Below are 57671 nucleotides of genomic sequence, written 5' to 3'. Positions count from 1 at the left end.
AGGTAAACTATATGGCGTCGATGCTGATATTTTTGCATTTGAAACAATAAATTATTTTGTTAGAGATACTGGCCGGACAACCCCTGGGGGAAAACCAATAAATGCGCTATATGTTCAGCAGACAATCGCAGGCTCAGGCGGGGTGATGAGTGCCGCAACTGAGTTGGTTGAAGGCGTTGAAGATATGCAATTTATTTATGGTGTTGACACAGACGCTTCAGCAGTGGAGCGAGATGTAGATGAATATCGCGATGGTGCAGCAGTAAGCGATTGGTCTGATGTCCTTAGTGTGAAGATTGTTTTGCAAATGGTTGGCTCTGAAGACAATGTTGTTGGTACTACCGGCAGTACTAATGCGCAAAGTGTCGTAGATGTCAGTGGTGATGTGATTGCCAATGATGATGGCCGTCTGCGGCAAATCTTTACCAATGTATTTGTAATCAGGAATAAAGTGCCATGAGGAAAGTGTTTAAATCATCTAGCATTATGGTTGGCCAGCGTGGCGCTGCCTTGATTGTTAGCTTGGTGTTCATGCTTATCTTAACCATTATTGGCGCCGCATCTATGCAATCCGCTACCATGCAGGAGCGTATGGCCGGTAATGCGAGAAACGTAGAGCAAGCATTCCAAGCTGCGGAAGCTGCTTTGCGGCAGGCCGAAGATGAATTGAGTCAAACGTCGGTCGGCCCTTTTAATGGTAGTGGTGGATTGTATTTGTGGTGTGCCGATCCGACGGATAGCCGTGTCGCTTGTAAAGCACCGGATTGGAAAGATCGCGATTTAAAAGGTTGGAAAGCAGTAGCAGCAGACACGGTTGTAGGAGTCAGCCAACAACCTGATTATATTATCGAAGAGTTAAATACTTTTGCTGATTCTAGTGCTGCTTTGGACTCAGATAAAATGAGCACCATGGCTTTCTATCGGGTGACAGCCCGAGGTTATGGTTCTAGTGATCGAAGTATGGTTGTGCTCAGTATTATGTACAAACGTGGCGGAAATTAGGCGCCGGAGAAATGTATGAATAAAATTCAGATTGGTACTGCTCGCGCGTATCTGGCTCCTATGATGATAGCAATGATTTTTATGCTGAGTAGTGGGTATTCCTCGTTTCTGGAGGCGGCAGAAAGCTGTATTGTCGAGCGGAGTATGAATAAATCAATTGGTAAAAATAATAGAAATGAAACGTATACATTTCAAGATTTAGCTAAAATTACCGGTATAGTGGAAGTCGATGTAAATAAGAATAAATCGTGTTCAAGCCGGAAGTACGGATATTATGATAATAAACTTACTGTTTATAATAGTCTTCTTGATTTTGAGAAGTGCAAAGCTAAATTCACCGTTAATGGTGAGTTAAAAGATTGTGAATCAGAAGAGCCTGTAAATGATGATATCGCGCAAAAGCCATTGTTTCTCACGCAGGCTGCTGAACCCAATGTTATGTATATTCTCGATGACTCCGGTTCTATGCAATTTGAGTTGATGCCTGACAGTATTATATATAACAGTGCTCGGTATATATTTCCGCGAGCTGATGGAGTTTATAAGGGCGATGATTATTCTAACTATGTTCCCACTGTGGATAATAACTCTGGTTTTAATGCCCGTTCCCGATCACCGCAAATAAATTCTGTTTATTATAATCCTGGTACTACTTATTACCCTTGGATCAAGGCTGATGGAAGCTTATATCCTAATTCCGATCCTACCTGTGCATTGCACAACCCAGATAGAACGACAAATAGTTATGACGCTAAATACTGTCGCAATCTTAAAGTAAATAATGAAAATTATAATAGTGTTCGGTGGTATAGCTGTACTAGTGATGGAAGTTGTAGCTCGACAACAGGAAATAAAACTTTTTGGCCTGCTAAGTATTTTTGGTATAAAGGAACAGGGAGTGACTGGAGTTGGAATAATTTTAAAGAGGTCGAGATTCGTTCAGGTAAGGCGTACACAGGCGATGGCCGTGAAAATCGTGATGATTGTAATGAATCCGATGATGGCAGTGTTTCATGTACATACGATCAAGAAATACAAAACTTCGCGAATTGGTATACCTATTATCGGTCTCGTATTTTAACAGCCCGCGGTGGTAGCGGTTACGCATTTGCCGAGCAGGGGGCGGGAATACGAGTTGGTTTCGGCAGTATTAACCAAGGCGAAACGACAATTGATGGAGAAAAAACTGAGGTCATCGTGAGTGGTGTGCGCGCATTTGATGGCGCGGCAAGAACAGAATTTTACAAGTCTTTATATGAGCGTGAAATTCCCCAAGCGGGCACGCCCTTGCGTTTGGCAATTGATTACGCGGGTAAATACTTTTCACGTAAGGATAATAAGGGGCCTTGGGGGGCTGCTCCCGGAACGGATGATAATTCAGATCATTTACAATGTAGAAGAAACTATACTGTTTTGATGACCGATGGATACTGGTCTGGTGGCGCTACTAGTGGCGCTACGAATAATAACAATGATGGTACTGATGGACCCTCACATACAGGCCCTACAGGGGCAAGTTATACCTATAAAAAGGTCTCTCCTTTTACTGATGGTGAATCTGGTACATTGGCTGATGTTGCTATGTATTATTGGAAAAATGATCTTCGTACAGATTTGGCAAACGTCGTTGCGATCTCTAAAAAATCACCTGCATTTTGGCAGCATATGACGACATTCGGCGTTGGGTTGGGTGTATTTGGTGCCGTCGACCCGGATGCGGCCTTTAACGCTATTTCCTCAGGTGATGCTATTTCGTGGCCCAAACCAACTTCCAGTGAAGTGCATAAAATCGATGATTTATTGCATGCAGCAGTAAACTCAAGAGGTGGTTTCTTTAGTGCTTCTGAGCCGGACGTGTTTGCTAATAAATTAGGAGATATTCTCCAAACCATCGCGAATGAAAGTAAATCATCTGCGTCATCTGTTGCTGCAAACTCTACGCGCTTAGATTCTGGAACATTAATTTATCAGGCGAGTTTTAATAGTTTGGAGTGGTCTGGTCGAATTGTCGCTTATTCATTAAATGGTGATGGCAGCCTCAATGATGCGGTTTGGGATACAAACAAAGGTGGGATTCCCGCTGCTGATTCACGAAATATTATTACCGGTGTTGGGGATCAACAAACACTCGTGAATACAGCGGTTGATTTTACACTGGCTAAGTGGGGTGACTTGTCGGCTAGTCAGCAGAGTGATCTTCGCGCCGGGGAAGCAGTTAGTGAAGGAAAGGCTCGTTTGTCATGGATGCGGGGTGATAACACATATGAAGGAAGTAAATTTCGCGAAAGAACCACTATTTTAGGCGATATTATCAATTCGGATCCTTTTTTTGTTGGTTCGAATGAAAATTATGGTTATAGCAAGCTACCGGGGCTAGAGGGCTCGAGCTACGTTAGTTTTTTGACCGCTAAGGCATCGCGAATGCCGATGATTTACGTTGGTGCGAATGATGGTATGCTCCATGGATTTAGTGCGGAAACGGGCGTTGAAAAATTCGCATATATTCCAGTGGCGGCTTATCCCAAGATTGCAGATTTAACCGAAATTGAATATGAGCACTCGTATGTGGTTGATGGTTCACCGCGGGTGCTTGACGCATATTTGAATAATAGTTGGAAGTCGGTGTTGGTTAGTTCAACCGCTGCTGGTGGTAGATCAGTTTTTGCGATTGATGTTACTGATCCTTCAACGTTAGGCGCGTCAAGCTTTATGTGGGAGTTTTCAACGGCTAACGGAGCAGCAGATAAGTTGGGTGTGGCTATGAGCCAGCCGTCAATCGCTCGTGTTGCTGCTGGCAGTAAGTGGGTGACTATATTTGGTAATGGCTATAACTCTGGAGACACCGTTAAACTTTTTGTGGTTGATCTTGAAACCGGTGCCTTAATAAAAGCTATTAATACGGGGGTGAGTGGTACTGATAATGGCTTGGCGACTGCTGTTCCCGTCGATGTAGATAACGATCGTATTACTGATTTTGTATATGCGGGAGATTTAAAAGGCAATTTATGGAAGTTCGATTTGCGTGGTGAAAGTAAAGATGCGTGGAAAGTCGCTTATGAAACCGCGGGTGTGCCGACACCACTTTATACGGTTTTGGATCCCGATGGTGTTCCTCAGCCGATAACTTCACGCCCAACTGTGGGAACTCATCCAAAGGGTGGGTATATGGTGTACTTCGGCACGGGAAAATATTTTGAGAATAGTGATGCGGTACTGCCGGTTACTCCTCAAATACAAGATTTTTACGGTATTCGAGACAATGGCGCTAGCTTTAGCGGTCGGGACAAATTGCTTTCGCAAAGTATAGATTTTGAAGGTGAAATTACCACGAAAAATGGTTCGGCATCCACGAACCAGATTCGTATTGTTAGCAATAATAGCGCGGGAACACCGCCTACCTATGGTTGGCATCTGCCACTTTATCCGCCATCAAAAATTGCTGGAGGTGAGCGTGTAGTGTCGCAACCGATTTTGCGTAATGGCAGGATTATTTTTGCGACCATCATTCCTTCGGAAAGTGTGTGTGGTTTTGGGGGGAACAGTTGGTTGATGGAGCTAGATTCTGTTACTGGGGGGCGCATTGGTGCCCCCGTATTAGATATAAATGGGGACGGTAAAATTAATGAATTGGACGAGGGGGTGCTTGGTGAGGATTATTTTCCTGCAAGTGGAATCGGTAGTCCCGAGATGATTAAGACGCCTGGTATCGTTGGTGCGGGTAAGGTGGAATATAAGTACACGTCGGGAACCAGTGGTACTATTGGCATTGTCACGGAAAGTGCCGGTGGTGGATTTGGCCGTCAATCATGGAGACAGTTGCAGTGAGTTATTCTAAAAATGTACGCGGTTTTAGTTTAATGGAGTTGATGATTACTGTCGCGATAGTCGGTATTTTGGCCTCTATCGCTTACCCCTCTTATCAGGAGTCGGTGGCGAAGTCGCGACGGAACGAGGCGAGTAATGCACTGTTTACGGCTGCACAGGCTTTGGAGCGTTACTATTCAGCTAATGGACGTTATACCACTACTGCGGGTGGTTCTACCTTGCCGGCGGTGTTTCCAACTAAGGTGCCTGAAAACGGCACTGCCTATTATACGATTGCGTCTACCGCCGCATCGGCAAATGCTTTTACCCTACAGGCTACTCGAGCGGGAGTGATGGCAGGTGACGCCTGTGGTAATTTTACCTATGACGAAACGGGTAATTTGGCGATAACCTCATTGCCTGATGGCTCCTCAAAAACCTTGGCAGACTGCTGGCGTCGTTAATTATATTGATCAATAAATCGGCGGCTATATGCCGCCGTTTTTAATTGTCTAGTTCGTATTTTTTTAATTTATATCGGAACTGCCTAAATGTAACGCCTAACATTTTTGCTGATTCCGTTTTATTCCAGCGATTTGCTTCTAATGCATCTTTAATGATTTGTATTTCAATGCTTGCAAGATAGGTTTCCATATCTCCGATAGCGGCTTCGATATGTGAGATTTCTGAGGTTTCGTTTTTACCTGTATGAGTATTGTCTTTTGCGGAAGGCAGTGATAAATCCTGCGGTGTAATAATGTTTTTTTCGCATAGAGTTGCTGCGCGTTCAATGATGTTTTCTAGCTCGCGCACATTGCCAGGGAAGTAATAGCCGCAGAGTGACTCTAGTGCTTTGTCGCTTAATGCAGGCGGCGTCATATCCCATTCGCGGCCAATTTTGTCGAGCATGAATTTGGCGAGCAGGGGTATGTCTGATGCGCGGTCACGAAGACTTGGCACTTGTACTTCTATTACATTTATTCGATAAAACAGGTCGCTGCGGAAGTGTTCTGCGGCAACGGCTTTGGCTAAATCGCGGTGGGTGGCGCTAAGTATGCGAACGTCTACGGGAATTTCTTGATTAGAACCAATTCTGCGAACGGCCTTTTCTTGGATGGCGCGCAATAGTTTTACCTGCATATTTAATGGCAGATCGGCGACTTCATCCAAAAATAAGGTGCCGCCATTTGCGGCTTCAAATAAACCTTCCTTGTGATCGTAGGCGCCAGTGAAGCTGCCTTTGGCGTGGCCGAAAAATTCGCTTTCTACCAACTCGCTGGGAATGGCGCCGCAGTTAACGGGTACAAAGGGAGCGTCGCTGCGAGGGCCGTTGGCGTGTATTAATCTTGCTACCACTTCTTTGCCGCTGCCTGATTCGCCACTTATATAAACGGGGGCTTGGCTGCGGGACAGTTTGATGATTTGTTCGCGCAGGGTAACGATACTGGCGGTTTCGCCAAGCAGGCGCGTGTGGCTGCTGCCGTCAAACTGCGTATCGCGGCGGCCCAGTTTTAAGGCACTTTTTACAAGGTTGCGAAGCTGCTCGACGGAAACTGGTTTGTTGATAAAGTCGAAGGCGCCGGCTTTAAGGGCTTCTACGGCAATCTCAGTACTGCCATAAGCGGTTAATACCGCTACAGCGGTGCAGTGGGATGAGCTTTGGATATGACGAACAATTTCCAAACCGGAGCCATCGGGTAGCTTTATATCGGTTAAACACAGATTGATAGCCGGATTGGATTGCAGTGCTTGCAAGGCGTCCCGCACATTGCCGACGGCGATGGTGTTTAAACCCATGCGGCTAATGGTAATGTCTAGGAGTTCGCGAATATCAGGTTCGTCATCAATAATTAGAACGGTCTGTTGCATTTGTTTTGGCTCTTTAAGCATGGGCTCTTATTCTGCTAAGGTGCCGCGGTCTGGGTGTGAGAACTGCAAACGGAAGCAGCTTTCGCCGCGTTCAGTGCGACGGTAGTAAATATGTATTTGATTGGCTAGGCAAAGTTCTCTGCATAAATATAGGCCGAGACCATTTCCCTGTTCTTGGGTAGTAAAGAAAGGCTCAAATATTTTATCTTCATCCTCCTCCTTTATGCCCTCACCGTTATCAATAATGTCGAGGCTCACTGCAGCTGAACTTGGATTTTTACGGCAGCGAAAAGTCAGTGTCGCCCTACTGTGTTTTTCCGCGCCGTGGCGCGCGCCGTTGTCTGCAATATTAGAAATAATTTGCGTTAGCTGGCTGCGGTCGACATTGATGAAATCGTCTTGTAGCTCACCGTCTATGTTGATGTCCAAAGGGGTGTGGCCAGTCGGCTGCCAGTCGTCTAAAAATTGCCTTAGCCATGCGCTCAAACTAAAGCGGGCGGGCTCGGCGCTTCGGCCACGAGACAATTCCAGTATGTTTTTTATTATGTCGTTCATACGCAGCGCGTGATTTTGAATGATAGTAGTAAAGCGTTTGTCTACATCATTTAAATCGGGGCTTTCTGCGAGTAACTGTGCGGCGTGGCTAATCGCGCTAAGAGGGTTGCGAATTTCATGGGCGATACTGGCGGTAAAACGACCTAGTGATGCTAGCTTGAGGTTTTGAGCACGCTGATTAATTTTGCTGATGTTTTCTATATAAAGTAATCGATCGCTATCGTCGTTTTGCTCGAGAATACTCATATTGACGTGAACGTCGAGATGTCGAGGCCCAATTTTAATTACCTTGGCGCTATTCTCGGTTGTGCGGGCCATATCGATTAAGACCGGCGGCGCGTATTGCTGAGTATTGGGCGCGGGGGTGGGGATATCGAGTAACTCCGTGGCGGCGGCATTGATAAGTTTTATCTGTCCAGTCTGGCTCATGACCACAATGCCGGTTTGCATACGCTGGACAATACGCTGATTGATGCGGGATAACTGTTCTATATCGGTGCGACGGCGCTCTGCCAATTGCTGAGCTTTTACAATACGGCCACTTAAGTAGCGGATGGCAATGGCGGCGGAGAAATACGCGGTGCCGGTCATGCCGGCAACAATAAACCGTTGGGCCGATACCCGTTCAGTTAGGGTATGGGCGGCGACTTCGCTAATGGCAGATATCGTCGCCAGTGCCGCAATAGCCATGCTGAGCTGGCCGGGCATGGTTATGCTGGCAGCGCTGATGGTGACAATGAGTAACAGCGGCAGGCCGGAGTCGGCGCTGCCGGAGCAATAGCTCATCAGCATAATGACGCCGATGTCGATAAAAAACTCAAAGAACAACTGCGTTTGTGTGTAGCGGCTGCTAAGTAGGGTGTGAACAATCAGACTTAGTAGTGCAAAGCACACATAACCGAGCACGGCGATGGCAAACCATTTTGGTGCGGTAATGCCTAAGGTTGAATTAGCCGGCCCAAAAATCAGGGCGATAAGTATTACTCCCGCTAATGCAAAGCGATACGCACTGTAAACGCGCATGATGGCGCGTTGTTGGGGAAAATCCTGCGCAAACGACATAATGAGCCCTGAACTTGGTTAAAGCGTAGTTTATACGTCCATAGTGGGGGATGCACTCCCGCTTATTTGCTAGAATAATGCGCTGTATTCATGTGCTGGGCTCGGGACGACCGAGTGTGGCCTCGTTTTATATTGATGGAATTGCATTAATGACTTCCCTGCGTATCGTTATGGCTCAGATAAATCCCGTCGTCGGAGATATCGAGGGCAATACCAATAAGATCGTCGCCGCTATTGAAACAGCTGTGTCGCGTCATGACCCCCAGCTGATTTTGTTTCCCGAGTTGGTGGTGACTGGTTATCCACCAGAAGACTTATTATTGCGCGCGAGTCTTGCCCATCGGGTTGAGCGCGCTCTGCAGCGCATTGCCACCCATGCGCCTAAATGCTATGTGATTGTTGGTTATCCACGGGCGATTGATGGGGATTTATTTAACGCTGCTGGGGTGTTTTTTGGCGGCAAATTGGTGAACGAATATCACAAGCAGTGCTTGCCGAATTACCGCGTTTTTGATGAAAAGCGTTATTTCAAAGAAGGCCGAGATACCTTGGTGATGGATATCTTCGGCGTGCCGACGGCAATCAGCATTTGTGAGGACGTGTGGGAAGATGCCCCCACGGCCGGTGCCAAAGCCGAAGGCGCACAGCTAATGCTGAATCTTAGTGCCTCGCCATTTCATGCCGGTAAGCAAATAGAACGCGAAGCGTTATTGGCGCAGCGCGCATGGCAGGGCGGTATGCCAGTGGTGTATTGCAACTTAGTTGGTGGACAGGACGAGTTAGTATTTGATGGCGCGTCTATGGTGGTATCTGCTGAGGGTGAGTTAATTGCGCGCAGCCCCGCCTATGTTGAATATATAAATTGCGTCACGGCTCGCTGGGATGGTCGCCGCCTGCGGTTTGACGATGGTGAGGTCACTGATCTGCGTCCCGTGCTAGAAGATATTTATGAAACGCTGGTGCTCGGCGTGCGGGACTACGTAAATAAAAATGGCTTTAACGGTGTGGTTTTGGGTTTGTCTGGCGGTATTGATTCTGCTTTGACCTTGGCTATTGCCGTTGACGCTTTAGGCGCAGATCGCGTTGAAGCGGTAATGATGCCCTTCCGCTATACCGCGTCTATGAGCATGGAAGATGCCCAAGCTCAGGCCAAGGTGCAGGGCGTGAGTTACAAAGTTATGTCGATTGAAGCGATGTACGACAGTTTTATGGCGGCGCTTAGCGACGAATTCGCGGGTATGTCTGTGGACAAAACCGAAGAGAATTTGCAGGCTCGCTGCCGTGGCGTGCTATTGATGGCCATCTCAAACAAGAAAGGCTATTTGGTGCTGACTACCGGTAATAAAAGTGAAGTTGCCGTCGGTTACTCTACTTTATATGGTGATATGGCCGGTGGTTTCGACGTACTAAAAGACGTGTCTAAAATGCGGGTGTTTGAGCTAGCTAGATATCGCAATACAGTAACGCCGGTCATACCGCAGCGGGTCATTGATCGGCCGCCGTCGGCAGAGTTGGCGCCGGATCAAAAAGATCAAGACAGCTTGCCGCCCTACGATATTTTGGATCAGGTGTTGGAAAGGTATATTGAAGGCGACGAGAGCGCAGAGACTATTATTGCAGCCGGATTTGACCGCGACATGGTTTATCGAATTTTGCGTTTGGTAGATCTCAATGAATACAAGCGTCGCCAAGCGCCTATAGGAACGCGTATTACCGAGCGTGGTTTTGGGCGAGATCGCCGCTATCCGATTACGCAAAAGTGGGTAATCGGCGACTAGGTTAGCTTCTTGTCGCGCAGAACTGCGGCGACTTCATACAATTCTTTTGAATAAGCCCGCTCGGCGGGCTTTTTGCTTAATTTCCGATAAGCTGTGCAGCCGCGCTTTCTGGTTTGCATATCTCACTTTTTATTACTGACGTCCACAAACACTCGGGGCCACAATGGAATTACGGGCAAGCAATGTAAGTAAACTGCGTGATGGCTACTTTGACGTGCTTATTCTTGGTGGCGGTATAAACGGCGCGGTATCTGCTGCCTCCTTGGCGGCCAAAGGGGTGAAGGTTGCCCTGGTAGACAAGGGCGACTTCGCCGGCCTTACCAGCTCAAATTCCTCTAATTTAGCGTGGGGCGGCATCAAGTATTTAGAAAATCACGAATATTTACTGGTTGATAAACTGTGCCGTAGTCGCAATCACTTAATGCGCAGCTATCCGTCCACTGTGAAGGAAATTCGGTTTTTAACCACCATCCAAAAGGGCTTTCGACTTCCTGCATTCGTGGTGTATCTCGGCACTATCCTGTATTGGATTATCGGTCGCTTTGTTACCCGCGCGCCAAAGTACTTGAGTCCAGCGGGACTCAGTAAACGCGAAGAGGTGATCAACACTTCGCGAGCGGCGGGCGGCTTTGAATATTCTGACTGCTATTTGTATGACAATGATGCACGTTTTGTTTTTAACTTTATCCGCACCAGCTTGAACTACGGCTGTATTGCCGCGAATTATGTTGAATCCCTTGGTGCTCAGCGTAAAGGTGGACTTTGGCATTCCACTTTAAAAGATACGATTAGTGGCGACACGTTTACGGTGCGCAGCCGTGTCTTAATCAATGCCTGTGGCCCCTATGTTGATCAGCATAATAAGTTGACAGGCCAGCAGACCGAACATCGGCATTTGTTCTCAAAGGGGGTGCATTTAATCGTTGATCGTATCTGTGATACTCAGAGAATATTGACCTTCTTTGCCAGCGATGGGCGTTTGTTTTTTGTTATTCCTATGGGGCCAAAAACCTGTATTGGCACCACCGATACGCAGGAGTCCAGTCCAGAGGTTGAGCTCACCGCCGCGGACCGGCAGTTTGTATTAGATAACGTCAATGCCTTGCTAAAGTTGGAGCGACCATTGACGGCGGCGGATGTGATTGCGGAGCGCTGCGGGGTGAGACCATTGGCATTAAAAGGGCGCGATGGCGTTGCGGATTGGGTGAAACTGTCACGCAAGCACGCGATAGATATCAATAACAAAGACCAGCACCTGAGTATTTTTGGTGGCAAGCTTACCGATTGTTTAAATGTAGGCGACGAGGTCTCTGAGATAATCGCTAAACTTGGCATTGCCGTGCCATTTCCTGACAAGCGCTGGTATGGCGAGCCGGGTAATAGCGTTAAGGAAGAGTTTATGCACCAGGCTAAGTTGATGGGGCTGGATGACATGACCGACGCGTCTTCATCAGAACCGCTGACCCAACGCCTGTGGCGGCGCTATGGCCGCAGCGCCATAGAAATGCTGGAAATGATAAGAGAAGACCCCTCTTGCGCTGAATTGCTAATAGAAAACGCGGAGTACCTGCGCTGCGAAATAGAACACGCCGCACGCCGAGAAATGATTACCAAGCTAGAGGATTTTCTGCGCCGTCGATCGAAGATCTCGCTTGTTGTACGCCGCGACGAAATTATCAACGCACCGGGTTTGAAAGAAGCCTGTGAGATTTTATTTGGCGATGAAGCTGAGGCGAAGTTGCAGGAGTATGTTGAGGCGACGGCTGAGCGTCGGGCGTCGGATGTCTGACGGCATGGCAAAGTGGTGGCCGGACAAGCTGCTGTTCTAGTTTGGGTGTTGAGGGTTTCTTAGCTCACAAAAAAGCCCGAAACGATGATTGTACGTTTCGGGCTTCGTGTTTGCTCGCATCAGACGCCAGTCGCCCGACGTCTAGCTAGCCCCTAATCATCTTCCCGATTATCAAACTTCGGCGGTTCGTAGCGATCAAACAAACCCAAGGTCGCCTTGTTCACAAAGGAGCCTTCTTGCTCAATCCCAACCTGGCTAACAAAGTTGCCGTTTTTATCCAGCGATGGATGGTCGGGGTAGTTTTTGCGCAGTACGCTCAAAGATTGTTCTGCTAGGTCGTTCATGCCTAACAGCAGGTAGGCTTGCACCATGACCGCAAGGGCGTCTGGCGTGGCAGGGGTTTGCGGCAGGTTTTCGATAACGTAGCGACCACGGTTAGCGGCGGCCAAATAGGCTTTGCGCTTAAAGTAGTAGTTGGCCACATTGATTTCGTAGCGAGCTAGGCGGTTGCGCAATTGAATCATTCGCGCTTTGGCGTCGGGTGCGTATTCGCTGTTTGGAAAGCGCTGCAGCAGCTGCCTAAAATCGTCAAATGATTGAATGGTTGAGCCAGGGTCGCGCTGGGTCATATCCGTGGGAACGAAGCGCTCTAAGAAGCCTTCACCATCGGTATAGTTTGCCAAGCCACGCATATAATAGGCGTAATCAACTTTTTGGTGCTGGGGATGCAGACGAATAAAGCGATCCGCAGCCGCAACAGCAGCCTCATTGTCGCCACGACGGTAGTGGGCGTATATGATTTCTAGCTGGGCTTGTTCAGCGTAAGGCCCAAAGGGGTAGCGGCTTTCCAGTAGCTGTAAATTATCCACAGCCAATGCAAAGTTCTTGCTTTTCAGGTAGCCTTGCGCCGTTTCGTAGATTTCCCGTTCGGAGAGTTCCGAGCGCTCTGGTTTGCTGGCACAGCCAACGACCAGAACGGTAATAAACAGTAGTACAAAGACTTTAACGACAGCTTTCATGTAATTTTTCCAAATGGCGGAATATCCCCGACGACACCTTGCCATGGCGAGGGTCTGCTATTTAAACACAGCGCGAAGATGGTATAAAGAATCACATTATGACCGAAATTATAGAACGACAGGAAATTGTCCCAGACGCCCACAATGGCGAGCGTTTCGACCAAGTAGCGGCGCAGTTGTTCCCCGAATATTCCCGCTCTCGGCTGCAAACCTGGATCAAAAGTGGCGAGTTGACCGTTGACGGTAAGGTGAGGCGCACACGGGACAAGGTTTTAGATGGCGAAACCCTGTTGTTAAAGGCCGAGTTACAGGTTGAAGTTCGCTCGGTGGCGGAGCCCATCGATTTGGACATCGTGTATGAAGACGATGATGTCATCGTCATTAATAAGCCGGCGGGCCTTGTTGTGCACCCAGGCGCGGGTAATCCCGACGGCACATTGCTGAACGCCTTGTTAAACCATTTTCCAGAAATCGATAAAGTCCCCCGTGCAGGTATTGTTCACCGCCTTGATCGGGACACAACGGGCTTAATGATTGCCGCAAAAACCATAGAAGCGCATACCAGTCTAGTTGCCCAGCTGCAGGCGCGGGAAGTACACCGCGAGTATGATGCCGTTGTGTTTGGCACCATGACCGGCGGTGGCACCGTTGATGAGCCAATGGGGCGTCACCCGCGTCAGCGCACTAAGATGGCGGTGTCGCAGGTCGGTGGTAAAGAGGCGGTTACCCACTATCGGGTGACGCGCCGCTTCCTTAATCACACCCATATCCGCTGTTTCTTAGAGACCGGCCGAACCCACCAAATTCGGGTGCACATGGCCCATATAAAGTATCCCTTACTGGGCGATCCGCTTTACGCTGGGCGTCCGAGGCTGCCAAAAGGGGCAACGGATCTGCTAATTACCACTCTGCGGGGCTTTGGCCGCCAAGCCTTGCATGCCCGCAAATTGGAGCTGGAACACCCAATTTCTGGCGATACCATGTCTTGGGAAGTACCGCTGCCGGATGATATGAAAGCCCTACTGGCGGTGCTAGCAACGGAAGACGTGCGCTAAATGAGCTGTCAGCGTGCTAAGCCAAAACTCTTCTGCAAGGAAGGTGAGTAATGGCCGCTGATAAGATCATTTTTCCAGATTGGCCAGCACCTGCGAACGTCGTGGCTCTAGCGACGACACGAAATGGTCTAGCGGGCTTTGCCGGCGCAAGTGTCGAGCCGTATTCTCACTTTAACCTCGGTGATCATGTTGACGACCTCCCTGCTAGCGTTAGTAAGAATCGCGACGCGCTGCTATCTGCATGTGATGGCTTAAACGCTATAGCGTGGCTGCAGCAGGTTCACGGAACAGAGGTTCATCTTGTGTCTGCTGAGCGGGGCGAAGTCGCCGTCGCTGATGCCAGTATCAGCCATATACAAGGTCTCGCCAGCGTGGTGTTAACCGCCGATTGCCTGCCCGTATTGTTTTGCAAAATAGATGGCAGTGCTGTTGCCGCCGCTCATGCCGGCTGGCGCGGCTTGCTTGCCGGTGTGTTGGCTAACACGGTTAAGGCGTTTAATTGCCCGCCCCAAGAGTTGATGGCATGGTGTGGGCCAGCAATATCGCAGGCTCATTTTGAGGTTGGGCCAGAGGTGTATCGGGCATTTGTTGATGGTTTTGCAGGAGTGCCCAAGGAGCAAATTGACGCTGCATTTAGTCCATCTATTAATAAACAGGGGCATTTTTATGCGGATCTAAATGCCTTGGCGAAAGCTCAGCTTCATAACTTGGGGGTGGCTTGGATTGGTGGCGGTGACTTATGTACCTATGCTGATGCCGAGCGATTTTATTCCTTCCGTCGCGACGGTCAGACGGGGCGGCAAGTTAGCCTTATTTATCGCCGTTAAAAATTAGCCTTAAAGCTCGCATTTAATACAATAAAACTCCCTCTCGTCACGACTTTAGCCGTCGTGCAGCTGCCGGCGATTATGTACACATTTTTTAATAAGTATATTTCTCTAAATTTTCCCGCTTGAAATTGTCTTGCCTGTCCCCCATTTATAGGTCATGGAAGACGGAGTCTTACTTCGTCGATTTATGGTTTTGTTGGGGAGCCCGATATGCGTGCTGATCGTTTTACGAATTCATTGCAAACTGCACTTGCCGATGCGCAGTCGCTCGCGCTTGGTAAGGATCATCAATATATTGAAGCGGTACATTTATTGTCGGCACTGCTAAAGCAGCAGGGCGGCAGCACTCGGCCACTATTGGCTCAGTCAGGTGCGAATGTGCCAGCATTAGAGCAAAAAATTGCCGCTGAGTTAGATCGTTTGCCAACCGTGCAGGGAGCAAATGGTGAAGTTCATGTATCTCAAACCTTGGCTAGAGTGTTCAATGTTTGCGACAAGCTTTCGCAGCAGCGTCAAGACAGTTATATATCTAGCGAATTGATTTTATTGGCGATGTTGGAGGTCGGCGGTGAGACCGCGAATCTACTAACAGCGAGTGGCGTTGCGAAACCGGCATTAATTGCTGCGATTGATAAAATTCGCGGTGGTCAGTCGGTCAATGATGCCTCCGCAGAGGAGTCTCGGCAGGCGTTAGATAAATACACGATAGACCTTACTGAGCGCGCCGCGTCGGGCAAACTCGATCCGGTAATTGGTCGCGATGACGAAATCCGTCGAACTATTCAAGTATTGCAGCGCAGAACGAAAAATAATCCGGTTTTAATCGGTGAGCCTGGGGTAGGTAAAACAGCGATTGTTGAAGGTTTGGCGCAACGAATCGTTAACGGTGAAGTGCCTGAAGGCCTAAAGGGTAAACGAGTGCTTTCTTTAGACTTAGCCGCGCTATTGGCGGGGGCTAAGTTTCGCGGTGACTTCGAAGAGCGTTTAAAAGCAGTCCTCAATGAACTCGGCAAAGAAGAGGGCCGGGTAATATTATTTATCGACGAACTGCATACGATGGTAGGCGCAGGTAAGGCTGACGGCGCTATGGATGCGGGCAATATGCTAAAGCCGGCCTTGGCGCGTGGCGAACTGCATTGCGTAGGTGCAACCACTTTAAATGAATATCGTCAGTCTATTGAAAAAGACGCGGCACTTGAGCGGCGTTTCCAAAAAGTGTTGGTAGAAGAGCCTACTGAAGAAGATACTATTGCGATTCTACGCGGTTTAAAAGAGCGCTATGAGGTGCATCACAGCGTTGATATCACAGACTCGGCAATCATTGCCGCGACTAAGTTGTCGCAGCGCTATATTACCGATAGGCAGTTACCGGATAAGGCGATTGACTTAATCGACGAAGCGGCGAGCCGTATTCGTATGGAAATTGATTCAAAACCCGAGGTAATGGATAGGCTAGAGCGGCGTTTGATTCAATTAAAAATTCAGCGCGAAGCGGTAAAAAAAGAAGACGATGATGCCGCCCGCAAGCAATTAGAAAAATTAAATTTAGATATTGAAAAAGTTGGTAAAGAGTTTGCCGACTTAGATGAAATTTGGAAGGGTGAAAAAGCGGCCTTGCAGGGTTCTGCTCAAATTAAGATAGATCTTGAGAAGGCCAAGCTGGATATGGACGGTGCTCGTCGCGCGGGTGATCTGACGCGCATGTCAGAATTGCAGTACGGCATTATTCCGAATCTTGAGAAAAAACTTGCCGATGCCGACTCTGTCGATCATGGCGAAATGCAGTTATTGCGCAATAAAGTTACCGAAGAAGAAGTTGCCGAGGTAGTTTCGCGTTGGACCGGTATTCCCATTAGCAAAATGCTTGAGGGCGAACGAGATAAATTATTGCGTATGGAAGATGAGCTGCACCGTCGCGTAATTGGTCAAGTGGAAGCGGTCGATGCGGTTTCAAATGCGGTTCGGCGCTCTCGTGCCGGTTTGAGCGATCCTAACCGTCCCAATGGATCATTTTTGTTCTTGGGGCCAACCGGTGTTGGGAAAACTGAGTTGTGTAAGGCGTTGTCGATGTTTCTTTACGATAGTGAAGACGCGATGGTGCGCATTGATATGTCGGAGTTCATGGAGAAACATTCTGTTGCTCGCCTGATTGGTGCGCCTCCCGGCTATGTCGGTTACGAAGAGGGCGGCTACTTAACAGAAGCGGTGCGCAGACGCCCATACTCCTTGCTGCTCTTGGATGAAGTAGAAAAAGCACATCCCGATGTGTTTAATATTTTATTGCAGGTTTTAGACGATGGCCGTTTAACGGATGGCCAGGGTCGTACCGTTGATTTTAGAAATACGGTTATTGTGATGACCTCGAATCTAGGTTCCGATGTGATTCAGGAGATGACCTTGGCGAGCAGTGGCTACGACAAAATCAGAGAGGCGGTTTTGAATGTGGTTTCTGGACATTTCCGCCCGGAATTTATTAACCGCGTTGATGAGTTGGTGGTGTTTGAGCCTTTAGACCGTCATCAGGTGCAGGCTATTGCCGGTATTCAGTTGGGTATACTCAATCAGCGTTTAGCGGAGCGAGAGTTGCGCTTAGAGGTAAGTGATGAGGCACTAGATCGGCTGGCGGATGTTGGTTTTGATCCGGTATACGGTGCAAGGCCGCTAAAGCGGGCCATCCAGCAGCGCTTTGAAAACCCACTAGCGCAGCGCTTGCTCAAGGGGGAGTTTAGTCCTGGGCAAGTGATTGCTGCGACGGTCGACGGTGATGATATTGTGTTTAGTACGGCGCGCTTACAATAGCGTCATATAAGTTATCGGCAATGGCTTTTGTGTAGATAGTTTTATTTTAGTGATCTGAGTTGAGTGGGGCCGCGTACAAACTGCGGACAATCCATAATAACCGAGGTGCTATGATGAAATTATCTACACGGGGGCAGATCTTCGCGCTGTCATTACTCAGCGCTAGCGTCATCAGCCAGTTTGCAGTTGCATCTAGTCACCGGGAGGCACCGTTTATAGCCGGTTCGCCCAAGGTGGATGGCACAGATTTTTACATGTTCCGCAGCTATGAAGCAGGTCGAGGTGATTTTGTTACCTTGATTGCAAATTACCAGCCCTTGCAAGACGCCTACGGCGGGCCAAATTACTTTACCTTAGATCCCACCGCGCTTTACGAAATTCATGTCGACAATAATGGCGATGCAGTAGAAGACATCACCTTTCAGTTTCAATTTAACAATGCCTATGGCCAAGCCAATGCGTCCGGCTTAATCCGCGACGGCGGTATTGATACCGGTGCCGGCAGCGATGTTCAGGTGCCTTTGGCAGCGGTTGCGCCAGCCAGTGTTGTTGGTGGTCAAACCGGTTTGCTAAACGTAGTTGAAACCTACTCTGTGAATGTTGTGCGCGGCGACCGTCGCACCGGAACGCGTAGCGCGCTGAGTCAGGCTGGGGGCAGCAATACGACCTTCACCAAACCCGTTGATAATATTGGCGCGCTAACGATTCCCGATTATGAGTCTTACGCGAATCAGTATATCTATGAGGTTGCTGTTCCGGGTTGCGCTACACCGGGTCGCTTATTTGTGGGCCAGCGCCGCGAAGGCTTTGTGGTGAATTTGGGTGAAATATTCGACCAAGTAAACCTTAATCCCTTGGGCGCCCGTGATTCTCGCAGCAATACCATTGACGATAAAAACGTAACTTCGATGGCCTTGGAAATACCTTCAAGTTGCTTAACAAGCGGCGACGATACCGTAATTGGTGCATGGACGACGGCGAGTAAGCGTCAGGGTCGTGTGTTAAATCCCTCGCCCACTGGCCCTACCGATACCGCATCTGGCAAAGGTCCCTCGGTTGAGCTCGGCGCGTGGACACAGGTTTCCCGCTTGGGCAGCCCGCTGGTGAATGAGGTGGTTATTGGTATTACCGACAAAGACAAATTTAATGCCAGTGAGCCTAAAGATGATGTGGCAAATTTCGGTAGCTATGTGTTGTACCCGACTCTGCCAACATTGATTGAAGTCCTGTTTAATGTTCCTGCACCCAAGCCGGAGGGTGGCCGCGCGGATTTATTGGCAGCGTTTGTAACCGGTGTAACAACTGGGCCGAATGACACACCGGCAAACTTCAAGTTTACCGCTCCGGCAAACCTGACTACGCCGGGTGAAATGCTGCGCATGAATGTGGCCATTGCGCCGGTTGTGCCTGGTGCTGCTGGTTACAGTGACCTTGGCTTTTTAGGCTGTGACTTGGCGGGTTTCCCAAATGGACGTCGCGTGACGGACGATGTGGTTGATATCGCCCTAACCGTCGCGGAAGGTGCGCTATTGGGTGCCAATGGGTTACAAACCTGCGATCTAAGTGGTGCTTCACCTGCAGTTGCCAATGCTGGCGCAGTGGTGAATGACGGCGCTTTACCGTCAACGGCAGATTACTTAACGGTGTTTCCATACCTGAACACCCCAATCCCTGGCGTAGCAACCGCGAATAGATAAGGAGGCGTTTATGAACACCATCATTAAATGCAGCCTGTTTATTGGCTTGGGTCTTGGTTTAGCGGCGTGTAATGACGACGATAAGTACGACGGGAAAGCGGCAGGTGGCGGTGATATGGCAATTAGTGCTAATCAGCTACTTACTTCGGTATTTATGCAAGATGCAAATGCCGAACCGATATCGGTGAATGACAAAACGATTACCGACAGCTCTGATCCGATTGATGTCGACAGTCTGTAACTTGAGTAGTCCGAAACGAGAAGTAGCGCGGCGGTGCGTTTATCGCCGCGCTATTTTTTTTGCGATTATGATTTATATCGCCTTGGCAGGGCGCTTGTGGGCGGACGCTGGCAACGTAGATGGGCCAAGCATTTATCAACCAAGCACAAACGATGAGATCATTTTTCGTATCAGTTCATCAGCAATTGTTTCTTCCGGCGCAACCGTAATAACGCCAGAACAACACCTTAAAGCCGCAAAGCAGGCTTTAGTTTTATTCAGAGAAACCGCCAATCCCCGCTTTTTAGGTGACGCCGAGCGTGAGCTTGCTGCAATCCCCAATCACAAGCAGAGTGCGCCATTTTATTTTTATCGGGCGTCGCTGCGGCAAAGTCTGCACTTATTTGATGAAGCCTTGGCTGACCTAAATAAGATATCAGCGATGAAAGCAGATAATCTCGAATCACGCATGATGCGATTTACTATCAGCTTTGTTAGCGGCAATTATCAGGCGGCTGAGCAGGCCTGCTCGTCGCTAAAACAATATGAAAATAGTCTTTATGCGGCCAGTTGTGTGCAGCAATTGCAGGCAGTAAGCGGTGACGCGGATGCAGCCTATCAGGCGCTAAAGCAGGCAATGGCAGCCGTAGGCGTGTTAGCTGATCGGCAGGCGTTGATCTGGGCGAGCGGAACTCTTGCCGACATAGCCGAGCGCGCTGGCCGCGACGACGCGCTTGCGCTATGGCAGTTGGCGCTGCAGCTTAATCGCGGTGATTTATACACCCGTGCGCGTCTTGCCAGTCTGCTGTTGAATCAAGGGGATTATCAGCAAGTCATGTCTCTAACTGAAGATTACCTTGCGGTCGATGCGCTTGCGGTGAGTCGCGCAATTGCCCAGCAGTATTTGGGTGGGAATGAGGCGCTTGTAAGGATATTGCGAGAGCGCTTCGATGAGGCGCGGTGGCGTGGCGAGATTTTACACAAACGAGCCTACGCGCAATTTTTATTAGAGATAGAGCAGCAGCCACAGCTCGCCTTGTTAATGGCAGAAAAAAATTGGGAGCATCAGCGTGAATGGCCAGATGCGGTGATTTTGTCGCATGCGAAAGACGCGGCTAATGCTGTGCAGGTGCGCTAATGATGCGCTTAATATTGATTCCAGTGTTGGTCTTGATCGGGGCTGTCTTTTCTAATCTAAGTTTTGCCCATAAGGCCAGCGACAGCTTTTTGTATATTAGCTCAGAGCAAATCCGCTTAGACCTTGCAGTGCAGGATATGCTGCGCATTGACCTTATAGATGTGAATGGGGACGGCGTTGTGAGCTGGGGAGAGTTGCGCGCGACTGAGCCCGTTTTTTCAGCCCTATTGGCAAAACATATTGTGCTTAGCCACGGAGGCGAACGCTGTGGCTTGGATATTGTATTGCGGGGTATGAGTGATCATAGTGACGGTCCATATACGTCGTGGTCGCTGACCTCTGACTGCCTATCTCGTGCAGCGGTGAATCTCGATTACTCTTTGTTATTTAATATCGACCCACAACACCGAGCGCTATTGCTAAGTAATTTGAGTGGCGAAAAGCAGCTTAGTGTATTGTCGCCGTCAAATCAGTCGCTGGTCTTGGGTGAGGACATTTCGCCATTAAGCACGGCTGGCGTATTTTTATGGCAGGGTGTCGTGCATTTGCTGGTCGGTTACGACCATATGCTATTTTTATTAGCGTTGTTGTTGCCGGCGACTCGGCGGAAAAACCTAGGCACTCAAGCAGAGTCTTTGCGACGGGTTTTTACCGATGTTGCTCTGGTTGTCACCATGTTCACCTTGGCACACAGCTTTACCCTGATAGCGGCGAGTTTAGGCTGGTTTAGTCTACCGTCGCAACCGGTAGAAATTGCCATCGCGATCTCGATTAGCTTAGCCGCGTTTATGGCCTTAATGGATGTGAATGCTCGTCTTCAGCGTGGTTTGGCGATGGGGGTGGGCTTAATTCACGGATTTGGCTTTGCCGGTGTACTGTCGGACCTGCTGGCGGCCAGCCCCTTAAAACTCTTGGCGCTGGCTAGCTTTAATGTCGGTATAGAGCTGGCACAGTTAGCCTTGGTGATTATTGTGTTGCCGGTCTTATATCGCTTTAGCTTTTTACCGCTGTATCAGCGTCGGGTGTTTCCGCTGGCGAGCATCTTATTGATTGCCAGCGGACTGTATATGGCGGCGCAGCGCATTTAAGGCAAGGCTTATTCGCAGTGCAGCTTAATGACTTGTTGGGCGCGGTTTTCTTGTTGTTTAATTTCCTCAGGGTTTAGCATCCGGGTGCTGCCGTCGGCATTGGTGATGCGTATTCTTGCGCCATTGGCCTTCAGTGACTGCATATTTCCCTTGGCCTTTTCGCATAAGACAGGGTCTTTGGGGGGGAGAATTTCCATCTTTTCTGGCGCTGCGCCGTTGTCGTCTACTTCTTGTTCGTTATTGCTCTCGTCTGCTAAATCAATGCCATCGCTATGGGTGGTGGCGCCGCTGCGGGTTTCGACAAAATCGTATTTACGACCAACCGGCGGCTGTTGGGTGAAATGTTGTTTGCCCTCATTGTCTGCCCAGCGGTAGTAACCGGTTTTGTCTGCGTTAACGCCTGCGCTGCATATTAAGAGGCCTGCGCAAAGTGCAATTGTTAGGGCGGAATTCTTCATAATTAATATTGGCCGTTACCATGTGTTGTCTTGATTATGGCAGATTATTCGCAGAGTGGAAAAACGGTCGCAACTTGGCTTGTTAAAAAGCCCACTGTGGACAATTCCCCTGAATTAAGTCTTTGTTTGGTATTGACATAGGAGGCCATAGGTTAAAAAATACGCAGTCTATCTTTACGATAGCAAATGGCTGTTTTCCGCGCCGCTTACCTGCGGCCAAAGTACAGAGTATGACTCATCGTGTCGTACTGCTACCTACGAGTAGTTCCATTCACTCTGCAGACACATGACCTGTGTTGCGAGATTGCCCGCACCGCGTTATCCCGCGATGCATATAAACGCTGCCCTGCAGCATTTTGGCGTTTCGCCCGGAATTCAGCCGTGTCGGCTGAGAACCGGTGGTAATGTGTTTCGACATCTTTTGCTCTTGTTTCATATCTTTTGCTGAGGGTTTGCCTCGGCGATGCTATTAACAAGATTTTTGCGTATTCAAACTGAATCGAGGATATTTCAGTGGAGTTGTTATCTGGCGGCGAAATGATCGCGCGTGCCATGGAAGACGAAGGTGTTGAATTCATCTTTGGCTACCCCGGTGGTGCAGTACTGCATATTTACGATGCTTTGTTTAAAAGCTGTAAAGTCCCTCATATTTTAGTGCGTCACGAACAGGCAGCGACCCATGCTGCAGACGGCTACGCACGTGCGACGGGTAAACCTGGGGTGGTCTTGGTCACGTCTGGCCCTGGCGCAACCAACGCAATTACTGGTATCGCAACCGCGTATATGGATTCGATTCCAATGGTGGTGTTATCGGGTCAGGTAATGAGTCATCTGATTGGTGAAGATGCGTTCCAAGAAACTGATATGTTGGGCATTTCTCGTCCCATCGTTAAACACAGTTTCCAAGTGTCTCGTACTGAAGACATTCCAGAGATTATTAAAAAGGCATTTTACATTGCTTCTAGCGGTCGCCCCGGTCCGGTTGTGATTGATTTACCAAAAGATCTGACCAACCCCCACGACAAATACGAGTACAACTACCCTAAAAAGGTGAAGCTGCGCTCTTACACACCAGCGGCCCGTGGCCATTCTGGGCAGATTAAAAAGGCAGCGAGCTTGCTGCTGGGCGCTAAACGTCCGGTTATTTATGCCGGTGGTGGTGTCGTTCAGGGCAATGCCTCTGAGCAATTGCGGGTCTTGGCGCGGGAGCTCAATTTTCCGGTAACGCACACCCTAATGGGCTTGGGGGCGTTTCCTGCTAGCGATCGTCAATTCCTCGGCATGTTGGGTATGCACGGTTTTTACGAAGCCAATAATGCCATGCATCACAGCGATGTGATTTTGGCGGTGGGTGCGCGTTTTGATGACCGCGTTACCAATACCTGCAGCAAATTCTGCCCTGGCGCAAAAATTGTTCATATCGATATCGACCCCGCAGCCATTTCTAAAACCATTGCCGCTGACGTGCCAATAGTTGGGCCAGTAGATTCGGTTCTCACCGATTTGTTAGCTGTGATTCGTGAAATGCGTGAGGCAGACAGCAGCTTGCCAGATGCTTCATCGCTGAAACATTGGTGGAGTCAAATCGACGAGTGGCGCGATGCACATGGCCTGTGGCTTAAGCCGCGCTATGACTTATCGACGCCCTACATCAAGCCTCAGCAGGTTATTGAAACCCTGTGTAAAGTTACCCATGGCAAGGCTTACGTGAGCTCGGATGTTGGCCAGCACCAAATGTTTGCTGCGCAGTACTACAAGTTTGATGAGCCGCGTCGCTGGTTAAACTCCGGTGGTCTCGGCACGATGGGCTTTGGCTTGCCCGCTGCGATGGGCGCCAAGCTGGCATTTCCAGATGCGGACGTCGCCTGTATTACCGGTGAGGGCAGTATTCAAATGAATATTCAGGAGTTGTCTACCTGCGCTCAATATAATATTCCGGTGAAAATCATCAGCTTGTATAACGGTTACCTCGGCATGGTTAAGCAGTGGCAAGACATGCAGTACGAAGGTCGTTATTCAGAAAGTGTTTACGAAAATTCACTGCCAGACTTTGTCAAACTAACAGAGGCCTATGGCCATGTTGGTATTAAGGTGACCCAGTTAAGTGATTTGGAAGAGGCAATGAAAGAGGCCTTTGCCCGTAAAAATGATTTGGTATTTATGGATATTCACGTCGATCCGCACGAGCATGTTTACCCAATGCATGTAGCGCCTAATGGATCGATGCGCGATATGTGGTTGAGCAAGACGGAGCGTACATGATGCGACATATTATATCGGTATTAATGGAAAATGAGCCGGGTGCTTTGTCGCGGGTTGTGGGCCTGTTCTCCCAGCGCGGATATAACATCGAAACGCTCAATGTTGCGCCTACGGAAGATCCCACCCTGTCGCGCTTAACACTGACGACGATTGGTGACGATCACAAAATCGAACAAATCACCAAGCATCTTAATCGATTAATCGACGTGGTGAAGTTGGTTGATCTGTCGGAAGGTTCGCATATTGAGCGCGAATTGATGTTGGTAAAAGTGCGTGCCACAGGCGCGCAGCGTGCAGAGATCAAGCGCTGCACCGATATTTTCCGCGGTCAAATTGTCGATGTTGGCCCCAGCGTGTATACCATTCAGGTTACCGGCGCGGCAGACAAACTTGACTCCTTCCTTGAGGCTGTGGGTGAGGCGGCGATTATGGAAGTGGTGCGCAGCGGTGTATCTGGTATTGCTCGCGGTGAAAAAGTACTGAGTCTCTAAGCCAGACTCCAGTAATAAACGAGGCGCCTTCGGGCGCCTTTTTTTTACCTTTTGCAGTTTGATTTGAAACTTAGGTGATCTTAATGTGGGAGCTTTAGGGGCGGCGACGATATATTGCGTCGCAGTTGTCCTCGTATGAGGTGTGAATCTGATAGGCTGCTATTGTCTCAATTCATTTATTTTGTAGATAAACGCGTGTGCAGGATTTGTTATGGCTTCATTTTTCTCGAAGAGTATTTTTCTTAATGTAAGTAGGGCGAGTATTGCCCTGCTTGTGGTTTTTGCTATATCGCTTTCTGCTTTTGCTGCAGATGGAAAACCCACTCCGAAGCAGGGTTATGATGCCGAGCTAAGTGGCTTAGATTATGATTTTGACGTGAATTTCTTTCCGATTCAGTCACAGCGGCAGTCTTTGAAAATGGCGTATATCCATTTAAAAGGTGAGGCTGATAAACCTGTTGTAGTATTGCTACACGGCAAAAACTTTAATGCGGATTATTGGGCTGACACCGCGCGGTTTTTGCAAGGCTTAGGTTATAGCGTAGTGATGCCAGAGCAAATTGGCTTTGGAAAGTCCTCTAAGCCGGCCAACTACCAGTACTCATTTGCGGCTATGGCGCAGCAGACCCAGTCATTGCTGGCATTTCTGAAAATTGAAAAGGCGATTATTGTCGGCCATTCGATGGGTGGGATGTTGGCTAGTCGATTTGCATTGATGTATCCGCAAGTAACTCAGCAATTGATTCTGCTCAATCCAATTGGTTTGGAAAATTATTTGCAGTATGTGGAATACAAAGACACAAACTTCTTTTATAAAGCTGAACTCGCTAAAACTGCAGAAGGTATTAAAGCGTACCAGCAGAAAAATTATTACGATGGTAAGTGGAGTGAGCGATATGAGGCGCTGACCGATTTCATGGTGGGGCAGCTTCATGGTCCAGACAAGGATTTAATCGCCTGGGTCAATGCCAAAACCTACGATATGATTTTTACCCAGCCCGTGGTAACAGAATTCAAGAATTTGTCCGTTCCTGTTAGCTTGATTATCGGTACTCGCGATAGAACTGGGCCTGGACGAAATTGGATGCGTGCTGATGTTGACTATGAGCTGGGCCGTTATGATCGCCTAGGTAAGCAAGCCGCCAAGACAATACCGAATGCTAAGTTATTCGAACTTCCGGGCTTGGGGCATTTGCCCCAGATTGAAGATTTTGCGAGGTTTAAAAAAGTGCTTACAAAAGCGCTGGATGCAGGGCGCTAGCATTGATGGCGCCATCTCGCGCTTTTGTTTAGTGTGCGCTAAACGCCTGCACACAATAGCCCTTTGCCAAGGCTTCAATGATTTGTGGGTCTTTAGCAAGGGCAGGGTTGTTGGGGATTTGCGCATTATCGATCAGTTTGCGTTTGATAATTGTGACGTCTTTAAAACCTTCTGCCATCACAAAAAGTTGGGCTAGCTTTTCGGCGCCGAACATATCTTTAAAATCGATATAAACAATAAACGGTGCCTGCTCTCCTTCGGTGAATTCACCCTGCGTTTTCTTGGCCGTCGCGTTAACTGAAAATAAATACATGGTGTTCTCCGGCCCGTTTACTGGCTAACAATAGCTAGCCGCAATGCAGACATATTGAGTTGTAATGATTGCAGTGCGTTCAAACCTAGCACAGTTTCTTGATCGAAGACGTCTAATTCTTCCGGCGCCACATGAGAGTTGCGGCTCATTAGAGCCTGTAAGCGCTCGCGTTCGTCGCTGCGATCAGTTTCATAGGCTTTAGTAGCGGACTTGATCCAATCTTTGGCGGCGTCTTCTGCAAGGTTTTCGATATGCGGAATCATAGCCGTAATGCTGCCGCGTACTTCTCGCAGTAATACAGGCATCAGGGTTTTCTTCACGCCTTGGGCTAGCTGGTTTAATTTGCTGTGTGCTACGGCGTTAGATAGGTTTCGGTTCTGCTGGTCTGTAACAAGACGGAAGCTTTGTGCGGGTAAATAGCGCTGTAATTGCAGCCATGCGGGTGCTTGTACGGCGGGGCTGAAAAAAGCCTCTAATAACAGCGTGCCAGGTTTAAGTGCTTTGACGGCGATGGTGCATATGCTGGCGCTACCAAAGTCGCTGGACATAACCATGTCCATTGCGCTGCTCACTAGTGGGTATTCCCAGCTGAAATAGGCGATGTCTTCGCGGCTGAGTGCGCGCTCGCGGTCAAAGGTGCCAGTAATGCCATCTTCTGGTAGGTGCGGGAACGCCTCGGTAATCATGTGATCGCCGGGGCGAAGGATGATTGCATTGTCGCTGTGGTCTTCATGATCCAAGCCGAATTGCTCTGCTAGCATTTCGATATAGTCAGCTAGGGTGTCGCTGCGTTGCTCTGCTTCAAGAGAAGCAATTAATTTGGCGGCGCGTTGTGGCTGGCATGAATTTAGTTCTAGCAAGCGGTTGCGACCCTTGCGCAGGTGTTCTTGTAACTCTTCGGCTTTAGCGGCAGCGCGTGCAATTAAAGAGTCAATAACTGTGGTGTCGGAGCTCGCGAGTGCGGCCTTGAGCTCCTCACCAAACGCGATAATAAGCGCATTGCCGACGGTGCAGGGTTGCTCAAATATATTGACCGCATCGCGATACCAATGCAGCAGTTTCTCCTGGGCGCTCCCTGCATAATACGGTACGTGGAGGTTTACATCGCCAAGTTGTCCAATGCGGTCTAGGCGGCCAATACGCTGCTCTAATAAATCTGGGTTAAGCGGCAGGTCAAACAGAACGAGATGTTGCGCGAACTGGAAGTTGCGGCCTTCGCTGCCGATTTCTGAACAGATTAAAAGCTGGGCGCCGTCTTCGGGGTCGGCAAAATAAGCGGCGGCGCGATCCCGCTCGATTAAGCTCAGGTCTTCGTGGAATACCGCGCTGGCGATTCCGCGCCGAAGTCTCAGGTGCAATTCCAAATCTTGTGCCGCATTAGAATCTGCGGCAATTAAGAGCACCTTTGCATCTGGATTCTGGAGAAGGAATTTTTCTACCCACTCAACACGGGGGTCAGCTTTGAGCCAAGCGGGGCCGAGCAGTTGCTCTGGGTGAAGTGATTCTTCAATGCTTGCTGTGGTGCAGGCCTGTTCATAGCCTGCGGGGGCATTTAGTGCGTGTTCATGGAGAACTCGCTTTGGAAAGCCGCCGACGGAGGCGCGGGTATTACGGTATAGCATGCGGCCGGTGCCGAAGCGATCGAGGAGGTCGCGAATCGTTTTGTCTAACTGTTCCGCGCTCGGATTTCTTTGCAGAGATTTTAGTTGATCGCTGCCTAGGAGCGTCTCTAAGCGTTTGCAAAACTCTGCGTCGCTCAGTGCAGCGTCGGCTGTGTCGCTTAAACCCTGTATTAGTTCGCTGATTTCTTCGTAGTGGCTTTGTTCTTCAAGAAAGGCGTCTAGGTCTGGATAGCGTGCGGGATCTAGTAGGCGAAGACGGGCAAAATGGCCATCGATGCCGGCATTTTCGGGGGTGGCCGTTAGTAACAGTACAGACGCAATTTCTGCGCTTAGGCGCTCGACCAGTTTGTATTCGGGAGATGAACTACCGTCTTCGTGCCAATGTAGGTGATGGGCTTCGTCGACGACTAGCATATCCCAGCCCGCATCGCAGAGTTGCTGCTGGCGACGCTCGTGGCTGCTTATCCAGCTAAGTGGGCAGATAACGAGCTGTGCATCTTCAAAGGGGTTTTCTTCTTTTTCTTTGGATTCTTCTTCGTCAAAGAAAATACTGCTTGGCTCGTCCTCGTACTCGTCGATTTGACGGCAGCGAGCCTCGTTAAAAATACTAAACTTGAGGTTAAAGCGGCGTAGCATTTCTACTAGCCACTGGTGGACTAAGCTGTCTGGCACCACGATGAGTACACGTTTTGCGCGCTCAAGTAGCAATAGCTGATGAATGATTAAGCCAGCTTCAATAGTCTTGCCGAGCCCGACTTCATCTGCCAGAAGTACGCGGGGCGAAGGCCTGCTTGCGACTTCGGCGGCGATGTACATCTGGTGGGGAAGTAATTGAACTCTTGGCCCTAGCAGGCCTCGGGTACTGGCAGCTTGGCTGGTGTTTTGCTGTTCTAAGGTGGCGGCGCGCAGTGCAAAGCGGCGGTGATGCTCTACTTGGCCGGCGAGTAGACGCTCTTTGGCATTGCTGAGCTTGATGCTGGCGCTCAAGATTTGTTCAGGTACGGGGTGTATCTCGCCATTTTCGTCCTTTGCAAAATACACAATGCAGCCATTGTGTTCTTGCTGCTCGGTGACGATCAGCGGGCCCTGATTGGGTACATCGATATTATCGCCAACTTGAAATAAGACTCTGGACAAAGGCGCTGCGGCTGCCGCATAGGTACGTTCTTCTTCTGCGGCGGGGAAAGCGATGACAACGCGGCGGTTTGCGGCTTCAAGAATAATACCAAGGCCGAGTTCTGGTTCGGGGTTACTGATCCAGCGTTGGCCGGCGATAAAAATAGTAGACATAAGGTATGAGTATAGCTCGATGTATTGAGTAGGTTCAGGGCGTACAGCGTAAATCAGCCTGATTTCCGGAGTGCGAATGTTACGCATCAGGGGCGCTAAGGGAAAGTCTTTATACTGTAAATCTGCCCAAGAACAGGCTTGCGCGGGGTAATTGCTTAAGAATCTAGACTATTGTCGAGTACCGTCGTGCTGGAGCTGCGCTAGACTGTATGTATTCTCGGGAGATTGCCGGTAATCGGCGTGATGGGGTTTAGGGTTGGAAAGTCAGTGGCTCGTGTTATTGGCGTTTATATACGTCGCATGTTTGTTTCTAATCGCCTGGTGGGCTGATAGGCATATTCAGCGTCCGCCAATAGTGCGAGCTTTAATATATAGTCTGTCGCTGGCCGTTTACTGTAGTTCATGGACATTTTTTGGGGCTATTGGTCAGGCCGTGAATGATGGCTGGTCGTTTGTCCCTATTTATCTTGGGCCGATTCTTCTGTTTGTATTAGCCTGGCCGTTTATTCGGCGCTTATCGGTGGTGAGCACGCGAAACCGAGTGACATCGATTGCCGACTTTATTGGCTCTCGTTACGGTAAACATCAGTTTCTAGCGGCTTTAGTGACCTTAATTGCTGTTGCTGGCAGCCTTCCCTACATTGCCTTGCAATTAAAAGCAGTGACGCAAGCTTGGTTAACCGTGCAACATATGTGGCAGCCAAATTTGGTTGCGGACCATAGCAGTACCAGTTTTATCGCGGCGCTAATATTAGTTGTGTTTACCGTGGCATTTGGTACGCGAGTGGCGGATAAGCGGCATCGTCACCGAGGTTTAATGGCGGCTATTGCGGTGGAATCGCTGGTAAAACTGACGGCGTTTGTGGTAGTGGGGCTGTTTGCGCTAGGTGTGCTATTTAGTGCGGAGCTCAACGCCGTCGAGATTGAGTATGGGAAATTGGCTAATTTCCCCGCCCCTGTCAATTTTGTTACCCAGTTAGTCTTAGCGGCGGCGGCGATTGTTTGTCTGCCTCGGCAGTTTCACGTCATGGTGGTGGAGAATCACAGTCGCCGTGATATGCGTGCTGCGCGCTGGGTATTCCCCGCTTATCTGGCGTTGTTTGGTGTATTGATTGCGCCGGTAGCTATCTTGGGGCAGTCAATACTCGGAGAGGGGGTGTCCCTTAACGCTGATATGACGGTGGTGTCTGCGCCCTTAGCTGCTGGTAGTAAGAGCTTGGCGATAGTTGCTCTGCTCGGTGGGCTTTCGGCGGCAACGGGAATGGTTATTGTGGCCTGTGTGACCTTGTCGGTAATGGTATGTAATGAGTGGGTGGTGCCGCTCTGGCAGTTTTTTAATCGCGCTCATAGTATCAATGCACGTTGGTTACAGCAGGTAAGGCGTGCGGCAATAGCGGCCGTGTTGTTGGCTGCGTGGTTGTTGGAGCAGCAGTTAAGTGGCCGCGGTGGTTTAGCGTCCTTGGGGTTACTGTCTTTTGCGGCTGCAGCCCAATTAATGCCGTCGATTCTAGCTGCCCTTTATTGGCCTAGAGCGCATTCGCGGGGCGTTATTGCCGGCTTATTTTCCGGTGGCGCAATTTGGTTTTACTGCTTACTGCTGCCCGCTTTGTTGGGTTTGGGGCATCCCTTACTTACTGACGGTTTGTTTGGCTTGTCTTGGTTGAGGCCAGAGGCATTGTTCGGCTTACCATTTCCTGATCCCTTAAGTCACGGTGTTTTTTGGAGTTTATTGCTTAACTGCATGAGTTTAGTCGTGGTGTCTTTGTTCTGTCGGTTTCGGGCGATCGAGTTGCGACAAGCGCGTGCCTTCACACAAATTCGATTGGTAAAGGGCTATCAAAAAGCCGATTTTGAACTCACCAAAATAGAAGGCTGGCAGTTGCAGCGCTTATTGACGCCACTTTTGGGTGCGGATCGAAGCCAGCAGCTTTGGCAGCGCTTTGAACAAAAAGTGGGGCAGCGTTTACTTGCCAATGACCCCGTGCCGCGCTTTGTGGTGAAAGATGTTGAGGCGGCATTGGCGGCAATTGTTGGCGCGGTGTCTGCGCACCGTACCTTGGAGTTATTGCAACGTAAAAAGCCTTTGCAGCTTGATGAATTTGTATTGTTGATTGGTGATAGTTCTAAGCAATTACAATTTGGCCAAGATTTATTACAGATAACCTTAGAGACTATTCCTCAGGGCATTAGCGTGGTGGATGCTAATTTAGACTTGGTGGCTTGGAATAGTCGTTATGTTGAGTTGTTCAATTTCCCTGAGCGTTTGCTTTATATCGGTTGCCCTATTGCCAAGGTGTATCAGTTTAATGCTGAGCGAGGCTATTTACAGAATGCCGATACGGATGTGGATGGGGCGATTACTCGGCGTTTGGATTTATTAAGCGGCGGTAAGCCCTATCGCATTGAACGAGTTTTACCAAATGGTACGGTAATTGAAGTTTGTGGTACGCCTATGGCGCGTGGCGGTTATGTCACGACTTACACAGACATTAGCGAGTATCGGCGGATGTTTAATGAGTTAGATGAGACTAGGGAACAGTTGGAGCGGCGCGTTACAGAGCGCACCTCTGCCTTGGCGGCAGCGAACGATTCCTTGGCTCATGAGAATCAAGCGCGCGCCAGAATTGAGCGGGAATTAAACTTGGTGTATGCGAGTAAAAGTCGCTTTTTAGCCGCGGCCAGCCACGATTTATTGCAGCCGATTAGCGCGGCGCGGCTATTTACTGCCGCCTTGGCTCACCGTACGAAAGGTAGTGATGTCGCGGAGGATGTCGGGCATATAGATGCTGCGTTGGTTGGCGCAGAAAATTTAATTACATCCTTGCGAGAAATCGCGCGTTTGGATTCGGGAAATATTCGGCTTGAGCGTCGCGACTTTTGTATAGCGGAAATACTTGAGCCGCTGGCCCGTGAATGTGGGCTAAGTGCCGAGCGAAATGGCTTGGAATTACGTTATCGGCCATCAACACTGTGGGTTTATAGTGATAAACAATTGTTGCGGCGGGTGATTCAGAATTTTCTTTCTAATGCCTTGCGTTATACCCGAACCGGTGGTGTTTTGTTGGCGTGTCGGCGGCGTGATAAACATGTTCTGGTTCAGGTATGGGATACCGGGTCAGGTATCTCTAAAACAGATCAATTGCGGGTGTTCGACGAGTTTGAGCGTGTTTCTGGTGCGGTGCAAAATGATGCTGATAAAGGGTTAGGGCTAGGTTTGTCTATCGTTCAACGTATTAGTGGTTTGCTGGGGCATGAGGTAACACTTGCTTCAGTGGAAGGGCGAGGCAGTGTATTCACCATTAAGGTGCCCATTGGCAAACAACAGGATCGTATTGTTGAAGGAAATACGATTGATATGGAGTCTGAACTTACCGGTGTGAGTGTGTTATGCATAGATAATGAAGTAGGTATTCGAGCTGGAATGCAAGCCTTGCTAGGGCAGTGGGGCTGCCGTGTTTTTAGCGGCGGTAATCTCGGTGAAGTGCTCGCTCAATGGCGCTTGGAAAAAGCGCCAGATATTGTACTGGCTGATTTTCATTTAGATAACGGGGAAACGGGATTACAGCTAATAGAGGCGTTGAACTATCACTGGCAGACAAGTTTGCCCGCGGTGATAATCAGCGCTGATAACAGCGTAGAGGTGCGTGCTCAGGTTGAGAAGGCGGGTTATCGATTTTTAACAAAGCCGGTTAAGCCCGCTGCTTTACGGGGTGTGATGCGTCAACTTTTACTGCGCTAAGAAATATAATTTATTAGCTTAATTGTGGAGGGGTGGCATCTAACTGGCTAAATGCCAAGGCCGCCTGTGTACGAGAGTGAACGCCGAGTTTGCGAAAAATCTCTGTCACGTGTGCTTTTACAGTCGCTTCTGTCACATTGAGTTCGTAGGCAATTTGCTTATTGAGTAGGCCCTGGACTAGCAAGCTGGCAACGCGGAATTGTTGTGGCGTAAGGCTGGCAATATCTTCAGCCATTTTCTTTTCTTTACTGTTCTGTCCCACTTGATATTTAACGCCCTCGGGAAGCCATCTAGCACCATTTATAATGACATTTATAGCGCCGCTAATTGCTTCGGCTGGGCTGCTTTTGGGTAGAAATCCCGCAGCGCCGTGGTCAATCGCACGACACATTATTTCGGGGGTTTCGCTAGCGGAAATAATCATAACGGGAATCTCAGGGTAGTGGGCTTGCAAGTGGATTAAGCCACTAAAGCCCTGTGCATCAGGCATGTGCAAATCGAGTAAAATGAGATCACTGCTAGTATCTGTGCTAAGTAAGTTTTGTAATTCTGCGATAGATGCTGCTTCGCTGACGATACAGCCTTCAAAATTCTGGGTAAGCGTTGCTTTGAGTGCTGCGCGAAATAGTGGGTGGTCGTCAGCAATGATAAATCGCAGTGAGTCCATCGGGTGCCTTTTTCTTATTGGTTTGTATAGGCAACAGTGTATAGAAAAAAGCCCTGCAATGCAGGGCAAAGACCCTTAGGAATAATTAGGCAATACTTGCTTTTGTAATGTTGTGAACCTGAATAAGTTTGGCGACAACAGCCGGATCGGCGAGGGTGGATAAATCGCCGAGATTTTCAGTGTCGTCCGCAGCAATTTTTCGCAGTATGCGACGCATGATTTTCCCCGAGCGGGTTTTAGGCAGGTCATCTGTCCATTGGATGACATCGGCTACCGCAATGGGGCCAATTTCTTTCCTTAGCCATTGCTTTAGTTCGTTGCGCAGTGACTCACATTCATCTAGCTTTTCAGTGAGGGTAACGTAGGCGTAGATGCCCTCACCTTTAATGGAGTGGGGATAGCCAACAACTGCTGCTTCTGCCACTGAGGGGTGCGCAGCGAGTGCACTTTCTAGTTCTGCGGTTCCTAATCGGTGCCCAGAGACATTCAGTACGTCATCGACTCTGCCGGTGATCCAGTAATAGCCATCTTCGTCGCGCCGCGCACCGTCGCTGCTAAAGTAATAGCCTTCAAAGGTGGAAAAATAGGTGTCGATAAAACGTTGGTGATCACCGAATATGGTGCGCATTTGTCCCGGCCAGCTGTCACAAATGACCAAATTGCCCTCGGCGGCGCCTGATAATACATTGCCGTCGTTATCAACTAGTGCTGGATGTACGCCAAAGAAAGGCAAGGTTGCGGATCCGGGTTTTAGAGCAAGAGCGCCGGGTAGAGGGGTAATCATTAAACCGCCGGTTTCTGTTTGCCACCAGGTGTCGAGTATGGGGCATTGACTGCGGCCAAATTGTTCGTAAAACCATGTCCAAGCTTCCGGATTTATAGGCTCGCCGGCAGTACCTAATAAGCGCAGTGAGCTGCGGTCGGTGTTAGCTAATGCTTCTTCGCTGTGGGCCATAAGGGCGCGAATGACGGTGGGTGCGGTGTACAGTGTATTTACCTGATGTTTGTCGATGATGCGTGCCAGTCTGCCTGCATCTGGAAAATTGGGGATGCCTTCATACATCACGATGGTGGCACCGTTGCTTAAGGGGCCATATACCGCATAGCTATGACCGGTAATCCATCCGATGTCGGCCATACACCAATAAATTTCACCGGGTTTGTAATCAAAAACTAAGTGGTGGCTTAAGGATGTGTAAACCATGTAGCCGCCGGTGGTGTGGACGGCTCCTTTGGGTTTGCCCGTTGAGCCGGAGGTGTAAAGAATGAACAGCGGGTCTTCAGCGTTCATGACCTCGGCTTCGCAAATGCTGTCTTGTTCATTGGTGAGTGTGTGGTAGTCGATATCGCGAGGTGCTTGCCAATTAATATTGTCTCCCGTGTGTTTAACTACCAAGACTTTTTCAACGAGTGTTGGTGGACAGAGTGCTATGGCGTCATCGACATTTTGTTTGAGTTCTACTCGCCGGCCGCCGCGATTTCCGGCGTCAGCGGTAATGATCAATTTTGATTGGCCATCTTGTATGCGGCCAGCTAAAGCTTCCGGAGAGAATCCGCCAAATACGACTGAATGGATAGCGCCGATACGTGCGCAGGCAAGCATCGCGATAGTTGCTTCGGGAATCATCGGCATATATAGCGTTACTACATCGCCTTTAGTCACTCCTAAGCTTTTTAAGCCGTTGGCGAGTTTGCACACCTGTGTGTGGAGTTCTCGATAGGTGTATTTGCGCTCGACGTCAGTTTCGCTGTCGGGCTCCCAAATCATTGCCAATTGGTCTGCCTGTTGATTTAAATGGCGGTCTAGGCAATTTACACTGGCATTTAACTGGCCATCTTCAAACCAGCGAATCGACAGATTATGTTTTGCAAAATTGCAATTTTTAATGGAGTTTGGAGTGACTACCCAGTCTAGGCGTTTTGCTTGTTCTGCCCAGAATAACTCTGGCGTATCAAGGGATTGTTGATATAGAGATGTATGAGCTTCAATGTCTATATAGGCATTGTTCTTTGCGGTGATGTCAACGGGATAGTAGTTCGCTGAAGGCGTTGAAGTAGTCATGACCGAGGTCTCCATTTTAAATTTATTGCGGTGGATTATCCTTAGAATGTGATTGAAATAGAATTAGACCTTGGTCTAGTTACGTCTCGTCTTATATTTTTCCCGTCATATTGTCTTATAGACTTTGGTCTATATATGACTAATGGCTAATATCGTTGTGAGCTCCTTGAGCATATAAATTTCGTGTCATTTCCGATTCGAGAGAGCTCACTATGATAATTAATAAAAAAATGACTTTGGCTGATTTGGCGGTCTTGCCGTTACGATCAAGTTTATTTGCCGGCTTGGTGATTGCTACCTTGCCACTTTCTTTAACGGCTGAAGCACTTCAGGCAGAGACTTTAGAGCAGCGAGTTGCCCGTTTAGAGCAGGCTCTTGCAGAAAAAGAGCGGTCAACCAACGCTATGCAGACTAAAGGTGCTACTGAGTACTCCTTTGGCGGCTATATAAAATTAGATGTTATCGCCAGCCAATATAGCGACGGCGAGCGCGCATTGGCCGGTGTCGGTGACGATTTTCTCGTCGCGTCGGTGATTCCAGTAGGTGGAAAATCGGGTGATAGCAACCTTGATATGCAGGCCAAGCACTCACGTATTTGGTTTAAAACGACGACTGCAACAGAGCTGGGTGCAGTTGGTACTTATATTGAAATGGACTTTGGTGTTAATCAAATTGGCGATGAGCGTATTAGTAACTCCTCGGCGTCTCGCGTTCGGCATGCTTATTTGAACTGGGAGTACAGCAAGAATAATTCATTGCTGGCCGGCCAAACGTGGAGCACCTTTTTTAATGTTGGCAGTTTGCCAGATACCCTCGATTTTGTGGGACCGGTCGGAACATTGTTTGAGCGACAAGCGCAAATACGCTGGACGCATATCTTAGGCCCTTCGAGGTCGCTAATGTTTGCGCTAGAAAACCCCTCAAGCGGTTTGTACGGCGAAGATGGATCGGCGGCCGGTGCTAGTGCCTATGATAACAATGCCCTACCGGACATGGTGCTGCGTTATAACGGGAAATCCGGTGATTTTAGTTACAGCTTTGCTGGTATGGTGCGAGAGGTCGCTTATAAACAAAACTTTAGTAACAGTCAGGCGCAGGTGGTTGCCGGTGATGACAGTGTCTATGGTTACGGCGTGAGTTTTGCCGGTGTTTGGCAGTTAGGTGAGGATGATATTCGCGTACAGCTAAACGCAGGGAATGCTTTAGGGCGCTATCTAGGCTTACAAACCTACCGCGATGGAGTCATTGAAGATAATGGTGATATTGAATTAATTGACTCTGTGGGTGGCTACGCGGCGTATCGCCATATATGGGCCCCTAAATGGCGAAGCAGTTTAGTGCTGTCGGCAAGTTCGGCTGACAATCCAAATTCGCTTGCCGATACCGTAGCTGCGTCTTACCAAAGTATGCATGTAAATTTAGTTTACGCCCCCGTAGCGGCCTTAACGTTCGGTATTGAATATATCCATGCCACTAAAGAAATTGAGAAGCCCGTCAATGGCGACGATAGAGGTGACTTAGATCGTCTGCAATTTAGCGCGAAATACATATTTTGATCATCGACTACGCTAGTCGACTAAGGTCGAATGGTGAAACTGTGATGTAACTGTAATGCTTGGTTTATAAAAGTATAAGTCGAAAATAATAGGAGAATAACAATGGCGTTTCATTCGAAAGAACTAGCAAAAGCCTATTGGCGAGAAAACGTGAAGCTCTTGCTTAGTCTGCTGTTTATCTGGGCCTTGGTGTCTTTTGGCTTCGGAATAATCTTAGTTGATGTGCTAAATCAAATTCAATTTTTTGGTTTTAAATTGGGTTTTTGGTTTGCGCAGCAAGGATCAATTTACACGTTTGTGGTGCTGATTTTTGTGTACGTATACAAAATGAATCGGCTCGACGAAAAATACGACGTTCAAGAAGACTAGGGGTGAATTATGGATATTCGAATTTGGACGTTTTTAATTGTCGGTTTGAGTTTTGTTTTGTACATCGGTATCGCGATTTATTGTCGCGCAGGCTCCACGAAAGAGTTTTATGTTGCCGGCGGTGGTGTGCACCCTGTGGTGAACGGAATGGCGACGGCGGCGGACTGGATGAGCGCGGCGTCGTTTATTTCGATGGCGGGCTTAATTTCTTTTATGGGATACGATGGCGCGGTCTATTTAATGGGGTGGACGGGTGGCTATGTATTGCTGGCGCTCTGCTTGGCACCGTATCTGCGTAAATTTGGTAAGTTTACCGTGCCCGATTTTATTGGTGACCGCTATTACTCGCAAACTGCGCGCACCGTTGCCGTTATCTGCGCGATCTTTGTGTCTTTCACTTATGTGGCAGGGCAGATGCGTGGGGTTGGCGTGGTATTCAGTCGCTTCCTTGAAGTAGACATTACCACTGGCGTGTTCCTAGGCATGGCAATTGTGTTCTTTTACGCCGTACTCGGCGGCATGAAGGGCATCACCTATACCCAGGTCGCGCAATACTGCGTGTTGATGATGGCCTATTTGGTGCCGGCAATCTTTATCTCGATCATGATTACGGGTCATGTTATTCCCCAGTTTGGCTTCGGCGCGACCTTGGCCGATGGTTCGGGGGTGCATCTGCTCGACAAGCTCGATGGCTTGTCGGCTGAACTCGGGTTTGCCGCCTACACCAGTGGGACGAAGTCGACGATTGATGTGCTGTTTATCACTGCAGCATTGATGGTGGGTACGGCGGGTTTGCCTCACGTGATTGTGCGCTTCTTTACCGTACCTAAGGTGAAAGACGCGCGTAAGTCTGCGGGCTGGGCGTTGATCTTTATTGCGGTGCTTTACACCACAGCACCCGCGGTTGCCGGTTTTGCACGGCTGAATATGATCAACACCATTAACGGTGCCGATAGTCAGGGTACTGAGTACAGTGAAGCGCCGACGTGGGTGACCAACTGGGAGAAAACCGGCTTAATCGGCTGGGAAGATAAAAACGAAGATGGCCGTATGTTCTACTCCGGCGACGAGCGCAACGAGATGCATATTGATCGGGATATTATGGTCTTGGCCAACCCCGAGATTGCCGATCTTCCTGCATGGGTGATTGCCCTAGTTGCCGCGGGTGGCGTTGCTGCAGCCTTGTCTACCTCGGCAGGTTTGCTACTGGTTATCTCAACATCGATCTCCCACGATTTGCTGAAGCGAAATCTGATGCCGAATATATCGGACAAAATGGAGCTTCGTTATGCACGTAGTGCGGCAGCGGTGGCGGTGTGTATCGCTGGCTATCTGGGGATAAATCCGCCGGGCTTTGTCGCCCAAGTGGTGGCCTTTGCCTTTGGCTTGGCGGCATCGAGCTTTTTCCCTGCCATCATCCTCGGTATCTTTTACAAACGCATGAATAAATACGGTGCGATAACGGGCATGGTTAGTGGTCTCTTGTTTACTGCTACCTATATTGTGTATTTCAAATTTATCAATCCTGCGGCCAGCGTGCCTGAGAATTGGTGGTTTGGGGTGTCGCCAGAAGGGATTGGTACCTTAGGCATGATTGTTAACTTTGCAGTGGCCGCTGTGGTGTGCCATTTAACACCGCCGCCACCGCAAGATGTACAGGATATGGTAGAGAGTATTCGCTACCCACAGGGAGCGGGTGAAGCCCAAGTTCACTAAGCTCACATAGCGCGAGGCGCCAAGCCGCTACCGATTTTCGGTGGCGGCTTTTTTTGTCTTATGGTGTTTTCACCCTTTTAGACGTTAACTTGGTAAAATGCTGGGCTGCGGCCGTTTATACTCGGTCGAATAGCTATTTCGGGATAAATAATGGCATTGGATTTTGAAGAGCTACTTCGTTTCGTTGATACCGTTTTAACGGCCAATGAAGGCGATCATTTTACGACCTTAGGCATTCGCCCAGAATATGTTGAGCGTCATCGGGTTGGTATGTCTATGTCCTACAGCGACACATTGATTGGTGACCCGGATACGGGCGTTATTCATGGCGGCGCAATCACCGCCTTATTGGATACTTGCTGTGGCTTTGCCGCCGCGACGGTATTAGTAGATTTGGCGATGACGCCAACCATCGATTTACGTATCGATTATATGCGCGCGGCGACCCCTGGCCAAACGGTGTATGCCGACGCGGAGGTTTATCGCGTCACTGAGAGTGTGATTTTTGCGCGAGCTCTTGCCCATCATGGTGATCGCGAGAAGCCAATTGCATCCGCTGTTGGTAATTTCTTCCGAATGGAGCTCGCGTTGTTTACCGATATGCGTCGTGAGTTTCGTGCAGCGCAAAAATTGAAACAATCAGGGCAGAAGTCCCGTGGTAGCGACAATGAATGATTTGGAATTGCATCAACTTATTAACCGAGTTCCTTATGCGCAAACGCTTGGTATACAAGTGGGAGGGGAGAACGATTGCTTTTTGTTACCGACCAAAAAGAGCAATATCGGCAACCCGACACTGCCAGCGTTACATGGTGGGGCAATTGCTGGTTTTATGGAGTTGTCGGCAATGATGTATGTCTTGCGGCATAGCAACAGTGAAAAATTTCCCAAGGTGGTCGATTTCGCGGTGGACTATGTGCGTGCAGGCAAGTATGTGGCTACACATTCGCGCTGCAAGTTGGTCTATCTCGGTAGGCGAATGATTAACGTGAGTATAAGTGCGTGGCAGGAAGATGAAGCTGCGCCTATAGCAATGGCTAGGGCGCAGTTTTTGGTTAAAGAGTGAAACTTTAATTTAGCCTAAGGTTTGCTTTGCAAATATTGTTTTGGCGTCATATTAAACCAGCGTTTAAACGCTCTATTAAATGAGCTTTGTTCGTTGTACCCCAATAAACCCGCTATTTGTGACATGGGTATGGCGTCGTGCGCAAGAAGTTTTTTAGCTTCAGTAATCCTAACTTCGTCAACAAGTGCTTCAAAGGTATACCCTTCAGATTGCAATTTTCGGTGCAGGGCACGTTCATGAAGTTTCATGTTTTCTGCAATTACGGGGCGTGACAGTTGGCCGGTCGGTAGCAGTTTTTGAATTAAATGACGAGCTTGCTTGCTGGTCGATAAATTCGGTTTACTTGTGGAGTTGGAATCTATTTCTACCATCGAGAGGTAGCTGGATACCAAACCGTGAAGCTGAGGGTTGTGGGAGCTCAATTCGATATCTAAAAAGTCGGTGTCGAGCTCTATTGAATCATATTTTTGATTAAATACCGTTGGGCAATTGAACGCGCTTTGATAATGCTTTTCGGGACCAATTTTTGAATGGCGGAAATGAACGGCCCGCGCTTTAAATTTTCCTTCGGTAAGCAGGTGAATAATGTGAAGTGTGCAAGCGACAGCGTGCTCTACTGCCTGGCGGCTGTTATTGGCGTTGACGAGCTCTAAGCAGGCATAGCTTGGCTGGTCCTCACTCTCTCTCAATGTGAGTGAAATGGCGGGGGTGAAATGGTACAGAAATTTTCCTACACTTGTTAATGCTGACCTGACATCGTGCGCAGATAGTGCTAAAAAAGCAACTGGACCAAGAATAGAGTGATCCTGTCGCATAGCAAGTTGTAAGCCAATATTGGGTAGATTTAGGCTTGTGGCACTTAACTCAAGTAGGTCGATAAAGCTTTGATATGGGAAAAAATAGTCTTCCTGATCTAGTTGACTGTAATCTATACCTGCTTTGAGGCATAAATCCTCAGCATTACCTTGTAGCTCCTCAATTAGGGATACAAAATTATTTAGGCAGCTGGCCCGTACGCGTGCAGTCATTGAGTCTCACAGGTATATAGGTATTGTTATCGTTGTGGGTACGTTTTTGATCTGCTCGGAGCATAGCAAGAATATGCAGAGTTTCCTACTCAGGGAATGAGTGGCACTTCGGTGTAGGCGGGGGAGCTACCCATTGTCTGCACGGCTGCTTTGGTGCTGTTTGTTTATATTGGTTTCGGGGGGCTACTGTATGACGAACTAAATATAGCGCGGGAACACTCGCCCGCATTTAAGGGCGAGCGGTGAAAGGTGTTTTAAAGTTGTGAATTAATCAGCCCATCGATTAGGGGAAGGGTTGGAATAAATGGCTTTAAATTTTCACTGTAAGTCGCCTGTATTACATCGCCACCAGGTAATCCGGAGAGAACGTTATTTATGATTAGGTTGCCCTGTAGTAGATCGCTGATAACGATAGTATTTTCCGGCCCTTTTAATAGAACATCATAAGTGATTAGTAATGGATTATTTGGCAGTATATTGAATAGCGGTGACGAATTTAACCCAATGGCTGCGGTGGTTGCTTGGAGTGGGTCAACTAGCGTCACCACTAATCCCCCGCTTAGGCTCCCCAATGTGTCGGTAATACCCTGAAGCGGACCTAAGCTTTGGGCGTTGACAAGTGATGGGCCAGTCATTAATGCTGCGGTTAAAGTTGAGTACGGAAGTAGTTTTTTTAACATTATTTTCTCCGGTATATAAAAGTGACGGGGTTATACGAGCGTCCATGCTCTTTGAGTAAGCTAATACATCCAGTATTACGCTGCTTTAATTCGCTCCTCTCAGCATACCGCTTGAACAATTTTAGCCATCGCTGCAGGGGGTATATTGTAAAACATTGCGGCAGGGTCAGATGCAATCGCATGGTAAATAGCATCTTGCTTATCTTGGTTGACCTCCCAGCGTTTAAAGTTGGTTGTACAGCCTATGCGCTGTTGGAAGTCTATTAAGAATTTAATGCAATTGCCCAATAGTTCTTGGTCACTACCATTTTGAGAAAGATTGAGTGCTTTGGCGAGCCGCTGCCCTTTGCCTGCATAAAATTCAGGGCATGCTTCCATCACGACGGGAAGGAGCGCGGCATTGGCGTCGCCGTGGGGGATGTGGAACATGCCGCCGAATGCGTGGGCGCAGTTGTGAATGGGGATTGCGTTTAGGCTACCGCCGAAGGCGTCGATTGCTAGGCTGCTCGCTTGTAACATATTTGAGCGCGCGACAACGTCCTTGCCATTATCGATCACCTTGGGCAAATTTTCGACAATCATTTGTGCGGCATGAAATGCGTGAGCATCTGTCATGGCATTCGCAGTTGGCGAGGCGACAGCCTCCAGTGCGTGTGTTAGAGCATCCATTCCTGTTGCAGCGGTGAGGAAGTCCGGTAGTCCTAAGCACAGATTCCCGTCTAGTACCGCCATGTCGGGCTCTAGAAAAGGCGCGACAAGGTTGGTTTTAATACCTAAGGCTTCATTGTAGAACACCGCTACTGGTGAAACCTCTGCTCCTGTGCCAGCAGTGGTAGGTACGCCGATATGAGGGATCCCCGAGTGCTGGCAGCTTGGCCAGGCATCAATTTTAATCCCACTCTGAAGTAAGTCGGCGATATCTGTTGCCCCGTGTTGAAGGGAGTATTTGACACCTTTTGAGGCATCTAGAACACTGCCGCCACCCACTGCCAGAATGGCATCGGCCGCCACGGACCTAGCATAAGCAGTTGCAGCGTTTACGGATTGGCAGGCTGCGTCTTGGCTTATGCCGGTATAAACGCCTACTAGCACGGCTTTATTGCTAGAGCAGCTGGCGAATACTGCCTTTATTTGGTCTACGATGCCGGCCTGTTCGAGACCAATATCGCTAAATAGCACCACTCTTTTGGCACCCATGCCTTCAAATAGCGCGGGTATGCGAATAACTGAGCCTGCGGCGCAATGAATCGTGCTGCGCATATTGTACTGATAGTAATGTGAGCTAGACATGCTGGTATCCTATTAATAATTAGCGTTCAATTAGCTGGGTCGCGAACCTTAAAACGTATGGACCAAGTGGTAAGTTGATTTTTTACTTGGGTCGCGTTCAAACGCTGTCGAAATCGATTTCAATTCTGTATACGAGTTTAGGCTGTTATGACTCATCTCCCGACCATAGCCGCTTTGCTTCATTCCGCCAAAGGGTGCGTCTGTACGCATCATGTGCCAGTCATTTATCCAAACTGAGCCAGCTTCGAGTTGGCGAGCAACGGCTTGGGCGCCAATGATGTCCTCGGTCCAGATGCCGGCCGACAGTCCGTATATTGAATCGTTTACGATGTTTATGGCTTCGTCTAGCTCGGTAAATTTTATAATAGACACAACTGGGCCGAATATTTCTTCGCAGGTGTGTTTCATATCATTCTGGCAATTGGTGATAATAGTCGGTTCGAGGAAATAGCCATTTTCGAAGCCTGACACAATCTTGCGTTTTCCTCCGGTAACGATGTGGGCGCCTTGCTCTTGAGCCGATTTAAGATAGGCCTCAATCCGATTAAACTGCTGCTCCGAAACAATAGGGCCCATGCCAGTTGCAGGATCGAGTGGATTACCTACGACTATTTTTTCTGCCAAGGTCTTCATTTTGGCGATGAGTTCATCGTGGATATCGACATGGACAATTAATCGACTAGCTGATTCACAAGCCTGCCCAGAGTTCATCATGATGCCGAACAGTGCGCCATGCGCGACCAAGTCGATATTGGCGTCAGGCATTACGATAGCCGCGCCTTTGCCACCGAGCTCTAGCGTGACTCGCTTTAGCGTGGCAGCTGCAGCAACTTGAATATTTCTACCTGTTTGAGTGGAACCTGTAAAAGATATTTTATTTACTTTGGGGTGTTTGACTAGGGCGTCACCCACTTTTACCCCCGTACCACTTACTAGATTCAATACACCAGCCGGTAAAAATTGATTAATTAGCTCAATTAAGCGAAATGTCGATGTTGGCGTTAATTCTGATGCTTTTACGACCACGGTGTTACCTGCAGCTAAGGCTGGGGCTATTTTCCAAGAAAGTAAAAGAAGCGGAAAGTTCCACGCGGTAATAATGCCGCAGACGCCAACAGGTTCTTTGACGACCATGGTGTGAACTTGTTCTGGCAAAATCTTTGGTGAAAGGTTTTCGATAAATGGGTAGTTTTTGATGGACTCGGCAAGAGTGAAAAATAAATCGGCGATGGCCAAGATATCTAGTCCCATTACCCGCTTGATCGTTCCGCCGGAGGCTTGAACCTCTAGAATAGCTAGCTCTTGGGCATTCGCTAATACCGTGTTACCGATTTGATACAGCAATTTGGAACGCGCGGTTACGCTAATATTGCGCCAATCTGTACTTTTCAATGCACGGCTGGCTGCGTTTACCGCGAGGTCTACATCGGTCGCATCGCCATCGGCGGTTTTCGCTATTAGATTGCCTGTGGCAGGACAATGCACGTCAATATAGTGACCAGAGTTTGGCTTTACTATATCGCCGTTAATGATGTGATGATAAAGCGGTAATTCATGGGCGTTGTTCATTTAATGTCCTTGATGTTGGTCTGTATGGATATAAATGTTTTATTTATTTATTTATTTATTTATTTGTTTATTTGTTTATTTGTTTATTTGTTTATTTGTTTATTTGTTTGAACTGATTATTGATGTTTAGTGTTGATTGGTATTGGCTTTTTAGGACGTTTTTTTGTCATTTGAGCATTGCCAATGCGGCTGTCCTAATTTGCCAAAAAGTTGTCCGCATCGGAAAAGACGTGAGATTGCTTTTGGTGGATTATGTGCACTTAATCGATTGTGTTAGAGGGGATAATAATTAAATGCGCATATCTCAGAGCTACTTAAAAAAGATCACGTTAGGTGCATCTTTAGCTAGTCTAAGTTATATACCAATGACTTCGTTGGCCGCGCCAATGCTCGAGGAAGTGATTGTTACGGGGCAGAAGCGCTCGGAGAGTACCCAGGATACTCCTGTTGCGATTACCGGTATGACTTCTGATTCGTTAGAAAAATTCGGTTTCGCGAGTGCAAATGATATATCTGCGCAAGTACCCAATATGCAGGTTAGTGGTCCCTTTGGTGACGTCCAGCCGATCTTTGCGATTCGCGGTGTCAGTATGTCGGATTACAGCTCTAATCAGGCAAGTCCCATCGGTGTTTACTCCGATGAGTCATATATGGGGCCGGTATATACTCATGGTATGAACTTTTTTGATGTTGAGCGACTAGAGGTTTTGCGCGGCCCTCAAGGCACATTGTATGGTAAAAATACTACTGGTGGTGCAATCAATATCATTACTAAAACCCCAATAATTGACGACGGCTTGCACGTCAACGCCAAGCTAGGTGCGGGGAATTATGATTCACGAGTCGGTGATTTAGGGGTTGAGGGTACGTTAATAGATGAAACTCTAGCAGTGCGTGCCGCATATTCATTTTCTCGAAATAGTGGCTATACCGAAAACCGTTCTGGTGGTCCAAATTTATCCTCCATTGATTTCCAAGGATTGCGAGTAACACTGAATTGGCAGATATCTGAAAATTTAAATAATGTGCTTAAGTTAACCCATGGCCAAAATGATTCAATGGCAAATGCGTCTAGGAATGAGCCCCGTGGCGATCTTAATAATGGCGGAGCTGGTCTTATTGGTGCGGTAGGTGGTGTTGTTGGTGGTGCTTTACTTCAAGGTGATGTAAGCAGCGGGTATATGGATAACACTGGATACTCAGCGTCGTCCCAAAATCTGGGACGTCATGAGGTCGATGATAATTTCACCGGTCCTTTAATTGTTAACTCCGACATGCTGGTTAATAAGCTGGAGTATCTTGGTGAATACCACACCTTTACAAGTATCACGTCAGTGAGTATTTCCGACTATGCTCAGAAACAGAATACTGACGGGTCGCCAGAAGGATTGCTTGAGATTCGTTGGGCTGTAGATACTGAGGCGTTTAGTCAGGACTTTAGAGTTTCTAGTAATTACGATGGCATGATTAATTTCATCGGCGGTATTTATTATGCTGAAGAAGAAATGGATATGCATAATGAGTATGCGATTTATGCAACGCCGCCGGATGTGCGGGTCGCGATCACATATCCAGGGGCGACGGGCTACTATCCGTATTTGCTCGATTATGGTCAACTTGATCAAAAGATGGTTACTGATAAGACGAGTTATGCGGCGTATACGCAGTTTCGTTTTGATATAAGTGCTGATTTTGGTATTGATTTTGGTATTCGCTATACGGTTGACGAAATTGACCTTAGCTATCTGAATATTTCTAGAGAGGGATACGATGGTAGTCCGAGAGGAACATATGTTCCGGGTAATACTACTCGACATGATGAGCCCTTTATACCACTTAATCTCGGTGGCGACGCAGGCATTGTTGAGATCGACCTATTTCTTCAGAATTTACTTACTGGGGAAACTACACTCGAAGATCTCATTGAGACGGGAGAGATTGGGTATACCCACGGTGCATATACCACAGATTCCTCGACGCCAATGTCGGCAAAGGAACAAGAGTTTACCGGTAAACTCGGCTTAGATTATCGTTTCAATGATGACTTCATGATGTACGCAAGTTATAGCAAGGGATTTCGCTCCGGTAATTTTAATGGCGGTGTTTATTATCGTGAGCGTGATTTCGAAGATGCCTATGCGAGACCTGAGTACATAGATGCTTATGAAGTAGGTTTTAAATCCGATTTTTATGATCAGCGTGCTCGTGTTAATGCCGCAGCCTTTTTATACGATTATAAAGATCAGCAGTTTATCAACGTTGTTGGCGTATCCAACTTTTTGGAAAATGCGGGTGGCTCCACTATCGCAGGCTTAGAAGCTGAGATTATGTTTGCTGCGACGGAAAAGCTAATGTTTATGATGGGTATTGGCTATCTTGATACAGAGTATACCGAGCTGGAATTGTCGGACACGGAAACGCTTAATAATCCGAATGATGAAATTGATCTTTCCGGAAATGAACTAATATCAGCGCCTAAAATAAGTGGAAACATTTCTATAGATTATGAAATATACAGTGGAGACAGTGGATATATAAGCTGGAATGTTAACGCTAATTATCAGGATAAGCAGTGGTATAGCGCTTATAATGATAAAGGTGGATATAAAAATATTAAGCAGGACGCCTATACGCTAGTGAATACACGTTTGACATGGCGTGGGATTGGTGAGGACTACTCGGTGTCTATATGGGCAAAAAATCTTGCATATGAAGAATATGATGGATATGCAATTAATCTTCAGGCTGGTTTCGGATTTGATTATTTTCAAGAAGGTCCGCCGAGAACATTTGGTGTAGATGCAACGTATAAGTTTTAATAAATAATTAGGTTGTGAATAAAGATATTAAATATATCGAGTTTTTTTAATAATATTTTGATCGTGAAACTGTGATGACGAATTTGCTATGTATAAAAGTCCGTTAATGAAACAGTAAGTGGGTCAAGCAGTTTCACGAAGGAGAACGCTATGGGAAGTATTACTTTTATTGAGCACAATGGCACTGAGCACATAGTAGATTTTGAGGTTGGGAAGTCCTTGATGCAAATTGCCTTGGATAATGGAATTCCAGGTGTTGACGCTGATTGCGGTGGTGTGTGCGCCTGCGGTACCTGTCATGTAATTATTGAAGGTAGTGCTGTCAATATTACCGGCGGCGCGACCGAGGATGAATTACAAATGTTAGATCTGACTCCCGAGCGTAGTGAAACCTCCAGGCTTGCTTGCCAGATTATCACCACTGATGGGATGGATGGCATGGTTGCGCGCTTGCCTGAATTTCAGATGTAAAAAAGTACAAAAATAATACTCAACGAATAATGCGAATAGGTGGAAATACTATGAAAATTGTTGATTTGGTTGCTGAAAAGGGCGCCGCAAGCGTCCCGATGCACTTACAAATTAAAGCCGGTCATATGCTGTACAAGGCTAAAAATAAGCTAGGTATGTACACTAAATTCCCGGAGTTTGTAGAAGCACCTGTTCCTGAAGTGTCAACGCTGGCGATCGACGAGATTGACGTTAGTAATCCATTTCTGTTTAAGCAAAATCGTTGGGAGTCGTATTTCAAGCGATTGCGCGATGAATGCCCAGTTCATTATCAGAAAAAAAGTCCATTCGGACCGTTTTGGTCGATCACGCGTTATGACGACATTGTTTTTGTAGATAAACATCACGACCTCTTTTCTGCCGAACCGTTTATCATTATCGGCGCTACGCCGAAAGAGCTCGCACTTGAGATGTTTATCGCCATGGATCCACCTAAGCACGATGTGCAGCGTCAAGCTGTGCAGGGTGTTGTGGCACCGAAGAATCTCAAAGAAATGGAGGGTCTGATTCGCAGTCGTACTCAAGAGGTCCTAGATCAGCTGCCGCTAGATACGCCGTTTGACTGGGTAGAGGATGTCTCTATCGAGCTGACTGCCAGAATGCTAGCAACACTGCTGGACTTCCCTTACGAGGAGCGTCGAAAACTTGTTTATTGGTCAGATTTGGCTGGCGGCGGTGCCGAGATGACTGGCGGCTCGACCAATACCGACGAGCTGTTCGAGGGCATGAGGGATATGGCCAAGCATTTTTCTCAACTTTGGCGCGTTAAAGAGGAAAAGATTGCTGCTGGTGGCGAAGTAGGTTTTGATCTGATCGGTATGTTACAGAATAATCCAGATACTAAGGATCTGATTAATAAGCCGATGGAGTTCCTTGGTAATTTAGTTCTCTTAATTGTTGGTGGTAATGACACCACCCGTAACTCGATGTCAGGTGGTGTTCTTGCCTTGAATCGCTTCCCTGACGAGTTTACTAAGCTGAAGAACGATCCTAGCTTGATTCCGAACATGGTGTCAGAAATTATCCGCTGGCAAACGCCGCTGGCGTATATGCGTCGTATCGCGAAGCAGGATGTAGAGCTAAATGGCAAAACCATCAAAAAGGGTGACAAGGTCGTAATGTGGTATGCCTCTGGCAACAGAGACGAGCGCGCGATTGAGCGGCCTGATGAGTTTATCGTGGATCGTAAAGGCGCACGTAACCACCTTTCCTTTGGCTTTGGCGTGCATCGCTGTATGGGTAATCGTCTTGCTGAGTTGCAGTTACGTATACTGTGGGAAGAATTGTTAGCGAGATTCGATAAAATCGAAGTGGTTGGCGAGCCCGAGTATGTGCAGTCTAACTTTGTAAAAGGCTATTCGAAGATGATGGTTAAACTTACATCGAAGTAGTTTAGAGTAGTGTTAGTCATACGGGGGAGCTTTCTGCTAATGTGTGTTAGCTTTCCCTTGTACTGTATTTAAATTAAATTTATTAGAGTTAATATTCTGGTTTTCTCGGCGTTTATAGCTGAGTAATTGACGATGCCTTTGCCCCTTCGGGGGCCTTTTTATGAAATAATTTTACGTTTATAGTACATATATAGTTAAATAATCGTCTATTTTGTAGTGCTTACCCTCGTTTATTCATGTTCTTAATTATAGCGAGCGCCGACTTTCTAGGTTGCCGTCAATTGCGATAAACTTCTGCGCCAGTATTTCCTTGAAGGCGATACTTTATTCATTAACCGACAATGAGGCATTCTGGATGATCGCGATATTTTTCCTTTATAACGCTGAATGCTACTTTTCCAATGCTTGTCGTTCCATCTTCATGCTAATAGAGGCGGTATAATTTATGCGGCGCGGAAAATCAGAAGAAAAATATGTTGATGTTCCGGGTGGAAGTATTTATGTCCGGATTTGGCATCCAGTAGAACCGCCAACGTCACCTCCAATCGTCCTGTTGCATGATTCGTTAGGCTGTGTAGCTCTGTGGCGAGAGTTTCCGGCTCAGCTTTCCCTTAGCCTTGGTCGCACAGTTGTCGCCTATGACCGGCTGGGGTTTGGTAGGTCCAGCGAACGCGTAGAACGACCATCGCGCAGATTCATTGACGAAGAAGCGGAAATTGTTTTCCCATCACTTTGTGCGTCTCTAGGCCTGGAAGCGGTGGTTCCATTTGGTCATAGTGTCGGCGGTGGTATGGCGATAGCAATTGCTGCTATTCACTCCCGAGTTAAGCTCTGCTCTAGTCTTATTGCCGAGTCTGCGCAGCCATTTATCGAAGAACAAACAATAAACGGGATCGAAGCTGCGAAGCAGTACTTCAGTAATCCGATCAATATGGGAAAACTTACCAAATACCATGGTAATAAAGCTCGCTGGGTCTTGGCTGCGTGGACTGAAACTTGGCTTGATCCTGAGTTCAGAGGTTGGAATCTAGGTTGCCATCTAAAGGAGGTGCAGTGTCCGGTGTTGGCAATTCATGGTGACAATGATGAATACGGATCAGTCGCGTTTCCCAATTTCATTGCGGGCTCTGCTTCAGGTCACTCCCTGGCCGTTATTATGGACAGAGTAGGTCATGTCCCGCACCATGAAGACCCAGTAAAGGTTATGGAAATAGTTAAAAGCTTCCTAGCAAAGGTCGATGGGGGTAGCTTTGTTACAGTCAGCTCCTAGTCTTCGTTTTTTGGTATTTTCCTGGCGTTATGAGACAGTCGGTAATCCCTTGGTGAGCAGTCACTCCAGCGTCGAAAGGCACGAGTAAAACTACTTGTGTCGGTGTAGCCTAAATGTGCAGCCAATTCATCTATTTTCATGTCGCTACTGATTAGAAGTTGGAATGCCATTTGTTTTCGCTCCTCCTCTACTAGGGCTCGAAAGCTGGTGCTTTCATTATCCAATTTGCGCCGGAGTGTGCGGCTAGATAGGTTTATTGCCGACGCAACATCGTCTAGCGACGCCATTAGCCCTAAGTCGCCTAAAATCTGATTCCTAACGCTATCGCGAATTCCGCCAGTTTGTCGCTGGCGCAATTGTCTTGCGCATTGATCGCTTAATAGTCTCGCTAGGTTGGCATCGTAAGTAGGCTGTGGTTTATCAATATATTTAATAGGAACGCGGATGGCGTTGCGCCTGCTTTGATAAAGTGGTTTAACTCCGCAGACCGACTCTATGTAGACTGAGTTTGTTGTATCCAAGGTAGTAAACTCGGTCTGCATAGTCTGAATTTCATTTAGGCTAAGTTCTTTGATGATTATGATGCTGGCGGCCATATCTCGTTCTAACAAGAACTCGCGGAGATGGCTGGGTATGGACTGCGGGTTCATGAGCAAACCAAAATAGCCGCCTTCCTCAAAGGCGTTAATCTCGCAATAAGCGGTGCTTAAAGGTAGAAAACGCAGTGCGGTGTTGAGGGCGTCCCTGAGGGTTCGACAGGTTCGCAATGAGAAACCCCAAATCCCGAAAGTGGCGATGTTGTAGCAAAGGCCAATTTTAAAGCCTAGTGCGGGTATATTGGGTAGTGCGAGCATGATGTTTTCAATGAGCCGCATTTCCTGTTCACGCTCTATGAGTACCGCGCCGTCGTTAAGGCTGTGCTCTGAAATGTCGGTCCCAAATAAGCAGGTTTCCGTATCTACACCGTGATTTTTCGCAAAATTTATCATCACTTTGCTTATAGCGACGGGACGACGGGTGCTCTGGGTATTTCCCATGTGAAAAGCCTGAGTTGGGTGGCGCTAATTTGTGGCCATAAGTACCGCGCGAAAGGACATAAGTGTCATGTTACTTTTAAAGGCGCCGCTGTACATTGAGTACTGTTAAATAATTCAATTTTCAATTATTACATGGTAATGACAATGCAGGAAGAGCTAAAGGACTTAAATAAGAAGGCTTTAGGTGCCGCGATAAGTTATATGGGTAAAGTTGCTTGGCCGACGATAGCGCTTACATTTCTTGTATGTAGTCTATTCGTACTATGTATAGTGCTTTTTGCAAATGATGTGATAACCGTTTGGTTGGCTACACCGCTTGTTAGTGTCCTAACCTATATGGCGTATACGCCCTTGCACGAAGCTGTCCACGGAAATATTCATGGTAGTAGGTCGAGGATGCGGTGGGTGAACGATGTTTGTGGCTATCTGGCTGCGCCCATTATCGGTGTTCCGTTTGCCTCCCATCGTCACGAGCATTTTACTCATCACCGTTATACCAACATTAAAGGAAAGGACCCGGATTATTTGATTAGCGAGATGGGTAAGGGGCCTTTTAGTGTGTTGCTGACGACCCTAAAGTTCTTCTATGCTCAGAATAGTTTCTTCGCGGAAAATAATTGGCACTCTGCCGATTTAAAAGAGCGTGTTGTTTACAGTGCTGAACTGTGTTTCTCGCTGGGGTGGCGTCTACTTGCTATCTTGCTTATTGATCAGCCTGGCATCTCTATTGTTGTTTTGGTGGGGTATTTCTTTGGCGGTCTCTTTACGGCTTATTGGTTTGCGTATCGGCCGCATTATCCGTATGACAATACTGAGCGCTACCAGAATACGAGTAGCCTCATTATGCCCCCGTGGATGCGTCCGATGGAATGGTTTTGGTTAGGCCAAAATATTCACTCAGTTCACCACCTATTTCCTCGGGTTCCCTTCTATCGCTATCACGCGCTGCATCGGGATATTGAGCCGATACTGCGTGCGCATGGTACGCCAATTCTTGGTATCTGGAGTCGGGCGCCGGTGACCTAGTATTAGCTTAGTGAAACGCCGCCATCACAACTTCAAAGCCAATCAGCAGGATGACGATCCATTCGAGAAAAGCACTGTGACTGTGGTTTTGCTCGTCGGCCAGTATTTCTAAAAGCTCGTGTATGGTGCCCAGCTTTTGGGATAAGACGTCAACCCGCGGCTTAATGTCGAGGTAGCGAGCAAGCTGCATATAGGTTGATTCTAGGTTTGGGTGCTCCCAGAAAAACTCTGGGGTATCGAGCAAGCCATAATGCAAAATAATATCGCTTTTGGCCGCAAACAGGCGGCCGCGAATTTTGGCCAGTTCTTTGCGCCGCAGGGGAATTTTGCCCTTTTCTGCTAGGGTAGCCGGTATATGCGCGGTGGCTTTGATATTGTCCAAGACCATGGTTTCAAACACGATCAGCTGGGTAGATTGTGCCAGTGCGTGAGATACCGCCAGTCTAAGCAGATGGTCGTCGCCAGGTAGCGATATTTGGTCGCCGCGAACGCTGAGCTGCTCGGCGTTTAAGGTGAACTGAAATAGCTCGCGGCCGCGTTTGGTTGATTCCAGCAGAATATAAGGTGTCACGCGTTTTATGAGTAGCTGTTGGTCGTCGTCAGACACGGCCCAAAATACCACTATACCGTATTGAAACAGCCAAGCTTCGCCAGACACGGTGGGTACATGATAGGCGTCGCGATAGCGGGTGAACTCATAGGGCGCAAGGGCGGCACTTTCAAGCTCTGGTATTTGGAATGCGTCACCTAGGTTGATAACGCTGATTGTTGAATTGCAAAATGGCATATTGCCACCTCGTGCGGGGCGCGCCGGCCGGTCGGAAAGTGGCAGGATGCCACTGGGCGCGCATCATATTCGCAGTCTATTTGTTAGGCAATATCTATTGGTCGATTTTTGAACAAAATTAGGCATAAAAAAAGGGGCCCTTGTGAGGCCCCTTCGCTGTGCTGAAAATGCGTTTTTTAAACGATTTTCTTCATTGCAGTCATGTAACCGCGCAGTCTGCGGCCAACAACTTCAACTGGGTGGTTGCGAATCGCCGCGTTAACGGTGATCAGCTCTTGGTTGTCTACACCGAGGTCTTTGGTGTTCAGGCCTTTACCGATGATGTCGGTAGACACCTTGCTCATGAAGTCTGCTAGCAGTGGACGACAAGCGTGATCGAACAGGTAGCAGCCGTATTCAGCGGTGTCTGAAATAACCACGTTCATTTCATACAGCTTGCGACGGGCAATGGTGTTAGCGATCAGTGGCGTTTCGTGCAGCGACTCGTAGTAAGCAGACTCTGGCTCCATACCGGCAGCAACCATGCACTCAAACGCGAGTTCTACACCAGCTTTACACATAGCAACCAGCAAAATACCGTGGTCGTAGTACTCTTGCTCGCTGATTTTAACATCGCCGGCAGGGGTCTTTTCAAAGGCTGTTTCTGCGGTGGCGGCGCGCCAAGCATGCAGGTTTTTGTCGTCGTTCGCCCAGTCTTCCATCATGGTCTTGGAGAAGTGACCGCTGATGATGTCGTCTTGGTGCTTTTCGTACAGCGGGCGCATGATGTCTTTCAGCTCTTCGGCCAAATCAAAGGCTTTGATTTTGGCAGGGTTGCTAAGACGATCCATCATATTGGTGATGCCGCCGTGCTTCAGGCCTTCGGTGACTGTTTCCCAGCCGTATTGAATCAGCTTAGAGGCGTAGCCGGCGTCGATGCCTTGCTCAACCATTTTGTCGAAGCACAGAATGGCGCCAGTTTGCAGCATGCCGCAAAGAATGGTCTGCTCGCCCATGAGGTCAGACTTAACTTCAGCAATTGGTGAAGATTCCAGAACACCTGCGCGGTCGCCGCCAGTACCAGAAGCCAAAGCTTTGGCAATTGCCATGCCTTCGCCTTTAGGATCGTTTTCACGGTGAACAGCGATCAGTGTTGGTACACCAAAGCCGCGCTTATATTCTTCGCGCACTTCAGTGCCGGGGCATTTTGGGCACATCATCACAACGGTGATGTCTTGACGGATTTGCATGCCTTCTTCAACCAAGTTGAAGCCGTGGGCGTAATCTAAGCAAGCGCCTTCTTTCATTAACGGCATAACGGCGTTAACAACGGGGGTGTGTTGCTTGTCTGGGGTCAGGTTCATAACCACGTCGGCGGTCGGAATGAGTTCCTCGTAGGTGCCTACGGCAAAACCGTTCTCAGTAGCATTTTTCCAGCTCTGACGCTTTTCGGCGATAGCTTCAGCGCGGAGCGTGTAAGACACGTCCAAGCCAGAGTCGCGCAGGTTAAGGCCTTGGTTCAGACCCTGTGAGCCACAACCGATGATGACAATTTTTTTGCCTTTTAAGTATTCGCAGCCGTCAGCAAATTCACTGCGCTCCATAAAGCGACATTTACCGAGTTCTTGCAGTTGAAGACGCAGCGGCAAACTGTTGAAATAATTCTGACCCATGGGGCTCTCCTAAGTGTGATGTAATGAAATTTGGTCGTGGCTGGTCTGGCACCGATCCCACAATGGCGGCCACTTTAGCACTGCTTGTTTGTTGCGTAAAATGATATATAGTTGATGCTGTGTTGCGTTTTTTACATTGAGTCGGGTGTCAGACGTCTGACGTCGGAAGTAAAAGTCTCCGGCGGAATGAGGTTTTTGCGTCCGACACCAGACATCCGACGTCAGGCTTGCTTTTATGAACATCAAAGAACTCCAGATCTTCATTCATCTCAGTCAATCCCTGCATTTTGGCCGTAGCGGTGATGCTATGCATTTAAGTGCATCGGCTGTTAGTCGTTCTATTATGCGGTTAGAGGAGCAGGTGGGGGTGGCATTGTTCGAGCGTGATAATCGTCGCGTACAGCTCACCGCCGCGGGGCGTGAGTTTTTGCGCTATGCTGAGCAGGCGGTGGTGAACTGGCAGTCGGTTTTGCAGCGTTTGCATATTCAGGGAGAGGCGCTTCAGGGCGAACTGGGGGTGTTTTGTTCTGTAACGGCTTCTTATAGTGTGCTTAGTAATATTCTTGAGGTGTTTCGGCAGCGATATCCTGCTATAGAATTGAAGTTGCACACAGGTGATCAGGCTGATGCCATAGAGCGTATCGTCGAGGGTGGCGAAGATTTGGGTATTACCGCCAAACCTCGGCAGTTGTCATCGCGTCTGCTGTATCAAGAATTGACGCGTTCGCCCTTGCGTTTATTGGTGCCGAATATTCCCTGTGCCGTAAATGAGCAGATTGCGGCGGTAGGTGAGGTGTTGTCGCCAGACGTATTGGCAAATTTGCCTTTTATTTTGCCGGAGCGCGGTGTGGCGAGAACCTTGATAGAGCATTGGTTTCGGCAGCAGCAGATTAAGCCCAGTGTGTATGCGCAGGTCAGTGGGCACGAGGCGATTGTCAGTACGGTGGCGCTTGGTTTGGGAATTGGTGTGGTGCCGGAGCTGGTGTTGGCTACGAGCTTTTTGCGGGAGAGGGTGCGGGTGATTTCTGTTGAGCCTGCTCTGCCAAGCATGGAAGTGGGGGTGGTGGTACTGCAGCAACGTTTGTCGAATCCCTTGGTCAAAGCGTTCTGGGATTGTGCTAAGTCATCGTACAGCTCGCTTAATTAATTTATGATGTTGCCTCTTTTATATACACGTTTTTACAGGTCGGACATTTTATGACAGAACAGCCGGACAGCGAGAAATCAAAATTGAGCTTTGATAAAGAGGCTTTATTGCTGATCGACGATCACGAAGAAGAAGTGTCTGTCGATGGCAAAACCGTGCGTAAGCGCGGAATTTACCTGTTGCCGAATTTGTTTACGACAGCGGCCTTGTTCTCTGGGTTCTTTGCCATTATTTCGGGCATGCACGGGAATTTTGAAAATGCCGCAATTGCGATATTTGCCGCAATGATCTTTGACGGGTTAGATGGCCGTGTTGCTAGGCTGATGAACGCGCAAAGTAAATTTGGCGCTGAATACGATAGTTTGGCCGATATGGTGTCCTTTGGCGTTGCGCCAGCCTTAGTTGTGTTCAGTTGGGCGCTGGTAGATTTGGGTAAGTTTGGCTGGGCGGTCTCCTTTATATATGTAGCTTGTGCGGCCTTGCGTTTGGCTCGCTTTAATACCCAAATAGATACCGCTGATAAAAACTACTTTACCGGTTTGGCGAGTCCTGCCGCCGCTGCGGTGATGGCGGGTTTGGTTTGGGTTTGTGCAGAAGAGGGCTGGGTGGAGCAGGGTATTCACTTTGAAATCGAGGTGTTTGCCGGCTTGTTAATGGCGATGTGTGGCATGCTGATGATACTTAATGTGCGCTACAGCAGCTTTAAAGGCATAGATTTGCGCGGTCGGGTGCCGTTTGTGGTGATGATCGCAGTTGTCCTGATTTTTGGTTTGGTCTCCGTTGACCCGGCGCGAGTCTTACTGGCGGCGGCAATGATCTATGCCTTGTCTGGCCCCGTACAGGCAATATACCGCCGATTTAAATGAGTCGCGCTTTGTAACAATGGCA

44 protein-coding genes (1 of these 44 running past the window's edge) are annotated in these 57671 nt (G+C 48.3%); 29 read left to right on the top strand and 15 right to left on the bottom strand.

All coding sequences use genetic code 11. From position 1 onward, the window contains the following. The 4 genes in view from C0068_RS04460 to C0068_RS04445 are tightly spaced (at most 15 nt apart) and all read left to right on the top strand, a layout consistent with a single transcriptional unit that may run on beyond the window. A protein-coding gene (locus tag C0068_RS04460) for a PilW family protein (protein ID WP_103683288.1) crosses the window boundary here: on the top strand, positions 1–460 show its end. The gene continues 620 nt to the left of window position 1, outside the view; 460 of the gene's 1080 nt are visible here — the last part of the coding sequence; its start codon lies off the left edge, out of view; its stop codon occupies positions 458–460. Further along, a complete protein-coding gene (locus C0068_RS04455; RefSeq protein ID WP_103683287.1) occupies positions 457–1002 on the top strand; it encodes a pilus assembly PilX family protein in 546 nt (181 codons plus the stop codon). The genes C0068_RS04460 and C0068_RS04455 overlap by 4 nt, the downstream gene beginning before the upstream one ends. A 15-nt stretch (positions 1003–1017) precedes the next feature. Continuing rightward, entirely contained in the window at positions 1018–4827 is a 3810-nt protein-coding gene (locus C0068_RS04450) for a pilus assembly protein (protein WP_199176111.1), read from the top strand. Continuing rightward, on the top strand, positions 4824–5270 hold the full coding sequence (locus C0068_RS04445) for a type IV pilin protein (protein ID WP_269844877.1): 447 nt from the start codon (positions 4824–4826) through the stop codon (positions 5268–5270). Before C0068_RS04450 ends, C0068_RS04445 begins: the two co-directional genes overlap by 4 nt. 40 nt (positions 5271–5310) lie before the next feature. Here the strand turns inward: C0068_RS04445 and C0068_RS04440 are convergent, their stop codons facing one another. After that, positions 5311–6675 (bottom strand): sigma-54-dependent transcriptional regulator, encoded by a 1365-nt coding sequence (locus tag C0068_RS04440; protein WP_103683382.1) that lies wholly within the window; start codon positions 6673–6675, stop codon positions 5311–5313. Positions 6676–6702: 27 nt separating this feature from the next. Next, complete coding sequence (locus C0068_RS04435; RefSeq protein ID WP_103683285.1) at positions 6703–8292, bottom strand: sensor histidine kinase; 1590 nt, start codon at positions 8290–8292, stop codon at positions 6703–6705. Between the two features lie 149 nt (positions 8293–8441). On the opposite strand from C0068_RS04435, the gene C0068_RS04430 reads away from it, so the two are divergent. Both C0068_RS04430 and C0068_RS04425 read left to right on the top strand, forming a co-directional pair. Beyond that, a complete protein-coding gene (locus C0068_RS04430; protein WP_103683284.1) occupies positions 8442–10070 on the top strand; it encodes an NAD+ synthase in 1629 nt (542 codons plus the stop codon). 163 nt (positions 10071–10233) lie between these two features. Continuing rightward, a complete protein-coding gene (locus C0068_RS04425) occupies positions 10234–11859 on the top strand; it encodes a glycerol-3-phosphate dehydrogenase/oxidase (protein ID WP_103683283.1) in 1626 nt (541 codons plus the stop codon). A gap of 152 nt (positions 11860–12011) precedes the next feature. Here the strand turns inward: C0068_RS04425 and C0068_RS04420 are convergent, their stop codons facing one another. Continuing rightward, positions 12012–12878, bottom strand: a complete 867-nt coding sequence (locus C0068_RS04420; RefSeq protein WP_103683282.1) for an outer membrane protein assembly factor BamD — start codon at positions 12876–12878, stop codon at positions 12012–12014. 98 nt (positions 12879–12976) lie between these two features. Between C0068_RS04420 and rluD the strand changes: the two genes are divergently transcribed. The 7 genes from rluD (at position 12977) to C0068_RS04385 (ending at position 21705) form a co-directional block, all read left to right on the top strand. Then, positions 12977–13933: a 23S rRNA pseudouridine(1911/1915/1917) synthase RluD gene (gene rluD / locus C0068_RS04415; protein WP_103683281.1), complete on the top strand. Its 957-nt coding sequence runs from the start codon at positions 12977–12979 to the stop codon at positions 13931–13933. 50 nt (positions 13934–13983) lie between these two features. Continuing rightward, complete coding sequence (gene pgeF, locus C0068_RS04410) at positions 13984–14760, top strand: peptidoglycan editing factor PgeF (protein ID WP_103683280.1); 777 nt, start codon at positions 13984–13986, stop codon at positions 14758–14760. Positions 14761–14973: 213 nt separating this feature from the next. Then, positions 14974–17562 (top strand): ATP-dependent chaperone ClpB, encoded by a 2589-nt coding sequence (gene clpB, locus C0068_RS04405; RefSeq protein WP_103683279.1) that lies wholly within the window; start codon positions 14974–14976, stop codon positions 17560–17562. A gap of 110 nt (positions 17563–17672) precedes the next feature. Then, a complete protein-coding gene (locus tag C0068_RS04400) occupies positions 17673–19259 on the top strand; it encodes a DUF4331 domain-containing protein (RefSeq protein WP_103683278.1) in 1587 nt (528 codons plus the stop codon). Positions 19260–19269: 10 nt separating this feature from the next. After that, positions 19270–19500 carry a hypothetical protein gene (locus C0068_RS04395; protein WP_103683277.1) on the top strand — a complete coding sequence of 77 codons (231 nt, stop codon included), beginning with the start codon at positions 19270–19272 and terminating at the stop codon, positions 19498–19500. A gap of 1 nt (position 19501) precedes the next feature. Further along, positions 19502–20617, top strand: a complete 1116-nt coding sequence (locus C0068_RS04390) for a hypothetical protein (RefSeq protein WP_146047837.1) — start codon at positions 19502–19504, stop codon at positions 20615–20617. Further along, complete coding sequence (locus C0068_RS04385; protein ID WP_103683275.1) at positions 20617–21705, top strand: HupE/UreJ family protein; 1089 nt, start codon at positions 20617–20619, stop codon at positions 21703–21705. The genes C0068_RS04390 and C0068_RS04385 overlap by 1 nt, the downstream gene beginning before the upstream one ends. 8 nt (positions 21706–21713) lie before the next feature. Here the strand turns inward: C0068_RS04385 and C0068_RS04380 are convergent, their stop codons facing one another. Then, a complete protein-coding gene (locus C0068_RS04380) occupies positions 21714–22163 on the bottom strand; it encodes a DUF4124 domain-containing protein (RefSeq protein ID WP_103683274.1) in 450 nt (149 codons plus the stop codon). Positions 22164–22676: 513 nt separating this feature from the next. Between C0068_RS04380 and C0068_RS04375 the strand changes: the two genes are divergently transcribed. From C0068_RS04375 to C0068_RS04365, 3 genes are all read left to right on the top strand, one after another. Then, positions 22677–24425, top strand: coding sequence for an acetolactate synthase 3 large subunit (locus C0068_RS04375; protein WP_103683273.1), 1749 nt, complete (start codon positions 22677–22679; stop codon positions 24423–24425). Then, positions 24425–24916 (top strand): acetolactate synthase small subunit, encoded by a 492-nt coding sequence (gene ilvN, locus C0068_RS04370; RefSeq protein WP_103683381.1) that lies wholly within the window; start codon positions 24425–24427, stop codon positions 24914–24916. The genes C0068_RS04375 and ilvN overlap by 1 nt, the downstream gene beginning before the upstream one ends. Positions 24917–25127: 211 nt before the next feature. Beyond that, positions 25128–26177: an alpha/beta fold hydrolase gene (locus C0068_RS04365; protein WP_103683272.1), complete on the top strand. Its 1050-nt coding sequence runs from the start codon at positions 25128–25130 to the stop codon at positions 26175–26177. Positions 26178–26205: 28 nt separating this feature from the next. On the opposite strand, the gene C0068_RS04360 is transcribed toward C0068_RS04365, so the two are convergent. After that, on the bottom strand, positions 26206–26490 hold the full coding sequence (locus C0068_RS04360) for a hypothetical protein (protein WP_103683271.1): 285 nt from the start codon (positions 26488–26490) through the stop codon (positions 26206–26208). Between the two features lie 17 nt (positions 26491–26507). Further along, positions 26508–29402, bottom strand: coding sequence for an RNA polymerase-associated protein RapA (gene rapA / locus C0068_RS04355; RefSeq protein ID WP_103683380.1), 2895 nt, complete (start codon positions 29400–29402; stop codon positions 26508–26510). A 433-nt stretch (positions 29403–29835) separates the two neighbouring features. Between rapA and C0068_RS04350 the strand changes: the two genes are divergently transcribed. Then, positions 29836–33141 carry a hybrid sensor histidine kinase/response regulator gene (locus C0068_RS04350; protein WP_233208733.1) on the top strand — a complete coding sequence of 1102 codons (3306 nt, stop codon included), beginning with the start codon at positions 29836–29838 and terminating at the stop codon, positions 33139–33141. Positions 33142–33154: 13 nt separating this feature from the next. On the opposite strand, the gene C0068_RS04345 is transcribed toward C0068_RS04350, so the two are convergent. Continuing rightward, complete coding sequence (locus C0068_RS04345; protein WP_103683269.1) at positions 33155–33808, bottom strand: response regulator transcription factor; 654 nt, start codon at positions 33806–33808, stop codon at positions 33155–33157. A gap of 85 nt (positions 33809–33893) precedes the next feature. Next, a complete protein-coding gene (acs, locus tag C0068_RS04340; protein ID WP_103683268.1) occupies positions 33894–35870 on the bottom strand; it encodes an acetate--CoA ligase in 1977 nt (658 codons plus the stop codon). Positions 35871–36082: 212 nt separating this feature from the next. Between acs and C0068_RS04335 the strand changes: the two genes are divergently transcribed. From C0068_RS04335 to C0068_RS04315, 5 genes are all read left to right on the top strand, one after another. Continuing rightward, positions 36083–37426, top strand: coding sequence for a DcaP family trimeric outer membrane transporter (locus tag C0068_RS04335; protein ID WP_199176110.1), 1344 nt, complete (start codon positions 36083–36085; stop codon positions 37424–37426). 102 nt (positions 37427–37528) lie between these two features. Next, complete coding sequence (locus C0068_RS04330; RefSeq protein ID WP_103683267.1) at positions 37529–37795, top strand: DUF4212 domain-containing protein; 267 nt, start codon at positions 37529–37531, stop codon at positions 37793–37795. 9 nt (positions 37796–37804) lie between these two features. Beyond that, positions 37805–39511, top strand: coding sequence for a sodium:solute symporter family protein (locus C0068_RS04325; RefSeq protein ID WP_103683266.1), 1707 nt, complete (start codon positions 37805–37807; stop codon positions 39509–39511). Positions 39512–39661: 150 nt separating this feature from the next. Beyond that, complete coding sequence (locus C0068_RS04320) at positions 39662–40186, top strand: PaaI family thioesterase (RefSeq protein ID WP_052763527.1); 525 nt, start codon at positions 39662–39664, stop codon at positions 40184–40186. Beyond that, on the top strand, positions 40179–40577 hold the full coding sequence (locus tag C0068_RS04315) for a PaaI family thioesterase (RefSeq protein ID WP_047012463.1): 399 nt from the start codon (positions 40179–40181) through the stop codon (positions 40575–40577). Before C0068_RS04320 ends, C0068_RS04315 begins: the two co-directional genes overlap by 8 nt. A gap of 14 nt (positions 40578–40591) precedes the next feature. Here the strand turns inward: C0068_RS04315 and C0068_RS04310 are convergent, their stop codons facing one another. The 4 genes from C0068_RS04310 to C0068_RS04295 all read right to left on the bottom strand — a co-directional run bounded on the left by C0068_RS04310 (position 40592) and on the right by C0068_RS04295 (position 45144). Next, positions 40592–41605 (bottom strand): AraC family transcriptional regulator, encoded by a 1014-nt coding sequence (locus tag C0068_RS04310; RefSeq protein ID WP_047012462.1) that lies wholly within the window; start codon positions 41603–41605, stop codon positions 40592–40594. 254 nt (positions 41606–41859) lie between these two features. Beyond that, the gene (locus C0068_RS04305) at positions 41860–42285 is read right to left on the bottom strand and encodes a hypothetical protein (protein WP_047012461.1); all 426 of its coding nucleotides are present in this window, start codon (positions 42283–42285) and stop codon (positions 41860–41862) included. 99 nt (positions 42286–42384) lie between these two features. Further along, positions 42385–43575, bottom strand: a complete 1191-nt coding sequence (locus C0068_RS04300; protein ID WP_008251353.1) for an iron-containing alcohol dehydrogenase — start codon at positions 43573–43575, stop codon at positions 42385–42387. Positions 43576–43623: 48 nt separating this feature from the next. Continuing rightward, positions 43624–45144, bottom strand: coding sequence for an aldehyde dehydrogenase family protein (locus tag C0068_RS04295; protein WP_008251352.1), 1521 nt, complete (start codon positions 45142–45144; stop codon positions 43624–43626). Between the two features lie 293 nt (positions 45145–45437). On the opposite strand from C0068_RS04295, the gene C0068_RS04290 reads away from it, so the two are divergent. The 4 genes from C0068_RS04290 to C0068_RS04275 all read left to right on the top strand — a co-directional run bounded on the left by C0068_RS04290 (position 45438) and on the right by C0068_RS04275 (position 51134). Next, positions 45438–47963, top strand: coding sequence for a TonB-dependent receptor (locus C0068_RS04290; protein ID WP_233208732.1), 2526 nt, complete (start codon positions 45438–45440; stop codon positions 47961–47963). Positions 47964–48113: 150 nt separating this feature from the next. Next, a complete protein-coding gene (locus C0068_RS04285) occupies positions 48114–48434 on the top strand; it encodes a 2Fe-2S iron-sulfur cluster-binding protein (RefSeq protein ID WP_103683264.1) in 321 nt (106 codons plus the stop codon). 50 nt (positions 48435–48484) lie between these two features. Next, on the top strand, positions 48485–49864 hold the full coding sequence (locus C0068_RS04280) for a cytochrome P450 (RefSeq protein ID WP_103683263.1): 1380 nt from the start codon (positions 48485–48487) through the stop codon (positions 49862–49864). 445 nt (positions 49865–50309) lie between these two features. Then, positions 50310–51134: an alpha/beta fold hydrolase gene (locus C0068_RS04275; protein WP_103683262.1), complete on the top strand. Its 825-nt coding sequence runs from the start codon at positions 50310–50312 to the stop codon at positions 51132–51134. Here the strand turns inward: C0068_RS04275 and C0068_RS04270 are convergent. Further along, on the bottom strand, positions 51131–52171 hold the full coding sequence (locus C0068_RS04270; protein ID WP_103683261.1) for an AraC family transcriptional regulator: 1041 nt from the start codon (positions 52169–52171) through the stop codon (positions 51131–51133). The genes C0068_RS04275 and C0068_RS04270 overlap by 4 nt on opposite strands. Positions 52172–52303: 132 nt before the next feature. On the opposite strand from C0068_RS04270, the gene C0068_RS04265 reads away from it, so the two are divergent. After that, positions 52304–53197 (top strand): fatty acid desaturase family protein, encoded by an 894-nt coding sequence (locus C0068_RS04265; RefSeq protein ID WP_332908285.1) that lies wholly within the window; start codon positions 52304–52306, stop codon positions 53195–53197. 7 nt (positions 53198–53204) lie between these two features. On the opposite strand, the gene C0068_RS04260 is transcribed toward C0068_RS04265, so the two are convergent. After that, a complete protein-coding gene (locus tag C0068_RS04260; RefSeq protein ID WP_008251338.1) occupies positions 53205–53984 on the bottom strand; it encodes an RMD1 family protein in 780 nt (259 codons plus the stop codon). 176 nt (positions 53985–54160) lie between these two features. Beyond that, positions 54161–55636 carry a ketol-acid reductoisomerase gene (gene ilvC / locus C0068_RS04255; RefSeq protein ID WP_103683259.1) on the bottom strand — a complete coding sequence of 492 codons (1476 nt, stop codon included), beginning with the start codon at positions 55634–55636 and terminating at the stop codon, positions 54161–54163. A 235-nt stretch (positions 55637–55871) separates the two neighbouring features. Here ilvC and ilvY point away from each other — a divergent pair, with 235 nt between their 5' ends. Then, positions 55872–56783, top strand: a complete 912-nt coding sequence (gene ilvY, locus C0068_RS04250; protein WP_103683258.1) for an HTH-type transcriptional activator IlvY — start codon at positions 55872–55874, stop codon at positions 56781–56783. Between the two features lie 50 nt (positions 56784–56833). Next, entirely contained in the window at positions 56834–57649 is an 816-nt protein-coding gene (gene pssA, locus C0068_RS04245; protein WP_103683257.1) for a CDP-diacylglycerol--serine O-phosphatidyltransferase, read from the top strand. Positions 57650–57671: the final 22 nt, after the last annotated feature.

The organism is Zhongshania marina (assembly GCF_002915595.1).
Lineage (GTDB): Bacteria > Pseudomonadota > Gammaproteobacteria > Pseudomonadales > Spongiibacteraceae > Spongiibacter > Spongiibacter marinus_B.
This window is presented reverse-complemented; position numbering and strand designations above follow the sequence as displayed.

Coding starts and splice junctions, on each gene's coding strand:
- C0068_RS04385 (WP_103683275.1), top strand. CDS start 20,617: ATGATGCGCTTAATATTGATTCCAGTGTTGGTCTTGATCGGGGCTGTC.
- C0068_RS04430 (WP_103683284.1), top strand. CDS start 8,442: ATGACTTCCCTGCGTATCGTTATGGCTCAGATAAATCCCGTCGTCGGA.
- C0068_RS04285 (WP_103683264.1), top strand. CDS start 48,114: ATGGGAAGTATTACTTTTATTGAGCACAATGGCACTGAGCACATAGTA.
- pgeF (WP_103683280.1), top strand. CDS start 13,984: ATGGCCGCTGATAAGATCATTTTTCCAGATTGGCCAGCACCTGCGAAC.
- C0068_RS04300 (WP_008251353.1), bottom strand. CDS start 43,575: ATGTCTAGCTCACATTACTATCAGTACAATATGCGCAGCACGATTCAT.
- ilvN (WP_103683381.1), top strand. CDS start 24,425: ATGCGACATATTATATCGGTATTAATGGAAAATGAGCCGGGTGCTTTG.
- C0068_RS04320 (WP_052763527.1), top strand. CDS start 39,662: ATGGCATTGGATTTTGAAGAGCTACTTCGTTTCGTTGATACCGTTTTA.
- C0068_RS04400 (WP_103683278.1), top strand. CDS start 17,673: ATGATGAAATTATCTACACGGGGGCAGATCTTCGCGCTGTCATTACTC.
- C0068_RS04270 (WP_103683261.1), bottom strand. CDS start 52,171: ATGGGAAATACCCAGAGCACCCGTCGTCCCGTCGCTATAAGCAAAGTG.
- C0068_RS04425 (WP_103683283.1), top strand. CDS start 10,234: ATGGAATTACGGGCAAGCAATGTAAGTAAACTGCGTGATGGCTACTTT.
- ilvY (WP_103683258.1), top strand. CDS start 55,872: ATGAACATCAAAGAACTCCAGATCTTCATTCATCTCAGTCAATCCCTG.
- C0068_RS04290 (WP_233208732.1), top strand. CDS start 45,438: ATGCGCATATCTCAGAGCTACTTAAAAAAGATCACGTTAGGTGCATCT.
- ilvC (WP_103683259.1), bottom strand. CDS start 55,636: ATGGGTCAGAATTATTTCAACAGTTTGCCGCTGCGTCTTCAACTGCAA.
- C0068_RS04450 (WP_199176111.1), top strand. CDS start 1,018: ATGAATAAAATTCAGATTGGTACTGCTCGCGCGTATCTGGCTCCTATG.
- C0068_RS04295 (WP_008251352.1), bottom strand. CDS start 45,144: ATGAACAACGCCCATGAATTACCGCTTTATCATCACATCATTAACGGC.
- C0068_RS04310 (WP_047012462.1), bottom strand. CDS start 41,605: ATGACTGCACGCGTACGGGCCAGCTGCCTAAATAATTTTGTATCCCTA.
- C0068_RS04345 (WP_103683269.1), bottom strand. CDS start 33,808: ATGGACTCACTGCGATTTATCATTGCTGACGACCACCCACTATTTCGC.
- C0068_RS04315 (WP_047012463.1), top strand. CDS start 40,179: ATGAATGATTTGGAATTGCATCAACTTATTAACCGAGTTCCTTATGCG.
- C0068_RS04335 (WP_199176110.1), top strand. CDS start 36,083: ATGATAATTAATAAAAAAATGACTTTGGCTGATTTGGCGGTCTTGCCG.
- pssA (WP_103683257.1), top strand. CDS start 56,834: ATGACAGAACAGCCGGACAGCGAGAAATCAAAATTGAGCTTTGATAAA.
- C0068_RS04360 (WP_103683271.1), bottom strand. CDS start 26,490: ATGTATTTATTTTCAGTTAACGCGACGGCCAAGAAAACGCAGGGTGAA.
- C0068_RS04330 (WP_103683267.1), top strand. CDS start 37,529: ATGGCGTTTCATTCGAAAGAACTAGCAAAAGCCTATTGGCGAGAAAAC.
- C0068_RS04260 (WP_008251338.1), bottom strand. CDS start 53,984: ATGCCATTTTGCAATTCAACAATCAGCGTTATCAACCTAGGTGACGCA.
- C0068_RS04455 (WP_103683287.1), top strand. CDS start 457: ATGAGGAAAGTGTTTAAATCATCTAGCATTATGGTTGGCCAGCGTGGC.
- C0068_RS04380 (WP_103683274.1), bottom strand. CDS start 22,163: ATGAAGAATTCCGCCCTAACAATTGCACTTTGCGCAGGCCTCTTAATA.
- C0068_RS04280 (WP_103683263.1), top strand. CDS start 48,485: ATGAAAATTGTTGATTTGGTTGCTGAAAAGGGCGCCGCAAGCGTCCCG.
- C0068_RS04265 (WP_332908285.1), top strand. CDS start 52,304: ATGGTAATGACAATGCAGGAAGAGCTAAAGGACTTAAATAAGAAGGCT.
- C0068_RS04365 (WP_103683272.1), top strand. CDS start 25,128: ATGGCTTCATTTTTCTCGAAGAGTATTTTTCTTAATGTAAGTAGGGCG.
- C0068_RS04440 (WP_103683382.1), bottom strand. CDS start 6,675: ATGCAACAGACCGTTCTAATTATTGATGACGAACCTGATATTCGCGAA.
- rapA (WP_103683380.1), bottom strand. CDS start 29,402: ATGTCTACTATTTTTATCGCCGGCCAACGCTGGATCAGTAACCCCGAA.
- clpB (WP_103683279.1), top strand. CDS start 14,974: ATGCGTGCTGATCGTTTTACGAATTCATTGCAAACTGCACTTGCCGAT.
- acs (WP_103683268.1), bottom strand. CDS start 35,870: ATGACTACTTCAACGCCTTCAGCGAACTACTATCCCGTTGACATCACC.
- C0068_RS04435 (WP_103683285.1), bottom strand. CDS start 8,292: ATGTCGTTTGCGCAGGATTTTCCCCAACAACGCGCCATCATGCGCGTT.
- C0068_RS04420 (WP_103683282.1), bottom strand. CDS start 12,878: ATGAAAGCTGTCGTTAAAGTCTTTGTACTACTGTTTATTACCGTTCTG.
- C0068_RS04395 (WP_103683277.1), top strand. CDS start 19,270: ATGAACACCATCATTAAATGCAGCCTGTTTATTGGCTTGGGTCTTGGT.
- rluD (WP_103683281.1), top strand. CDS start 12,977: ATGACCGAAATTATAGAACGACAGGAAATTGTCCCAGACGCCCACAAT.
- C0068_RS04325 (WP_103683266.1), top strand. CDS start 37,805: ATGGATATTCGAATTTGGACGTTTTTAATTGTCGGTTTGAGTTTTGTT.
- C0068_RS04305 (WP_047012461.1), bottom strand. CDS start 42,285: ATGTTAAAAAAACTACTTCCGTACTCAACTTTAACCGCAGCATTAATG.
- C0068_RS04275 (WP_103683262.1), top strand. CDS start 50,310: ATGCGGCGCGGAAAATCAGAAGAAAAATATGTTGATGTTCCGGGTGGA.